50 protein-coding genes (1 of these 50 running past the window's edge) are annotated in these 57,565 nt (G+C 62.8%); 31 read left to right on the top strand and 19 right to left on the bottom strand.

Annotated elements, in window-relative coordinates:
- Nucleotides 1–363 precede the first annotated feature (363 nt).
- Nucleotides 364–2,106, bottom strand: coding sequence for a M23 family metallopeptidase (locus tag JJ896_18475; GenBank protein MBO6781651.1), 1,743 nt, complete (start codon nt 2,104–2,106; stop codon nt 364–366).
- A gap of 57 nt (nt 2,107–2,163) precedes the next feature.
- Between JJ896_18475 and JJ896_18470 the strand changes: the two genes are divergently transcribed.
- Nucleotides 2,164–3,267, top strand: a complete 1,104-nt coding sequence (locus tag JJ896_18470; protein ID MBO6781650.1) for an AI-2E family transporter — start codon at nt 2,164–2,166, stop codon at nt 3,265–3,267.
- A 109-nt stretch (nt 3,268–3,376) separates the two neighbouring features.
- Here the strand turns inward: JJ896_18470 and JJ896_18465 are convergent, their stop codons facing one another.
- The 5 genes from JJ896_18465 to JJ896_18445 all read right to left on the bottom strand — a co-directional run bounded on the left by JJ896_18465 (nt 3,377) and on the right by JJ896_18445 (nt 9,989).
- Nucleotides 3,377–4,702, bottom strand: coding sequence for a formimidoylglutamate deiminase (locus JJ896_18465; GenBank protein MBO6781649.1), 1,326 nt, complete (start codon nt 4,700–4,702; stop codon nt 3,377–3,379).
- A 2-nt stretch (nt 4,703–4,704) separates the two neighbouring features.
- Nucleotides 4,705–5,694 (bottom strand): AAA family ATPase, encoded by a 990-nt coding sequence (locus tag JJ896_18460; GenBank protein MBO6781648.1) that lies wholly within the window; start codon nt 5,692–5,694, stop codon nt 4,705–4,707.
- Between the two features lies 1 nt (nt 5,695).
- Nucleotides 5,696–7,042: a peptidylprolyl isomerase gene (locus JJ896_18455; protein ID MBO6781647.1), complete on the bottom strand. Its 1,347-nt coding sequence runs from the start codon at nt 7,040–7,042 to the stop codon at nt 5,696–5,698.
- Between the two features lie 98 nt (nt 7,043–7,140).
- Nucleotides 7,141–7,905 (bottom strand): peptidyl-prolyl cis-trans isomerase, encoded by a 765-nt coding sequence (locus JJ896_18450; GenBank protein MBO6781646.1) that lies wholly within the window; start codon nt 7,903–7,905, stop codon nt 7,141–7,143.
- 74 nt (nt 7,906–7,979) lie between these two features.
- Entirely contained in the window at nt 7,980–9,989 is a 2,010-nt protein-coding gene (locus JJ896_18445; GenBank protein MBO6781645.1) for a peptidylprolyl isomerase, read from the bottom strand.
- Between the two features lie 147 nt (nt 9,990–10,136).
- On the opposite strand from JJ896_18445, the gene JJ896_18440 reads away from it, so the two are divergent.
- From JJ896_18440 to JJ896_18430, 3 genes are all read left to right on the top strand, one after another.
- Nucleotides 10,137–10,715: an RNA polymerase sigma factor gene (locus tag JJ896_18440; protein ID MBO6781644.1), complete on the top strand. Its 579-nt coding sequence runs from the start codon at nt 10,137–10,139 to the stop codon at nt 10,713–10,715.
- Nucleotides 10,712–11,242 carry a zf-HC2 domain-containing protein gene (locus tag JJ896_18435; GenBank protein MBO6781643.1) on the top strand — a complete coding sequence of 177 codons (531 nt, stop codon included), beginning with the start codon at nt 10,712–10,714 and terminating at the stop codon, nt 11,240–11,242. Before JJ896_18440 ends, JJ896_18435 begins: the two co-directional genes overlap by 4 nt.
- An 81-nt stretch (nt 11,243–11,323) precedes the next feature.
- The gene (locus tag JJ896_18430) at nt 11,324–12,802 is read left to right on the top strand and encodes a glutamate--tRNA ligase (GenBank protein ID MBO6781642.1); all 1,479 of its coding nucleotides are present in this window, start codon (nt 11,324–11,326) and stop codon (nt 12,800–12,802) included.
- Here JJ896_18430 and meaB read toward each other — a convergent pair.
- Genes meaB through JJ896_18410 form a run of 4 tightly spaced genes read right to left on the bottom strand, consistent with a single transcriptional unit; the run spans nt 12,799 to nt 17,541 of the window.
- Nucleotides 12,799–13,845 carry a methylmalonyl Co-A mutase-associated GTPase MeaB gene (meaB, locus tag JJ896_18425; protein ID MBO6781641.1) on the bottom strand — a complete coding sequence of 349 codons (1,047 nt, stop codon included), beginning with the start codon at nt 13,843–13,845 and terminating at the stop codon, nt 12,799–12,801. The two genes, JJ896_18430 and meaB, sit on opposite strands and share 4 nt — an antisense overlap.
- A complete protein-coding gene (scpA, locus tag JJ896_18420) occupies nt 13,845–15,974 on the bottom strand; it encodes a methylmalonyl-CoA mutase (GenBank protein MBO6781640.1) in 2,130 nt (709 codons plus the stop codon). The genes meaB and scpA overlap by 1 nt, the downstream gene beginning before the upstream one ends.
- Entirely contained in the window at nt 15,971–16,993 is a 1,023-nt protein-coding gene (locus JJ896_18415; protein ID MBO6781639.1) for a hypothetical protein, read from the bottom strand. The genes scpA and JJ896_18415 overlap by 4 nt, the downstream gene beginning before the upstream one ends.
- Nucleotides 16,990–17,541 carry a hypothetical protein gene (locus JJ896_18410; protein MBO6781638.1) on the bottom strand — a complete coding sequence of 184 codons (552 nt, stop codon included), beginning with the start codon at nt 17,539–17,541 and terminating at the stop codon, nt 16,990–16,992. The genes JJ896_18415 and JJ896_18410 overlap by 4 nt, the downstream gene beginning before the upstream one ends.
- An 89-nt stretch (nt 17,542–17,630) precedes the next feature.
- Between JJ896_18410 and JJ896_18405 the strand changes: the two genes are divergently transcribed.
- Together JJ896_18405 and rpsA are read left to right on the top strand one after the other, a co-directional pair.
- Nucleotides 17,631–18,314, top strand: a complete 684-nt coding sequence (locus JJ896_18405; GenBank protein ID MBO6781637.1) for a (d)CMP kinase — start codon at nt 17,631–17,633, stop codon at nt 18,312–18,314.
- A gap of 183 nt (nt 18,315–18,497) precedes the next feature.
- The gene (gene rpsA, locus JJ896_18400; GenBank protein ID MBO6781636.1) at nt 18,498–20,879 is read left to right on the top strand and encodes a 30S ribosomal protein S1; all 2,382 of its coding nucleotides are present in this window, start codon (nt 18,498–18,500) and stop codon (nt 20,877–20,879) included.
- Between the two features lie 63 nt (nt 20,880–20,942).
- Here rpsA and JJ896_18395 read toward each other — a convergent pair whose 3' ends face one another.
- Entirely contained in the window at nt 20,943–21,968 is a 1,026-nt protein-coding gene (locus JJ896_18395; protein ID MBO6781635.1) for an FAD-dependent oxidoreductase, read from the bottom strand.
- Nucleotides 21,965–22,897 (bottom strand): hypothetical protein, encoded by a 933-nt coding sequence (locus JJ896_18390; GenBank protein ID MBO6781634.1) that lies wholly within the window; start codon nt 22,895–22,897, stop codon nt 21,965–21,967. Before JJ896_18390 ends, JJ896_18395 begins: the two co-directional genes overlap by 4 nt.
- Nucleotides 22,898–22,951: 54 nt before the next feature.
- Here JJ896_18390 and JJ896_18385 point away from each other — a divergent pair, with 54 nt between their 5' ends.
- A complete protein-coding gene (locus tag JJ896_18385) occupies nt 22,952–24,178 on the top strand; it encodes a hypothetical protein (GenBank protein ID MBO6781633.1) in 1,227 nt (408 codons plus the stop codon).
- Here the strand turns inward: JJ896_18385 and JJ896_18380 are convergent.
- Genes JJ896_18380 through JJ896_18350 form a run of 7 tightly spaced genes read right to left on the bottom strand, consistent with a single transcriptional unit; the run spans nt 24,169 to nt 30,550 of the window.
- On the bottom strand, nt 24,169–24,984 hold the full coding sequence (locus JJ896_18380) for a phosphate ABC transporter ATP-binding protein (protein MBO6781632.1): 816 nt from the start codon (nt 24,982–24,984) through the stop codon (nt 24,169–24,171). The genes JJ896_18385 and JJ896_18380 overlap by 10 nt on opposite strands.
- Nucleotides 24,977–25,753, bottom strand: a complete 777-nt coding sequence (locus tag JJ896_18375; protein ID MBO6781631.1) for a phosphate ABC transporter ATP-binding protein — start codon at nt 25,751–25,753, stop codon at nt 24,977–24,979. The genes JJ896_18380 and JJ896_18375 overlap by 8 nt, the downstream gene beginning before the upstream one ends.
- Before the next feature lie 5 nt (nt 25,754–25,758).
- Complete coding sequence (pstA, locus tag JJ896_18370) at nt 25,759–26,628, bottom strand: phosphate ABC transporter permease PstA (protein MBO6781630.1); 870 nt, start codon at nt 26,626–26,628, stop codon at nt 25,759–25,761.
- The gene (gene pstC, locus JJ896_18365; protein MBO6781629.1) at nt 26,629–27,555 is read right to left on the bottom strand and encodes a phosphate ABC transporter permease subunit PstC; all 927 of its coding nucleotides are present in this window, start codon (nt 27,553–27,555) and stop codon (nt 26,629–26,631) included. It lies immediately after the preceding gene.
- Nucleotides 27,552–28,598 (bottom strand): hypothetical protein, encoded by a 1,047-nt coding sequence (locus tag JJ896_18360; protein MBO6781628.1) that lies wholly within the window; start codon nt 28,596–28,598, stop codon nt 27,552–27,554. The genes pstC and JJ896_18360 overlap by 4 nt, the downstream gene beginning before the upstream one ends.
- Before the next feature lie 60 nt (nt 28,599–28,658).
- Nucleotides 28,659–29,543, bottom strand: coding sequence for a phosphate ABC transporter substrate-binding protein (locus JJ896_18355; GenBank protein MBO6781627.1), 885 nt, complete (start codon nt 29,541–29,543; stop codon nt 28,659–28,661).
- A gap of 29 nt (nt 29,544–29,572) precedes the next feature.
- Nucleotides 29,573–30,550, bottom strand: a complete 978-nt coding sequence (locus JJ896_18350) for a hypothetical protein (protein ID MBO6781626.1) — start codon at nt 30,548–30,550, stop codon at nt 29,573–29,575.
- 130 nt (nt 30,551–30,680) lie between these two features.
- Here JJ896_18350 and JJ896_18345 point away from each other — a divergent pair, with 130 nt between their 5' ends.
- From JJ896_18345 to JJ896_18230, 24 genes are all read left to right on the top strand, one after another.
- Complete coding sequence (locus tag JJ896_18345) at nt 30,681–32,357, top strand: Na/Pi cotransporter family protein (protein MBO6781625.1); 1,677 nt, start codon at nt 30,681–30,683, stop codon at nt 32,355–32,357.
- Nucleotides 32,358–32,448: 91 nt separating this feature from the next.
- A complete protein-coding gene (locus JJ896_18340; protein MBO6781624.1) occupies nt 32,449–33,657 on the top strand; it encodes an aminotransferase class I/II-fold pyridoxal phosphate-dependent enzyme in 1,209 nt (402 codons plus the stop codon).
- Nucleotides 33,654–34,010 carry a hypothetical protein gene (locus JJ896_18335; GenBank protein MBO6781623.1) on the top strand — a complete coding sequence of 119 codons (357 nt, stop codon included), beginning with the start codon at nt 33,654–33,656 and terminating at the stop codon, nt 34,008–34,010. The genes JJ896_18340 and JJ896_18335 overlap by 4 nt, the downstream gene beginning before the upstream one ends.
- A 137-nt stretch (nt 34,011–34,147) precedes the next feature.
- The gene (gene prfB / locus JJ896_18330) at nt 34,148–35,170 is read left to right on the top strand and encodes a peptide chain release factor 2 (protein ID MBO6781622.1); all 1,023 of its coding nucleotides are present in this window, start codon (nt 34,148–34,150) and stop codon (nt 35,168–35,170) included.
- Between the two features lie 11 nt (nt 35,171–35,181).
- The gene (gene nadB, locus JJ896_18325; protein ID MBO6781621.1) at nt 35,182–36,768 is read left to right on the top strand and encodes an L-aspartate oxidase; all 1,587 of its coding nucleotides are present in this window, start codon (nt 35,182–35,184) and stop codon (nt 36,766–36,768) included.
- Between the two features lie 272 nt (nt 36,769–37,040).
- Nucleotides 37,041–37,505: a hypothetical protein gene (locus JJ896_18320; GenBank protein ID MBO6781620.1), complete on the top strand. Its 465-nt coding sequence runs from the start codon at nt 37,041–37,043 to the stop codon at nt 37,503–37,505.
- Between the two features lie 26 nt (nt 37,506–37,531).
- Nucleotides 37,532–38,803, top strand: a complete 1,272-nt coding sequence (gene nusA / locus JJ896_18315; protein ID MBO6781619.1) for a transcription termination/antitermination protein NusA — start codon at nt 37,532–37,534, stop codon at nt 38,801–38,803.
- Between the two features lie 19 nt (nt 38,804–38,822).
- A complete protein-coding gene (gene infB / locus JJ896_18310; GenBank protein ID MBO6781618.1) occupies nt 38,823–41,648 on the top strand; it encodes a translation initiation factor IF-2 in 2,826 nt (941 codons plus the stop codon).
- A gap of 21 nt (nt 41,649–41,669) precedes the next feature.
- Nucleotides 41,670–42,041, top strand: a complete 372-nt coding sequence (gene rbfA, locus JJ896_18305) for a 30S ribosome-binding factor RbfA (GenBank protein ID MBO6781617.1) — start codon at nt 41,670–41,672, stop codon at nt 42,039–42,041.
- Nucleotides 42,010–42,741: a tRNA pseudouridine(55) synthase TruB gene (truB, locus tag JJ896_18300; protein MBO6781616.1), complete on the top strand. Its 732-nt coding sequence runs from the start codon at nt 42,010–42,012 to the stop codon at nt 42,739–42,741. Before rbfA ends, truB begins: the two co-directional genes overlap by 32 nt.
- Nucleotides 42,734–43,630 (top strand): bifunctional riboflavin kinase/FAD synthetase, encoded by an 897-nt coding sequence (locus JJ896_18295; GenBank protein ID MBO6781615.1) that lies wholly within the window; start codon nt 42,734–42,736, stop codon nt 43,628–43,630. The genes truB and JJ896_18295 overlap by 8 nt, the downstream gene beginning before the upstream one ends.
- 97 nt (nt 43,631–43,727) lie before the next feature.
- Entirely contained in the window at nt 43,728–43,994 is a 267-nt protein-coding gene (gene rpsO, locus JJ896_18290) for a 30S ribosomal protein S15 (GenBank protein MBO6781614.1), read from the top strand.
- Between the two features lie 90 nt (nt 43,995–44,084).
- A complete protein-coding gene (gene pnp, locus JJ896_18285; protein ID MBO6781613.1) occupies nt 44,085–46,457 on the top strand; it encodes a polyribonucleotide nucleotidyltransferase in 2,373 nt (790 codons plus the stop codon).
- A 165-nt stretch (nt 46,458–46,622) separates the two neighbouring features.
- Nucleotides 46,623–47,870, top strand: a complete 1,248-nt coding sequence (locus JJ896_18280) for an insulinase family protein (protein MBO6781612.1) — start codon at nt 46,623–46,625, stop codon at nt 47,868–47,870.
- Nucleotides 47,870–48,808, top strand: a complete 939-nt coding sequence (locus tag JJ896_18275; GenBank protein ID MBO6781611.1) for an NAD-dependent epimerase/dehydratase family protein — start codon at nt 47,870–47,872, stop codon at nt 48,806–48,808. Before JJ896_18280 ends, JJ896_18275 begins: the two co-directional genes overlap by 1 nt.
- Before the next feature lie 4 nt (nt 48,809–48,812).
- Nucleotides 48,813–49,556: a segregation/condensation protein A gene (locus tag JJ896_18270; GenBank protein ID MBO6781610.1), complete on the top strand. Its 744-nt coding sequence runs from the start codon at nt 48,813–48,815 to the stop codon at nt 49,554–49,556.
- On the top strand, nt 49,553–50,338 hold the full coding sequence (gene scpB / locus JJ896_18265) for an SMC-Scp complex subunit ScpB (protein MBO6781609.1): 786 nt from the start codon (nt 49,553–49,555) through the stop codon (nt 50,336–50,338). The genes JJ896_18270 and scpB overlap by 4 nt, the downstream gene beginning before the upstream one ends.
- A complete protein-coding gene (locus tag JJ896_18260) occupies nt 50,335–51,150 on the top strand; it encodes an rRNA pseudouridine synthase (protein ID MBO6781608.1) in 816 nt (271 codons plus the stop codon). The genes scpB and JJ896_18260 overlap by 4 nt, the downstream gene beginning before the upstream one ends.
- A gap of 44 nt (nt 51,151–51,194) precedes the next feature.
- A complete protein-coding gene (guaB, locus tag JJ896_18255; protein MBO6781607.1) occupies nt 51,195–52,664 on the top strand; it encodes an IMP dehydrogenase in 1,470 nt (489 codons plus the stop codon).
- Nucleotides 52,665–52,667: 3 nt separating this feature from the next.
- The gene (locus tag JJ896_18250; protein MBO6781606.1) at nt 52,668–53,729 is read left to right on the top strand and encodes an aminopeptidase P family protein; all 1,062 of its coding nucleotides are present in this window, start codon (nt 52,668–52,670) and stop codon (nt 53,727–53,729) included.
- Between the two features lie 6 nt (nt 53,730–53,735).
- Nucleotides 53,736–54,404: a nitroreductase family protein gene (locus JJ896_18245; GenBank protein ID MBO6781605.1), complete on the top strand. Its 669-nt coding sequence runs from the start codon at nt 53,736–53,738 to the stop codon at nt 54,402–54,404.
- A 3-nt stretch (nt 54,405–54,407) separates the two neighbouring features.
- Nucleotides 54,408–55,667: a glycosyltransferase gene (locus tag JJ896_18240; GenBank protein ID MBO6781604.1), complete on the top strand. Its 1,260-nt coding sequence runs from the start codon at nt 54,408–54,410 to the stop codon at nt 55,665–55,667.
- Nucleotides 55,668–55,709: 42 nt separating this feature from the next.
- Nucleotides 55,710–56,114 carry an ATP-binding protein gene (locus tag JJ896_18235; protein ID MBO6781603.1) on the top strand — a complete coding sequence of 135 codons (405 nt, stop codon included), beginning with the start codon at nt 55,710–55,712 and terminating at the stop codon, nt 56,112–56,114.
- Nucleotides 56,111–57,565: the 5' portion of a methyltransferase domain-containing protein gene (locus tag JJ896_18230; GenBank protein ID MBO6781602.1), read on the top strand. It continues 339 nt past the right edge of the window; the window shows 1,455 of its 1,794 coding nt (coding positions 1–1,455); it begins with the start codon at nt 56,111–56,113; the stop codon falls past the right edge of the window. The genes JJ896_18235 and JJ896_18230 overlap by 4 nt, the downstream gene beginning before the upstream one ends.

Genomic DNA, 57,565 nt, shown 5'->3' with positions numbered 1-57,565 from the left:
TCCCCGACAACTGGGGCTTCCGGATCTAATGCAGCAACCCGCTCAGAGAGCAATTACACAAAAAGGGTTGCAGTCTCGTGCCGGCCCGAGTTCGACCCACCACGACCCCCGGCCGGAGACGGAGAAAACGGATTCGCCCGCGGCGACCCTAGCGCCCCGGACCGCCCAGCCGCGCCCAGCGCCCCAGACCGCGCAGCCGCGCCCCGCACCGCGCAGCCGCGCCCTAGCGCCCCGGACCGCCCAGCGCCCCAGACCGCCCAGCGCCCCGCACCGCGCAGCCGCGCCCCAGCGCCCCGGACCGCCCAGCGCCGCGCCCAGCGCCCCGGACCGCGCAGCCGCTTCCAGCGCCCCGGCTCCCCGCAATCAGCGCGTGAACTGCGCGGAATATCGACTGGCGTTGCCCTTGCCGTCTTCCACGTACAGGCTCAGCTCGTGGCTGCCCGGACCGACACGATCATCGAAGGTGTAGTAGATCAGCGAACGCTTGGGATCGTGCTCGAAGAGCACCCACTGCCCGTTGACACGGCCCTGGTAGGACGCAATACCGCTCAAGCCGTCCCGGATGCGGATGCGGATGGCGGATTGGCGAGACATATCGGCTCCGTCACGAATGTTGAGGGGCTCAATCACCGGATCTTCCGTGTCGGCGGTTATCACAAAGGAGCCGAATGCGCGCGTCTGGGTGGTGACATAGCCGGCATGGTAGGAGCCTCCGGCTGAGATCAGGCGATCCCCGGACACCCGTGCCAGGAGAGCCTTGTCGTGCAGGCCCTCGGGGAGGTCCTGGGCTTCCACGGACACGGTAATGGATCGATGCAGCGGGGTGGAGCCGCGATGCAGATTGTGCCGAGCCGAAAAGGATCCATTGGGACCTTCACCGCGCGAATACAGCAATTCCGTGTCTTCATAGAGCGCACCCCTCGGGATGCGCACGATCAGGCCGGGCTGCACAATCGTCTCTGCCCGATTCCGATTGGCCAGGAAACCCTCCCGCTGAGGGGGGGGCGGATCCGGCAGGCGAGCGCCTCTCACGTCGAACGTGACCACGGCGTTGTTTCCGTGGGCATCGACCAGGTCATAGCGCATCGGCAGCCGATCTCCGGGACGCACGTCGATGAAGCCGTTCCTTTCAGTCCGGTAGAGATTCAGCCGGTTGCCGGGCAGGATGTGTGAGCGCTGCAGCCACCGGCTGTTCTGCCGGCGCTCGGCGTAGTCGAGATGGGCGTTGATGTAGCGCTGGTCGGAGAAGTTGATGCGCTCCATGGCCGAGTGGAAGATCTCCCGCTGACCGGCCGTGAGCGTAATCGTGTACAATCCAAGCCGCATGCGCGACCGGTCGTGATAATCATGGGTCTGGATGCCGAAGGCGACCCTGCCGTCAGCCACGATGTGCGCCCCTCGGTCCAGCTCGTACAGGCCTGGCTCGGTCTCCGTGACCGTCATCGACGCCGGCCTGTCGCGACGCGCCGTGGCCAGGGTGTCTCCCGATGCGGACACGATGGCGGCCCCCGCGGTGGGCTCGGACGGGTAGACCTTCACCCGGAAGGCTCGTGGTCGGGTGGTATCCTCGACCGGAAGTCCGAAGAACAGGGGATTCAGCGGCTCCGATGTCGCGGCATCACGGATTTCGAAGTGCAGGTGCGGACCGCCGGAAGATCCCGTGTTGCCCGAATACCCAATCACGTCGCCCTTGTTGAAGCGAAACTGGCCGGCGCGCGGAAAGAGATTGACGGAAAAGGACTGTTCGGCGTACTGTCGTTCCCGGACCCAGGAGGCGATGGGCTCCTCGAAGCGGTCCAGGTGCGCATAGACCGTCTGGTAGCCGTTCGGATGCTGCAGGTACAGCGCGTGGCCATAGCCGCCGCCCTGGACCGCGACGCGCACCAGCGTGCCTTCGGCTGCGGCGTAGACGCGATAACCCACCTGCGCGTTGGTGCGGATATCCAGACCCGCATGGAAGTGATTCGACCTCATCTCAGCGAAATTGCCGGAGAGTGAAATCGGAATTCCGAGCGGGGAGCGGAAGTAGTCTTTCGGGTAATCGTCCGGGTCCGCCTCCCAGGTGGGAACGAATATTGTTAACAACAGGAGAAACAGGGTGCGCATCAATACAACGAGGTTGGCGTACTACCGGGGCCCGAATCCCGGCCGGGAAACCTGACAATGAGCAACTACAATCTGACCAGCGTCTTTCTGGGCATCATCGCCATGTTCGTAGTGGGCGTGACGCTGATGCAGCTGCGTGTAGTGCTCATGCCCTTCGTGCTGGCGATGCTGTTGTCGGTGATCTTCAAGCCCGTAGTGCTGAATCTGAAGGCCCGCAGATTCCCGACAGCGCTGTCGTTGCTGGGGGTTTTGATCGCTTTCTTCCTGGTCCTGTTCCTGTTGGGCTGGTTTCTGTCTGCCTCAATTGGCGCACTGGTCCAGCAGATTCCCGACTACGAAGGCCGCATAGTGGCCTATCTGGACGGTGTTGAGGCCTTTGTGGCGGCCCAGGCAGCACAATTCAACATTGAAGAGGCCGATGTGGGATGGAGCCGAGCCGTGTCACTTTCATCGGTGACATCGGTGGTCTCGACGGGTATCGGCACGTTCATCACGTTTCTGGGCACCACCTTCCTGGTGATGCTCTTCATGATGTTCATTCTGGCCGGCAGCGGAGATCTGGCAGAAAAGGTGCGCGTGGCGTTCCCGCCGGCCCACGCCGAGCGCATCGCAGTTGTTGTTTCCAACGTGGACGCCCAGGTCCGGCGCTACCTGGTTGCCAAGACTCTGGTCAGTATGGCGACGGGTCTGCTCACCGGTATCATCACAGCGAGCTTTGGGGTCGACTTTCCCCTGGTCTGGGCATTTCTGGCCTTCGTCCTGAACTACATCCCCAGCTTCGGCTCCCTCGTCGCGGTGCTTTGTCCCGTCCTGTTGAGCCTGCTGCAGTTCGACTCGGTAGCGACCACGCTCGTGCTGATGATCATCCTTGTTGCGACACAGGCTACGCTGGGCAACATCATTGAACCAAGAGTCATGGGGTTCAGTCTGAATCTGAGCCCGCTGTTCATTCTGGTCTCCCTGATCTTCTGGGGATGGCTTTGGGGCTTCTGGGGCATGGTGCTCGCGGTGCCGCTTACGGCTACGGTCAAGATCGTCTTCGAAAACGTGGAGGCACTCCGACCCTTCTCTGTACTCATGAGCGGGTGGACGAATGCTGGCTCAGACGAGCCGCCGCTGCCGCCCAACCCAGGGTCGCTGCGGGCTGAACTCGCGGCCTGACGAGACCGAGTTTCCTCGGACCCCAATGACGATCAGGACAGCGTCTGCGCGGATTGTGCAGCCCCGGCCGCGCCTTCATGCGCTCCCGGAACTACCACGCAGCCCGAGGTCAGGCCCTCAACAAGAGAGCAGCCTCGCGGAACGCGGCAGCAAGGTCTGCTTCCCTGACGTGACTCCCGCGACGAGCTTGGACCCGCCCTCGCACCCAGACCTCGGCAAGCTGAGTCCGATCGCCTGAGAGCACCCACGCCGACACGGATTGATCGGGTGACAAACCGCTGAACGCAGGTGCGGCCGCATCCAGGACCAAGAGATTCGCCTGGAATCCTGCGGCAAGCCGGCCGACCGGAGCTCCTGCCACGGCGCGAGCTCCGCGACACGCTCGGTCCCACAGGGCCGTGCCGTCCGTCAGAGACGACGGCTCCAGCACAGCCCGGCGACCGGCAGACGCTCGCATCCCGGCCAGCACCAGCCGCAGTTCATCGCAGGGGTTGACGCTGACGTGACTGTCGCTGCCGATGCCCGCCGTCGCCTCGGGCACCAACTCGAGCGGGAATCGGCCGTCTCCAAGGTCGTGCTCCGTCGTGGGGCAAAGAATCAGTGTCCCCCGCCCATCGTCAAGTAGCTCGAGTTCTTCTGGCGTGGCATGTGTGGCATGCACCAGACCCCATCGCCCGGAGAGTCCGAACCTGGATTCCAGACAGGCGATGGGGGTGTTGCCGTAGACCTCCAGACAGCGGCGGACCTCGGCGGGCTGCTCGGAGACATGGATGTGAACCGGGCAGTCATCGTCGGCCAGTTCGAGAAGGAACGCGATGTCATCCGGAGTCGTGGCCCGCAGCGAGTGGGGGGCTACGGCAAGGCCGCGCCCTTCCTGGCGCAGCCCCGTCATGAGCGACGAAAACTCCTCCCGGGACAGGACGAACGGCTGCTGTTCGGAATGAGGCGCGACGCCCCCGGCATCCGACCACCGGTAAAGCACCGGAGCGAGCGTCATGTGAATGCCGGCGTCACCGGCAGCCCGGTACATGGCCGAAGCGGAGGAAAGGGGATCGGCCCCGGCAGGGCGATGCAGGTAGTGGAATTCCAGCACGCTCGTGTAGCCGCTGGCAACCATCTCCGCGAATACCCAGGCCGAGACCGCCTGAAGAAGGTCCGGGGTCAGCCGCGACACGAGTCGGTACATGGCCTGCCGCCATGACCAGAAGTCGGCACCCGGATCGGGATGTTGAACCAGACCCACCAGCGCCCGCTGAAACGCATGCGAATGCAGGTTCGGCATGCCACAAACCACGGGGCCGGGAGCCCGGAGGAGGCCGCGCGGATCCACATCTGACTTCACGTTGGTCAGCAGACCGCGTTCGTCCCACTCCAGCAGGACGTTCTCGCTCCAGCCAGTCGGCAGCAGCGCGGCGGGCGCCCAAAGCCCGCCCATGATCAGGCGCTGGTTTCCAGCAGGCGGTGCACTACGTCCACGGCGCTTACTCCGTCTGCCTCCGCGTTGAAGTTCGTCACGATGCGGTGGCGCAGCACCGGTACGGCCAGGCGATTCACGTCCGCGATGTCCGGCGTCAGTCGACCGTCCAGCGCAGCCAGTGCCTTCGCCCCCAGGATCAGGTACTGGGAAGCACGAGGTCCGGCGCCATAGCTGAGGTAGTTGGACACGAAGTCGGGCGCACTGTCACGACCAGGTCGGGTCATTCCGACCAGACGCACAGCGTGCTCGATGACGTTGTCGGCGACGGGAAGCTGGCGGACAAACTCCTGGTACTGCATCAGGTCCTCACCGTGCATGACCGTCTCCACCTTTGGCCGTGCACTGCCAGTCGTCTTGCGCACAACCTCTACTTCCTGGCCAAACTCGGGGTAATCCAGCCACAGGTTCAGCATGAACCGGTCGAGCTGGGCCTCGGGGAGGGGATAGGTGCCTTCCTGCTCGATGGGGTTCTGCGTGGCGAGCACAAAAAACGGCTCCGGCAGATTGAAGGTCTGTCCGGCTGCGGTGACATGATGCTCCTGCATGGCCTCCAGAAGCGCGGCCTGCGTCTTGGGCGGCGTGCGGTTGATCTCATCCGCGAGGATAACATTGGCAAAGACGGGGCCTTTGACAAACTTGAAGGCGCGTCGTCCCGTGGTCGCGTCCTCTTCGATGATCTCGGTGCCGGTGATGTCACTCGGCATGAGATCTGGCGTGAACTGGATTCTGGCGAAATCCAGCTCCACTGCATCGGCGAGCGTGCGGATCAGCAGTGTTTTTGCCAGCCCCGGCACGCCTACCAGCAGGACATGACCACGACAGATCAGGCTGATGAAGATCTGCTGGATGATCTCCTCCTGACCCACGATGATCTTGCCGACCTCCGCGCGCAGTCGGCCGAATCCGGCATGAAGGGCGTCGAGAGTCTCGGGCGAGGCAGAAGGCTGCATGTCAGTTGGAAGCCGTGGGGGTAAGTCCGCTCAGGTCGGCGCGAATATCGATATAAACGTCCTTTCTCAGCTCGCGCATCCACTCCGCCATTTCCTCGGCCTGTTTCTGGCGGAGGGCGTACTGCTCAATGAAGGCGTAATCGGTGTCCAACGACACCTTGTGTTCAGGCGTGCGGCGCTGAAGCAGGACAATGTGGTAGGCGCGTCGGCCGTTGAGCAGCTCGACCTCGTGCGGTTCGGAGATCGCGCCGACTTCCAGATCCCTCAGTGCGGTCTGCCAGAAGGGGCCGAGGGCCTCGATAAAGAGGTCTCGTTCACCTGTCTGAGGATCGATGACCCGGCCGCCCTGCGCCGCAGACCTGGGGTCCTCGGAATGTCGTCGGGCGGCTTCGGCGAACGGGAGGGACTCTGCCAGGACCGAATCCCGGACGGCGGTCAGGAAGTCAATCGCGACCTGCGGGTCCGATTTGGATCGGTCAAACTGGATGAGAATGTGGTTGTAATCCACCTCATCACCCCTGCGCGAGTTGACGCGCATGATGTGCAGGCCGAATTCGGTCTCGAAGATTCCGGACACGACACCTGGCTGCGAACGAGCTGCGACGGCCGCAAACTCAGGCACCATTTCACCGAGCGCCATGGACTCGTAGCGTCCACCGTTCTGCGCAGATCCTGGATCCTCGGAGAACGTCTCGGCCCACTCCTCAATGGTCCCGCCACCCACAACAATGGAGTCGCGAATCGCGGCAAGGATCTCACGCGCTTCCGTGCGAGCTTCCTCGGTCACGGCGGGGTAGCGGACTACGTGGGAGACGCGCACCGCCTCCGGCAAGGTCGGTAGAGAGTCTGTCGGGAAACGCGCAAAAAACCGATCGACGTCTGTCGGCGTCACCTTGATGCCCTGGACCCTGCGGCTGCGGAACTGGTCCGCCAGAATCTGATCCCGCCCCTCTTCCTTCAACTCCTCCTTGATCTCGACGACGGTCTTACCGTAGACATCCTCAAGACGGCCAACCCCTCCAACCTGAGCGGCCATGCCGGCGATGCGCTGGTCCAGCATCTGCTCGACCTGGTCGTCGGTCACATTGAGTGTCGTGTCGCGACGAGCGTGAATGACCAGCACCCGCTCATCGACCAGCTGTTGCAGAGCCTCGCCCCACAGCGCGTCCGAATACGGAATCTGCTGCTGGCGCACAAGGTTGGCTACGATGGCATCGACCTCGGATCGAAGCAGAATCTTGTCAGCGACGACCGCGACGATCTCGTCGACAATGGGTCGGTCCTGCGCACCGGCCTGAGGGGGAGCGACCAGCAGCAGGGCGAACAGCGTGACGACGAAGGATCTCATGAAACTCAGGGGCGGCAAAAGAAGGGGCGACGACCTGACAAACGAAGGGCCCGCACCAGTTCGTGTGTGGGCCGATAATTGAGGCTGAAGGGCGTCCATCAGCGAATGTCCAGCTGCTCCCGGGCCAGCGCCTCGTTGCGAAGCCGTTGTACAAGACGTGCATACAACAGTTTCCGCGATTCAATGCGCAGCTGCTGCCGCAGAGCCCCCTCAATCCACGTCTGGCGAGGAACGGTGCCGGCGGGAACGCGCTCCAGGACCTGCACGATGTGGTAGACCCCACGATCAGCCACCACCGCTCCCGTGCGTCCTGGCTGCAATGCTTCCACGGTAGCTGCAACCTGTGGGTATTCGGAGAACGCGCGGGTTTCGGGGACCAGCGAGGAGGCCAGGGAGAAGGAGAGGTCCGGGACATCAGATGCACGCGCAACCAGGTCTTCCCAGGCTGCGGTGTCGGACGAATCCAGTCGCGCGAGGGATCGGCGTACTTCACGCGCCAATTCCAGGCTGTCGGTCATGATGTACCTGAGGCGCACATACGGCTCCACCAGCCGCAGACGCTCCTGGTTCTGGTTGTAGTAGTCCAGCACCTCCTCGGGCGTAGGACCATCGGCGGCCTCTCCGTACAACTCCTCAAGGAGTGCATCCACGACCACAGCCCGCTCGGCCTCCTCCACGTTTTTCCGGACCCCCGGGTCCCGGTCAATACCGCGGCGGAGCGCCTCGGCGAAAAGCAGCTGGTTCGTCACCCACTGCTCAAGAACCTGTCTGGCGGCATCCAGCGAGTCGGCCTGGCCGGCCACGCCGATGAGGGCCTGGTCAAGTTCCTGTCGCGACAGGGTCTCCGACCCCAGACGAGCCACGTACTCATCCGGAACGGCGCCCCCATTGCAGGCGGCCAGCGCGAGACTGGCCGATACAAATAAGGCCGGCAGCCTCACTCTTCCACGACCGCCGGCGCAAAGGCCCGGCTCAGGCGCTCCGGATAGGTGACCACCCCGTATTTGTTGCGTAGTCCGGCAACAAGCCGCTCTTCCAGCGTGGTCTGATATTCAGACACAACCTCGGCGCGCGCCTCCCGGAATGTCTTTGGCCTGGAGGGCTCCACGCCGTCGTTGATGAGGACGATGCGCCCTGCGGAGTAGGTAAGCACCTCCGTGTGACCACCCACCGGCTGATCAAATGCGCGGTCATATATCGAGGACGTCTCGCCTTCTACGAGTGTCGTATCGAACCGGACCGAGACCGTGGAGTCCGGCTGGTACGCGTCCAGAATCGCGGCGTAGGGCGTTCCGGCCTCGAGCAGTCCATGGATTACCTGCATGAGCGAATCGCTGGAGGACGCAATGCCGAGAATGCGGGTTCGGTCTGGGAATCGGTAGTTGTCCCGGTTGGCCTCGAAGTGCGCCATCAAGGCCGATGAATCCTGATTTGCTGCCGTCCAGACGGAGTCCTCCATGAGCCGGAAGAGCATCAGTCCGTCCCTGAATTCCTGCATCGTGCGACGGAAGTTCTCATCCCGCGCTTCAAGAGCAGATACCTCGAGTTCGATGGCCCGGTCATCCAGAAACGCGTCGAGCGTGGCCTGGAATCTGCGTTGAGGCTCCAGCTGACGGGCTCCCCGATACGATGAGGCGAACGTGCCAAATTCCTCCACGGTGTAGGCGTTTGTGCCCAGGAAAGCGACCTCGCGACGCAGCATGTCGTCGCCGATGGTGCCGTTCGAAATCGCAAAAAGCACCGAATCTGCCGACGTCTGACCCAACATTTCGTTGACCCAGGATGAGTCGATGCGAGCGCCTTCCCGCGCACGAATCTGGGCCGCAAACTCGGCCTCGGCCTGGTTGGCGCGCGGCAGCCGCGCTACTTCACTCTTTAGATCCTCGTACGCCTCCTCGAAGCTCACCGGCTCGCGGATGGCAAGCAGCTTGACGATATGGTGCCCGAAACGGGTCTGCACCGGATCGGAGATGTTGCCCTCTGATTCCAGCGCAAACGCGACGTCGCGCATTTCCGGAGGCAGCCACCCATCGAAGCCCACAAAATCCAGATCGCCGCCTCGAGGGGCACTCTGCCGGTCGTCAGACATGGTCTGTGCCACCTGGGCAAAGTCCTGACCCGCCCGCAGCATGGCCAGCGTTGAGTCCAGTCTGGCCGCAGCATCGAGCGTATCAGCGGGTGTCTGCCCGCGAGGCTGGATCATGATGTGGGCCACGCGCCGATCTGTAGGTTTGGCGCGACGGTCGTGCACCTTCAGGATGTGGTAACCAAACTGCGACCGGAAGATCTCCGACACGGAGTCGACCGGCGTGCTGTACATGCGATCCTCGAAGGGCTTGACCATTCGTCCGCCCGAGTACACGCCCAATCGACCCCGGTATCCCGGACGGGTTGCATCCTTGGCGCTCGGATCCTCTGAGTAGGTGCCGGCAAGGTCCCCGAAGTCCGCCCCGGACGCGAGCGAATCCAGCAGGCCCACCATGCGCGCGTAAACCCGGGCCGTGTCGTTGGGGGCGGCGTCAGGATCCACGCGGAGCAGAATGTGAGATACGTCCACCATCTCCTGCTTCTTGTCCCACAGATCCTGGATCAGGGGTTCGACCACCTCGCGCTCCAGGAGGTACGGCCGCGCGAGTTGTCCCCGGTACTGGGACATTTCCTGAATGAGGTCTTCGCGGCTATCGTAGCCTGCTGAATCGGCTTCCCGGACCTTCAGACGGAAGTCCACATAGCGCTGCAGGAAGTCCTGGTAGGCACCAAGAGAGTCCTGCGATGCGTCGGCGGAGTCCGGTAGCGAGCGGGAGTACTGACGCTCGAAGTCTTCCAGCGTGATGCGCTCCGATCCGATGATCGCAACAACATCCCGGTCTGCATCTGCGCGGCCGGATCCGAGCCCGGCACAGGCAGACAGAAGGATAACCAGAAGCAGGGGTACAAGCAGTCGCATGGAAAGAGGAGGGTTCAATGAGGCTGAGAGGCCCCCGGAATCAGGGCGCGCCCACAGACGCGAGGTGCCAGAGGCGGTTCCGACGGCGTCGAGCAACTTTCCGGTAATCCCTGTGTCATATCAACAACGCAAGGCGCCACACCACCTATGTCGGGAGATCAGCCCCTGATCGAGGCTTTTCAGTCCGGAGACGAATTCGCGTTCGTGTCCCTCTACAATCGTTACAAAGGACCCGTATACGCCTTCTGCGTCAAGATGCTTTCCGACCGGGAAGTCGCCGCTGACGTGATGCAGGACACGTTCCTCAGACTCTACGAACATCGGGACCGACTCATGAAGACATCGAGCTTCAAGTCCTGGCTGTTCACCATCGCCCGAAACCAGTGCCTGAATACCATGCGCCGTGACAGGCGCCTGGTCGGCATGGGTGATCACATCGCGGAGCTGGAGGCGGACTCCACGCCCATCCAGCACATGGAGAAGAGCGAGCGCATCGCGCTGGTCGGGGCCTTCCTCATGAAGCTGAGCCCGGACTACCGAGAGGTGCTCATTCTTCGCGAGTACCAGAACCTTTCCTACGAGGAGATAGCAGCGGTCACGCGCTCCACGGTGAGCGCCGTCAAGTCTCGTCTTTTCAAGGCACGCCGCAAGCTGGCCAAACTGATGCAGCCGGTGCTGGCTGAACCCATTCCAAAGGGCGCCTCGGCGCGGAGGGCGGAAGCATGACTCCGACCGATCTCCTTTGTGTTGCCGATCCCAGGACTCGTCCCGGCATCGAGGACGCCCTGAACGGCTATCTGGATGGTGAGCTTCAGGTCGCGGAGCAGCCAACGCTCTTTGTTCACCTGGCTGAGTGCGCTTCCTGTCGGGGCCGGATGGATTCGGTCATGTCGTTCAGGCGCATTGCCCGGGAGGAGTACATCGCTGTGCCGCAGCAGGCCGACGAGCGCTTCATGGAGCGACTTGCCGACTTGAAGGAGCGGGTCGACAAGGTGGATCGGGCGGGGGATCGCGAGCCGCTCTGGCAGTCACGTCGATCGGTCAGCCTGGGTACCACCGTGTTTATGGCGGCTTGCCTGTTCGTATTGGGTTTGTACCTGCCAAGGTTTACGGCGGGCGATGCGGCCGCAGCCATCGTGGCTGAGCAGGAAATGGTGGACCTTGAGTCTCCCGTGTTCGGCGTAATGAATACGGTCTACGTGATCACGCCCGGTGTCACTGTGGAGTCCGCCCGTCTGATAGAAGGCCCCTAGCGGCCTCCGGATTCACGCTGAACTAGTCGGCGAGCGGGGAAGAGCCCGCTATTTTCGGAGCGCATCAATCCGAACCCCGACATGTCGCCTGTCCGCGTGCGATTTGCACCGAGTCCAACCGGATACCTCCACATCGGAGGTCTGCGAACGGCTCTCTACAACTACCTGCTCGCCCGCCAGACCGGGGGTGCGTTTGTGCTGCGCATTGAGGATACCGACCGCACACGCTTCGTTGAGGATGCCGAAGGCGACATCAGGGACAGCCTTGCCTGGGCGGGCCTGAGTCCGGATGAGAGCCCGGATATCGGGGGGGCGGCAGGGCCCTATCGCCAGTCTGAGCGCAGCGCGTTGTACCGTGAGCACGCCGACCGTCTGATTGCCTCCGGAGCCGCCTACTACGCGTTCGATACGCCGGAAGAAATCGATGCCATGCGGGAGCGGCTGAAAACTCCGGAGAATCCCACGCCGAGGTACGACGCCTCGACGCGCGCTTCCATGCGAAACAGCCTCACACTACCGGCGGAGGAAGTGAGCAGCCTGATCGAATCGGGCACCGACTACGTCGTGCGACTCAAGGTAGACCCGGGCGCGACTGTGACCTTTCAGGACGCGGTACGCGGCTCGGTCACGTTCGCTTCCGACGTGGTGGATGACCAGGTCCTGGTGAAGTCCGACGGATTGCCCACCTACCACCTGGCCAACGTGGTCGACGACCATTTCATGGAGATCACCCACGTGATCAGGGGCGAGGAGTGGCTGTCTTCGACGCCCAAGCACGTATTGCTCTACGAAGCGCTCGGCTGGACCGCCCCAGAGATGGCGCATCTGCCACTCATACTGAGCCCCACCGGCGGCAAACTTTCCAAGCGTGCAGCCGAGCGGCAGGGCATTCCGGTTCTCGTGCGTCAGTACCGCGATTTGGGCTACGAACCCGAGGCGCTCATCAACTACCTGGCGCTGCTGGGGTGGAATCCCGGCGACGAACGCGAGGTATTCGCGCTCGGAGACCTGGTTGACGCATTCTCGCTGGAGCGTGTCGGCAGCGCCGGAGTGCAGTTTGATCTGGAAAAGCTGGGCTGGTTCAACGGCCAGCACATTCGCCGGCGTTCCCTCGACTCCCTGGCTGCAGACACGGGGGCCGGCCTGCGCGAATCCGGTATCGAAGCTGCAGATGGATACGTCTCCCAAGTGGTTGCCCTGATGCAGGACCGCGTCGGCTTCGCAGGCGAGCTGGTCTCCGCGACGGGGTATTTCTTCCGCGATCCGGAGGAGTTCGACCCCAACGGGCTGAAGAAACGCTGGAAGGACGACTCAGCGGAGTTGGTGACGGCCTACGCGGACCGCATCTCTGAATTGCATTCGGTGGACGAGGAGGCCCTGGAAGGCGCTCTGCGCGGGATCGCTGAAGAGCGCGGTGTCGGTGCAGGGCGCATCATCCACCCTGTGAGGCTGGCGCTCAGCGGCGTTTCGTTTGGCCCCGGACTGTTCGAGATGATGGCCGTCCTGGGCAAGGAGACTTGTGTGCGCCGGCTGCGCGCCGCGGCGGAGAGACTCGGCTAGCGAGACGCGGTCTCGTCCACGAACCGGAGCGCGGCAGAGAAAGGGTGCGCCAGGCCGGCTTCGACGCGAGCGAGCGCTACTTCAAGAAGTGCTGCTTCCTCCTCCGAGTCGCGCTCTGCCCTCAACGCGAGAACCTCCTGCCGGAACCAGAGGCGTCGCTGCGCGGCGCGCCGCGCGGTCCAGTGCACACCCGACATCGCCCGAAAATCGGTGACCGTCTGCCATACTTCGCTCAGGCCACGGCCTTCCAGTGCGGAACAGGTCATCACGCGCGGTCGCCAGCCTGATTCGTCCGGGGGAAACAGGCGCATGGCCCCTTTGAGGCGAGCGGCTGCCGCTTCGGCGCCGGCGGTATTGTCGCCGTCGGCCTTCGTGATGGCCACGGCGTCCGCCGCTTCCATGATGCCCCGTTTGATGCCCTGCAACTCGTCACCGGCTCCGGCAAGGGACAGCAGCAGGAAAAAGTCGCAGAGGTCGCGCGCGGCGACTTCGGATTGCCCGACGCCGACGGTCTCGAGCAGAACCACATCGTAGCCCGCGTGCTCACACACACTGATGGCCGGCCGTGTGTAGCGCGCCACGCCGCCGAGGTGTCCGGAGGCGGGAGAAGGACGCACGAAGGCGTCAGCGTGCGAGGCCACGCGCGGCATGCGAGTCTTGTCGCCGAGAATGGAGCCTCCCGTGCGCACGCTGCTGGGGTCCACCGCGAGCACGGCGACCTTGAGGCCAGAATCCAGGAGGTGAGAGCCGAAGGCGTCAATGAAGGTGCTCTTGCCTACACCCGGAGAACCCGAGATGGCCAGCCGGATGGCCCCGCCGGTTTCACACTGCGCCAAAAGCTCTGCGGCTTGCTCGCGATCCTCTGGCCGGGTGCTCTCGACAAGACTGAGCGCCTGCCCCAGCGCGTTGCGCTCCCGCTGCACCAGCCCTTTCAGGAGGCGCGCCACGGACATGCGTGGTCTTGAGCCGGCCTTCATCGAGGGGTTGCGCGTAACCGCGGGTCCGCCCAGCTCAGAACTCCGCTTCTTGAGACCGTCAGCCATCAGTCCTGGCGGGATTCGATCAGGTCTATGAGCTCCACCGCGGCATCCGTGAGTACCGTGCCTGGGCCAAACACTGCCGCGACGCCGACCTCAAAGAGTTCGGAATAGTCAGCCGGGGGAATGACCCCACCCGCAACGACGAGTATATCAGGCCGCCCCAGACTCGTGAGTTCTGCGATGATCTGGGGCACCAGGGTCTTGTGACCTCCTGCCAGGCTGGATATGCCGACGACGTGCACGTCATTCTCCACGGCCTGTCGCGCAGCTTCTTCTGGGAGCTGAAAGAGGGGGCCGATGTCCACATCGTAGCCGACGTCTGCAAATGCCGTTGCCACCACGCGTGCTCCGCGGTCGTGACCGTCCTGACCCAGTTTGGCAACAAGCAAGCGAGGTCGACGCCCCACACGGTGGGCGAACTGGTCCGCGCGCTCCCGAGCACTCTGAAATTTTGAATTGGAGGCCATCTCGTCCGCGAACACGCCGGCAATGGTCGGAATATCGGCTACATACCGGTCGAACACGTCCTCCAGCGCGGAAGAGATCTCTCCAAGGGTTGCGCGGGCACGAGCCGCGTCCACTGCAAGGGTCAGCAGATTCTCCCCGGTCCGGGCACCCTGTCGCAGGGCCTTGAGAGTGGCCTGCACGGCCGTCTGGTCGCGGCTGGCCCGCAGTTGGCCCAGGCGCTCCAGTTGTTCCTCACGCACCGCGTGGTTGTCCACCTCCAGCAGGTCAACGGTATCTGTTTGCTCGACCCGAAATCGGTTGATTCCCACGATCACATCCTGGCCGGAGTCGATGCGTGCCTGCCTGCGGGCAGCGGCCTCCTCGATCCGTTGCTTCGGCAGACCTCGCTCGATGGCTGCTGCCATTCCGCCCGCTGCTTCGACCTCCTGAATATGGCTCCAGGCGCGCTGCATGAGATGGTGGGTGAGGGACTCCACGTAATACGAACCCGCCCAGGGGTCGATGGCGCGAATCACGTCCGTCTCGTGCTGGATGTACAACTGGGTATTCCGGGCGATGCGGGCCGAAAAGTCCGATGGGAGCGCGAGCGCCTCATCCAGCGCGTTCGTGTGCAGCGACTGCGCATGCCCCAGAACGGCAGACATGGCCTCCACGGTCGTTCGCGCAACATTGTTGAACGGGTCCTGGGCTGTCAGGCTCCAACCCGATGTCTGGCAATGAGTACGGAGCGCCATTGAACGTTCCTTCGAGGGGTCGAACGGCCTGACCAGGCGTGCCCAGAGCACACGGGCCGCCCGAAGCTTGGCCACCTCCATGAGGTGGTGCATGCCCATCGCAAAGAAGAACGAAATGCGTGGCGCAAACGCGTCCACTTCCAGGCCCGCCTCGATGCCGGTCCGCAGGTATTCGAGCCCGTCGGCCAGCGTGTAGGCCAGCTCAAGGTCCGCCGGAGCGCCGGCCTCGTGGATGTGGTAGCCGCTGACCGAAATGGAATTGAAGCGCGGCATGTTTGCGGCCGTAAACCTGAACAGGTCACCCACAATCCGCATCGACGGTGCCGGCGGATAGATGTAGGTGTTGCGCACCATGAACTCCTTCAGGATGTCGTTCTGGATGGTGCCACGCAGGGCTTCCGTCGGCACGCCCTGCTCCTCGGCAGCGACGATGTAGAACGCCATTATCGGCAGCACCGCCCCGTTCATGGTCATGGAGACCGACATGCGGTCCAGCGGAATGCCGTCGAAGAGCAGCTTCATGTCTTCGACCGAATCGATCGCCACTCCGGCCTTGCCGACGTCCCCGACGACACGCGGGTGATCCGAATCGTATCCGCGATGAGTGGCCAGGTCAAAGGCGACCGAGAGCCCGCGTTGCCCCGCCGCCAGGTTCCTTCGGTAGAACGCATTGGACTCTCGCGCCGTCGAGAATCCGGCATACTGGCGCACCGTCCACGGCCGGCTCAGGTACATCGTGGGGTACGGTCCGCGCAGAAACGGGGGGATGCCTGCAGCAAAATTCAGGTGTTCGGCCGCCGCGATATCCTCCGCTGTGTAGGCAGCCCGGATTTGAATGCCCTCGGCGCTGTCAAACCGGGCACCCGTCCGCGCCCCCTCATCCGGCGCCGTGCTCGCTGGAAACTCGATCTGACTGAAGTCCGGCCTCATGCGCCTGCCTCCGTGAAGCGGTTGACGCCGACGAGAACCCGCTCTTCCGATGTCACCGACGCGACATATTCACGCTCGAAGGCGGCCATGCGGGATTCTATCTCCCTGCGACAGGCCCGAAACCCGCCTTCGGATTCCCATGCCTGAAACTGTGCCCAGGCGGCGTTTCCGATTTTCGCAGTCAACTGTTCGATGTAGTAGCTGCCTCGTCCGGGGTCAGAGACAAGTCCCATCAGTCCTTCATGGCGGAGCAGATGGCTGATGTTTCGCGACAGCCTGATCCCGCGCTCGCCCTCCGCCGAGTCAAAGGGCGGCAAGGCCACCACGTGCGCGCCACCGCAAACCGCGCTCATGGCGACGGTTGTCAGGCGCAGCAGATTGCCATACGCGTCCTGCTCCTGGATTACCTCGCGCCCGGCAGTTGCGAGCACCGTGGCCGCGCCGTCGACACCAAATGCCGAGAGGATCCGCTCGGCTCCGAGGCGAAGGGCGCGCAGCGACGCCATGGAAGGGAAGTAGGACGTGTCGATGGGGAAGGCGATACCCGTTGCCCCTTCCTCATCGGCGCAGGACTCCGCCAGGAGCGACAGGCCGACTGCAACGCTGAATGCCGGTGGCGCGCCTGTCCCGATGGCATGCACTGCATCTACCAGGAGCGTTCCGGAGGGAAGCGTCACCAGGGAGCCGCGTGTCCAGAATCCCACCGGCAGGTCCGTGCTCCCGACGGACGTCGGCTCCGCAAGGAGGACGAGATCTGCTCCGCCCGAAGCCGCCGAGGAGATGGCTGACGCCGCATGGGCTCCGGCCGGGGGAAGATCGGCGTACTGCCACGCACCGGGTGCATGCACCGTATGAGTCGGCGCCTCGGTGTAGTACGGTGCCACGAGTCCGGCTTCGCCCAGCAGCCAGGAAGCCTGCTCGAGGGAGCCTATGCGCAATCCGTCCAGGACCTGTTCGAGCCAGGCTCCTGGGTCCGCTGGGGCGAAATGGGAAGAAAGGTCGAGTGGTTCCTGGGTCAACGGGCCGTGGATTGAGGTTCCAGTTCCAGCCACCGCCGGACGACATCGTAACCTACGACGCCCATCGCAACGGCAACGTTCAGTGAGTGCTTCATCCCGAACTGTGGGAGTTCCAGTGCCAGGTCGCACAGCTCCAACGACTTTGGATCGACTCCGGACACTTCGTTGCCGACGACCAGCGCCAGCGGAAAATCGGCGCGCGGCAGCCGTCTCGCATCTGTCGGGGAATCCGTGATTTCCACTGCCGCGAGCGTGTATCCGCGCTGTTTCAGGCTACCCAGCACATCGATCGTATCCCGCGTATGACTCCAGGGCACCGCGTCCTGGGCGCCGAGGGCGGCCTTGTTGACTCCGCGGTGATCTCCGGGAGGGCTGAACCCTGTCAGGTAAACATGATCCAGCCGCAGGGCGTCTGCAGAGCGCAACATGGACCCCACATTAAACGCCGAACGAACGTTTTCGACGACCAGGCAAACGGGATGCCGCTGCACCTGCGCCAGGTCCTCCGGCGCCACACGCGGAATATGACGGGAATCGAGCTGTTTCATGCGATTGAATTCATGTTCTTCTACAGGTGGCGCCATAGGCGGATTCGACAGGCCCGTATAGCTTGTGCGAAACAGCAGAGCCCTCAAGCATGATCATCGCCATCGACGGCCCGGCCGGATCCGGCAAGAGCACGACAGCGCGCGCCGTGGCGAGGCGTCTCGGCTTCTTTTACCTCGACACCGGTGCCATGTACCGGGCGGTGGCATTGACCTTCATGCGACAGGGACTGGAGCCGATCTCCCGGCATGTCGAAGATGCTCTCGCCCGCTTTGACCTCGACATGGAGCCTTCGTCGCAGGGCCTGCGGGTCACGCTGGCAGGTGAGGACGTCACGGACGCGATTCGTGAGGAGGCGGTAGGTGCCATGGCCAGCCAGGTCAGCAGGTTGCCTGAGGTCCGGGAGCGTCTGGTGCTGGAGCAGCGACGTTTGGCGCGGGAGGAGGAGGCAGCTGGCGGAGGAGTGGTCCTCGAAGGCCGGGACATCGGCACGGTCGTATTTCCAGATGCCGACCTGAAGCTCTTCCTGACCGCCGATCTTTCGGTGCGCGCCCGACGCCGGGCAGCACAGATTCAGGGCAACGACTCGGACCGCACCCGAATCCAGAAGGAGATGGCCGAGCGGGATCACAGGGACACCACGAGGGAAGAATCGCCCCTGCAAAAGGCCGTCGATGCCGTCGAGATTGATACCACCGACCTGAACTTCCAGGAGCAGGTGGCGCGCATTGTTGCGCTGGCCGGGGAACGGAAACGTAGGCGGACGGCGGACTGAAATTTGCCGGGAACGCCCCTGGTAAGTCCCAGTATGATGTCAGTCTGTGCCAAAATGGATTTGGCAGACAGTCGTGCGGTCCTCAGGGAGGTCGCCATTCCATCAATAAATCGATTCCGTTAGGTCCTCCGCGCGCGCGATTCCCTGATCACTGACGCGCTGTGCCTGGACCGGTCCATCAACATGGCTGACGAACAGCAGAAGACGGACGCTGCCGCCGATATGGCAGCTGAAACAGAAGAAACGCAGGCGGCCGAGGCCGTCGAAACCACCAACGTAGAGGAAAGCGCCCCTGAGGCAGCCGCCGAAGCACCTGAGGAGGCACCCGCCGCCGAGGCCGTAGCCGAAGACGCTGCTGCCGAGGAAGAAGCCCCTGCCGAGGCCGTAGCCGAAGAGGCTGCCGCTGAGGAAGAAGCTCCTGCCGAGCCAGTCGCTGAAGAGGCCGCCGCTGAGGAAGAAGCTCCTGCCGAGCCAGTCGCCGAAGAGGCCGCCGCTGAGGAAGCTCCCGCCGAAGCCGAAGCTGAAGAGGCTGCTGGCGAAGAGGAAGCCCCGGCCGAGGCCGTAGCCGAAGAGGTTGCCGCCGAGGAAGAAGCCCCTGCCGAAGCCGTAGCTGAAGAGGCTGCCGCCGAGGAGGAGCCCGCAGCAGAGCCGGTTGCAGAAGCCCCGCAGCGCACTTCGTTGGGATACAAAGGCGAGATCACCGGCAAGGTGTACACGCTCGCCGATCTCGAGCAAGCCGAGAGCGACGAGGAGGATGCGTTCTCTGGTCCGGGTTACGAGGAGCTCAAGAGCATGGTGGACGGCACGTTCACCACGGTTGAGGAGCAGAACATCGTTTCCGGCAAGATTGTCTCGATCGGAGAGAAGGATGTCGTCATCGACATCGGCTTCAAGTCCGACGGCATCGTTCCCAAAAACGAGTTCGACGAAGAGCTCAAGACGGGCGATGAGGTCGAGGTATTCCTGGAGCGCATGGAGGACCGTCTTGGTCAGCTCGTGCTCTCGAAGACCAAGGCCGACACCGTGCGCCGCTGGCGCAAGATCGAATCCGCCTTCGAGAACGAGACGGTGCTCGAGGGAACGATCGTTCGCCGCATCAAGGGCGGCATGATCGTCGAGCTTTTCGATGGCCTCGAGGCGTTTCTCCCGGGATCGCAGATCGACGTTCGCCCTGTGCGCGACTTCGACGCGTATCTCGAGAAGCGCATGGAGTTCAAGATCGTCAAGCTGAACCCGGCCAACGAGAACATCGTCGTCAGCCACAAGGCCCTCATCGAGAAGGACCTGCAGAAGCAGCGTGAGAGCATCCTCTCCACGATGGAGCCGGGTCAGATCCTCGAGGGTACGGTCAAGAACATCACCGACTTCGGTGTCTTCATCGACCTCGGTGGCGTGGACGGCCTGCTGCACATCACTGATCTGTCCTGGGGCCGCGTGACGCACCCCTCCGAGCTCGTACAGCTGGACGACAAGCTCAACGTGGTGGTCCTGGACTACGACAAGGAGCGCCAGCGCATTTCCCTGGGTCTCAAGCAGCTGCAGGAGCACCCGTGGGAGAACATCATGGAGAAGTACGCTCCGGGTGTCGAGGTCGAGGGCAAGGTCGTCTCCATCACCGACTACGGCGCATTTGTCGAGTTGGAGAAGGGTATCGAAGGCCTGGTCCACATCTCCGAGATGAGCTGGACCGAGCATATTCGCCATCCCTCGCAGATGGTCGCCCTTGGTCAGGTTGTGAAGGTCAAGATTCTCAACATCGACCACGAGGGCAAGAAGATCTCGCTCGGCATGAAGCAGCTCGAGCCCGATCCGTGGGAGAACATCGCAGAGCGCTACCCGCCGGGAACGGTCATGCGCGGCCGCGTCCGCAACATCACCAACTTTGGTGTATTTGTGGAGATTGAGCCGGGCATCGACGGTCTGGTGCACATCAGCGACCTGTCCTGGACCAAGAAGGTTCGCCATCCCTCGGAGATGGTGAAGAAGGGTCAGGAGCTCGATGTCGTTGTGCTGAACATCGATTCGGACGACCGCCGCATCTCTCTGGGACACAAGCAGGTGGATACCAACCCCTGGAACCAGTTCCAGCAGATGTACGCTGTGGGTACCGACACCGAAGGCACCGTGGTCCGCGTAGAGGACCGTGGCGTCGTGGTGGAACTGCCCATGGACGTCGAAGCCTTCATTCCCGTTGGCGAGCTGAAGAACTCTGCCACGTTTGACGCCTCCTACCATGAGGGCGACAAGCTGGAAGAACTCCGCGTGATCCGGTTCGACATGAACAACAAGGAGATCACGGTTTCCGAGACCGCTGCCGGTCGCGAGGAAGAGTACGCAGCCATCCGGGCCGAGCGCGCTGAGAAGCGTCGCGAGCGCCAGGAAGAGGCCCGCGACGTTGCTCGCTACACGCAGGACGCAAGCGCCACGGGTCCGACGACCCTTGGCGAACTGTCCGGTCTGGAAGCGCTCAAGGCCAAAATGGAGGCCGCGGAGGCCGAGGCGGCTGATTCAGCCGACGAGGCCCCCGAGGTCGAAGAGGCCGAAGCCGAGGAGAAGGAAGCCTAGGCTGCCGACTTCAGAAGAAGCTTGAGAAGGGCGGACGCGGCGACGTGTCCGCCCTTTCTCATTTCAGCTGCGTCCCGCGAACCACTCGGAAAAAGCAGGCTCATCCAGATCGCCCAGGAGGCACGCCGCCACACGGTCTCCTATGAGCGGGCCAAACTTGAAGCCGTGACCGGAAAAACCGCTTAGCCACAGGCCTCTCCCTGCGAACTGTGCGATGAAGCGCTCATCCTCTGACACGTCGTAGTGACACATGCCGAAGCCACTGACCGTGTATGGGGTTGAGGCCAACCCGCGTGCTTCCAGGAGAGCGTTCAGGTCGGACCGCTCCTGAACCGTGATCACCGTCGTTCCGTCGCCCGGAGGTCCAAAGGCGTGGCTTCCGAACTTGCCCGGCAGACCGGCAACCGGGGGAAAGAAGTAGAATCCGTCCGGCTCGGAAAGGTCAAGGATCACAGGCAGATCGGCGCGGTCCGGACCGTCCAGATAAGCCACCGGCTGACGGGACCGTCGGGTATGTCTACCCGGTGAACCCGAGGGCCACTCGTGATGCCCGGTAGCAACAAGAACCCGGTCGGCCTTCAAAACCTGACCGGACTTCAACCAGGTGGTCCCGGAGAAGGGGTCTACCTCCACTGCCAGGCCGTGCACGACCTCGCCGACCAACGAGTCGTAAAGGTAGTCGAGGATGCGATTCGCAAACAGCATCCCGCCGGTTGCAATGCGATAGCGGGAACGATGGGCCAGGTCCCATTCCTGCGGGCCGTCCTCTGGCGAGCATTCCGCTGGATCCAGGCCGGCAAGCGAAGACTCTACCCAGGGGGAGCCGGGCGGTCCGGCGAGGAGAATGCCGGAAGGGTGGAAAAGCGTCTGACCGGAGCCCATCGTCAGCCTTCGCCACGCATGCAGTGCCTCCCGTGCCATCTTTCCGTACCCGGACAGTCCTCCGTAGGTGACCCTGATGAGCCGGTGGTAGTCCCGTGAAGCAGCAGGAAGTGCCGCGTCCACCAGCTGCACCTCGGCTCCGCGTTCCAGGAGGCTTCGGGTGGCACACAACCCCATGAGGCCCCCGCCGATGACCGTGATCCTCACGCGGAGTAGCGGGTCCAGGCCAATACGGCAGCAGCGAGGTCTTCCTGTGAGGCCCCGACGGACTTGAAAATGGTTCTGCTGGCTTCACCCGGTGGTTTCGCGGGCGAGTTTCCGTTGGCGAAGAGCTCTTCTAGACTGCCGGCAACGGATTGCCAGGTCAGCACGCCTGCCTCCACGGCCTGAATCACGTCGCCCGCCTCCGAGCGGGCGCCCTCCCAGGTATCGACAAAAACGCGGGCGTCAGTGAACCAGGCGGGCGATGCCTCTGCCATGTCCGACCGGTAGGCGCCGACCAGATCCAGGTGCACGCCGTCGACAACCATTTCGTCGGTGAGCAGGGGCGACGACGACGAGGTCGCCACTGTAATCATGTTTGCCCCCCTGAGTCCCGCTGGCAGTGACTCGGCGGGGCGGGCATCGAAACCCTCCTCACGGAGCGCATGTGCGAGGCCCTCGGCTCGGTCCGGGTGACGCCCCCAAACGAGTACCTCGCGGCAACCCATGACGCGGGCGTGCGCACGGGCCATCCAGGGTGCGAGGCGACCAGTCCCGACCACCAGCAGCGTGTCCGCAGAATTCGCGAGGGCCGCTGCAGCGGCGGCCGAAGTGGCGGCGGTCCGCAGCACAGTAAGCATGCCGCCATCCATCGTGCACAGCGGCCGCCCCGTTTCTGGTTCAAACAGCAGGTACGTGCCGTGGATGGTAGGCAACCCGCGTGCACGATTGGCGTGCTGAAGGGTCACCAGCTTGGTGCCGGCATACCCCTCAAGCCCCCACGCCGGCATGATCAGCAGGGTCCCGACTGACGTTTCCAGGTGTTGCCGGGCAGGAGCCTCCGCGCCCCGAAATGCCGTCGGTATGAAGGCCGACAGCTCTTCCAGGTCCAGGAGATCGGCAAGAGTCTGGGCGTCCAGGTGCGGAAGGGGCATGAGCCGTATTGGGGAACTGTGCTGCGTATAATAGGCGTTCGCTTCCCACATCGGATGGCAAAAAAAGGCAAGCTTCTGGTCCTGGATACGCAGGAAGACACGCACGTGCCCTTCCTGCGCGGCATTCTAACGCGATCTCTTCAGGACGCGGGAATGATGTTCGAGGAGGCCTACCCACTGGCATCCGACCTGCGCGCACGGCTGCAGGAAGAAGGCGAAATAACGACGACCGAGCTTCGCGCAGCCATGGTCGAACTGCTCGAGGAGCGCGGCTTTCACGAGATCGCCGAGCATTACGAGAAGCCGCGAAATGAGCGCGTCTCCGTGTACGTGCGCGATCGGGAGGATGGTCTGCTTCCCTTCTCGAAAGGCCGGTTGGTGCAGTCCCTGGAGGTGTGCGCAGAAGAGCGAGAGTCGCTTTATACGGTGGCCGCGGCCGTGGAGAGGCACCTGCTGGCCGAAGGGATTTCGGACATCGGCACCCTGGAACTGACGGCGCTCACCTTCAGGTTTCTGGAGGAAAGCCATGGTCTCAAGGTGGCCAAGCGGTATCTGCGCTGGCAGGAATTCACCGATACCGATCGCCCGCTGGTGCTGTTGGTCGGTGGTGTCACGGGCACGGGAAAAAGCACGATTGCGTCACTCGTGGCGCATCGCCTGGGAATAATCAGGACCCAATCGACCGACATGCTGAGGGAAGTCATGCGCGGCATGATCCCCAAGCGGCTACTGCCACCCCTGCACGAGTCGAGCTTCACGGCCTATAGGGCTCTACCGCGCTGGGACAGTGAAGGCAAGCGCCATGCACCGCAAATGGTGGACGGATTCCTGATCCAGGCCGAAGAAGTAGCCGTCGGGATTGAGGGTGTCTTCCGGCGCGCCTTGCGGGAGCGCGTCTCCCTGGTGATCGAGGGTGTCCACATGCACCCCAGGTTGCAGCGCAGTCTGATGACAGCGGGCAATGCCGTGGTCGTGCCGCTCATTCTGGCCACCACCAAAAAGAAGGCGCTGCACCGACATCTGCGGGGCCGCGGTCTGGAGACACCTTCACGCCGGGCTGAACGCTACCTGGACAACTTTGAACAGATCTGGGAGCTGCAGACGTTTCTGCTTTCCGAAGCGGACGAGTACGACATCCCGATCATCACCGAGCGGGATCCCGACGAGATGGTGCGCCGGGTTATCCGCGTGATTGCCGACAGACTGAAGCAGGACTACGCCGGGGACCCGGCGGAGCTGTTCGCGGAGTTGCCGGATCAGGAGGAGCCGACTCAGCCGTAGCGGCCTTCGATGTAGTCTGCCGTGCGCTCGTCCGTTGGAGTGACGAACAGGTCTGCTGTCTGGGAGTGCTCGATCATCTTGCCCAGGAGCATGAAGGCACACTCATCGCTGGCCCTTCTGGCCTGCGCCATGTTGTGCGTGACCAGAACGATCGTAAAGTCGCCACGCATGGCCCAGATCAACTCCTCGACGGCCTCCGTCGCCTTGGGGTCCAGGGCCGAACAGGGCTCGTCCATCAGGATGACCTCTGGTTTGAGCGGCAGAAGCCTCGCGATGCAGAGCTTCTGTTGCTCTTCCAGCGAAAGACGGGTGGCCGTGTCCCCAAGCCGATCCTTTACCTGATCCCAGAGCAGCACCTCGGAAAGCACACGCTCCAGGACTTCCTCTTCCTGCTGTTTCGTGAGCGCTTGATCGCGAGGTGTGTGCATCCGGAGGCCGAAGAGCACATTGTCCCGAATCGAAATCGGGAGAGGATTCGGGCGCTGAAAGACCATTCCCACCTGCTTGCGCAGCTGGGCCAGTTCGATCTCGTCCGCGTAGATATTGTGTCCGGCGATCTCTACCACGCCCTCGGTGCGCACGTAACCCAATCGCTCATTGATGCGATTCATGCAGCGCAGGAGGGTGGACTTTCCGCAGCCGGATGGTCCGATCAATGACGTGATCAGGCCCTGCTTGACGTCGAAGTCCACGTCAAAGAGCGCCTGAAACGTGCCGTACCAGAGATTGAGCTTCTCCGTCCTGACGGCGATGCGGTCCGCAGCCAACGGCCCGCCCGGCGTGGTATGGGCAAGGGTATCAACCAAAGCGTCCCTCGATGTAGTCCATGGTCTCCTGCTTCTCGACCTTTCCTGCGAACAGGTCCGCCGTATCTCCGATTTCGTGACATCGCCCGTTCAGGAACAGGGCGGTTCGATCGGCAAGGCGCTGTGCCTGTTGCACAAGGTTGGTGACGAGAATGATGGTCATCTCGTTCTTCAATTCCTTCAGGACATCCTCGATGCGCATCGTCGTCACGGGGTCGACTGCGATCGAAAACTCATCCAGCATCAGAATGGCCGGATCCTGGCTGAGCGCGCGGGCAATCGTCAAACGCTGCTGCTGCCCGCCGGAGAGCAGGCTGCCCAGCGAGTCAAGTCGATCCTTGACCTCATCCCAGAGGGCCGCCCGACGCAGACACCGTTCGACGATGACGTCGAGGTCCGCCTTCTTGCGGACGCCGCGGATGCGCGGCGCGAACGCCACGTTCTCGTAGACGCTGAGCGGCAGGCCGACAGGAAGGGGGAACACGACACCGATCCGGCGACGGATGGCATAGGCGTTGCGCCATTTCCGGATGTCATCGCCCGCGTAGAGCACTTCTCCGGTCACCTGCATGCCGGAGTCGAACTGGTCCATGCGGTTCACCGCCCGCAGGAACGAGGTCTTACCGGCGTTTGCGGGGCCAATAATGCCGAAAATCTCGTTCTCCCGAATGTCCAGCGACACGTCCGAGAGCGCGGTCTTGGCTCCGTACCGTACGCCCAGGTTCTTGACCTCGAGTACCGGTTTGACCTGCGTCATGGTCTCTGTCATGGCGCCTACCACTTCTTCTGCCCCCGGAGATAGGTCCGGAAGGCGATCGAGGCCGCGTTCATCAAGAGGACGATCAGGATGAGGAGAAGCGCCACACCGTAGGGGAGGTGCTCCGGCACATCTGGAACCTGCGTGGAGACCACGAACAGGTGCAGGGATAGCGCCATGGTCTGGTCATACACGCTTTCCGGCAGAAATGGCAGAAAGAAGGCTGCTCCCGTAAACATGATCGGCGCGGTCTCTCCGGCCGTGCGGGAGATCTCCAGGATCACCCCCGTGAGGATGCCGCTGATGGAGTTCGGAAGGACCATGCGCCAGAGGGTCTGCCACTTTGTGGCGCCCATCGCCCAGCAGGCCTCGCGGAACGATTGCGGAACGGCCTGCAGCGACTCGCGGGTCGCCACAATCACGACCGGCATCGCCATGATGGCCAGCGTGAGGCTGGCTGCCAGGATGCTGGTCCCGAAGTTGAAGAAGATGACGAACGCGCCCACGCCAAACAGGGCGTGCACAATGCTGGGCACACCCGCCAGGTTGATGATGGCCAGGTTGATGGTGCGGGTCAGCGCGTTGTCCGGAGCGTACTCGCTCAAATAGATCGCTGCGGCAATGCCGAGCGGGAGGTCGATCGCAAGCGAGAGGCCAGCCAGCGCCATGGTGCCGACCAGCGCCGGAAAGACGCCCCCGGCCGTCATTCCCTGGGTCGGAAACTCGAACAGGAACGACGCGGACAGGGCCGGTCCTCCTCGTATGACGAGCAGCGTCAGGATGATGACCACCGGCAGAGCCAGCAGCAGCGTCATGATCATGAACAGGACGCGGAAGCGTCGCTGGATCTGATCATTACGGACGTTTAGTGCGGTGCTTTGAAACATCTACTTGTTGCGGATGCCTCGCACGACGAGGTCGGCGGTCAGGTTGATGATAAAGGTGATGATGAAGAGGAAAATCCCCAGCGCAAAGAGGGCTCCGTAGTGATCGGATCCGACTGCGGTCTCACCCAGTTCGGCGGCGATGGTGGCGGTCAGCGTGCGCACCGAATCGAATACGCTGTCCGGAATGTTGATGGCGTGACCGGACGCCATCAGCACGGCCATCGTTTCACCGAACGCTCGCCCTACACCGAGCAGGACGGCCGATACCAGGCCGTTCCGAGCGGCGGGAAGGATCACTTTTCGGATGACCTGCCAGCGCGTAGCACCCATGGCCTCCGCGGCTTCGCGGAACCGATCAGGTACGGCCTTGAGCGCGTCCTCGGCAATGGTGGTCATGATTGGGGCCGCCATCAGGCCGAGGATGATGCCGGCATTCAGCACATTCAAGCCGATGGGCACGTCGAAGACGTCGATGATGAACTTGTTCATGATCGACAGCCCGATGAAGCCCCATACCACCGACGGAATGGCGGCTAGGAGTTCGACCACGACCTTCAGCACCTCTCGGGTTCTGCCCGTGGCGAATTCGGCGATGTAAATGGCCGCCCCGAGGGAGAACGGGATCGCTACCAACATGGCCATGCCCGTCACACTCGCCGTTCCCACAATCAGGCCAAGGGCGCCGTAGGTGGGATTGGAGTTGGACGTGGGTGCCCACCGGATCGAGGTAAAGAACTCGACCACGTCAAAACGATCGAATACGAACGAAAGGCCTTCCCGGAAAATGAAGACGAAGATGCCCAGGATGAATACGATGGCCGAAATGCCACCGATAAACATGATGACCTGGACCAGTTTGTCTATGATCCAGGCTGCATCGATGCGGTCCTTCGGGACATCAAGCCTCTTCTTGGCTACCTCGCTCATCCGCGTACCAGTTTGACGAGTTCGCCAAGCTCGGAGGCCAGATCCCGATAGACCGCATCCAGGTCATCCTTCTTTTCCGTGCGCCAGGTCAAACCGACGCTCGCGTAGGGAAGGCTGCCCATGCGCTCCAGAACGGGAGTCTCCAGTGAAACGACCACCTTGTAGGATGAGAGCGGCTTCGGCAAGTTGTCCAGCGATCTCGGCCTGCGACTGGAGGTGTCGAATCCGCGTTCTGAAAGGAACGCCTTCACGTCGTCCCGGATGGACTCGGCCGGGGTCACGCCGGCCGTCTCGACAACAAGCTTGTCCCCGTAGAGTCGCTCGGCTATCAGTGCTACAATGTGGCTGGCGCCGTCGTCGGCGCCGTTCACTACGAGCACAGGTACCGGCTTGCGGTTCTTTGTCTCACCGGTGAGCGCGAAAACAGTCTCTTCGCAGAGGTTTTTCGCCTGATCGCTCACCCGCTCCAGTTGCCGGATGATCACCAGACGGGCAAACAGGTCTTCGATGGGAATCTGATTCGGGTCCTCCTCCTCGAGCGTCGTGAGTGCATTCACGTAGTCGCGGTCCACCTGCTCGGAGTAGCCCATCGTTCCCAGCGCCATCGAAGCGTCCTTCTGGCGGAACGCCTGCATGGCCTGGCCGAACATCTGAATGGCGTCTGCAGCCATGGCAGACACCTCGCGCTGAAACGCACCCTCGAGCGGCACCTTCAGCGTGGCGGCATGGCGACTGATGGTCACCGCATAGTCGCCCATGCGCTCAAGCAGGATCGCGATGCGCATGGTGCTGCTCACGAACCGAAGATGCCCGCCCGACGGCAGATGCTTCGCCATGAAGCGGTGCGCATCGGATTCGATTTCTTCCGTGAGCCGGTTGATGGGGCCGTCTCTGAGGACGGTGCGGTAGGCCAGATCGGTGTCCCCGGATTCGAGGGCCTTCACGGAATCTCGCAAGCCTCTGTCCACGAATTGGGCCAGGCGTGACACCTGCCCCATCAGGTACTCGGTGTCCTGGGAGAGACGCTGTTCGTAGTGACTCATAGCGATCGGTTCGAAAAGTGAGTAGGGCCGAACCCGTGTGGGGTCCGGCCCCGCTCTAGCTTAAGCGCTGGGAGCCTCGCAGGACACATCGCGGGCCGGAGCGTACCCCATGTCCTGAATGATGCACTGGCCTTCATCGCTCAGAATGAAGTCCAGATACTCCTTCACCGCGCCGGTCGGCTCTCCATTGGTGTACATGTAGAGCGGACGGGCGATGGGGTAGCTGCGATTCACAGCCGTCTCCACGGACGGGATGACGCAGTTCTCGCCTTCACCCACGCACGGCGTTTTCACGTGCTCGTTGGCATAGGCCAGGCCGGAGTAGCCAATCGCACATGCCGTATTGTGGACCAGGTCTACAACGTCCTTGGAGCCGTGCATGTCACGCGATCCCAGTTTGAAGTCGCCGTCGTTTCCGAGCACCGTGTCGCGGAAGTAGGAAAACGTGCCGGAGTTGTTCTGGCGGGATACACGCACGATCTCCTGCTCCCGGCAGCCGGGGACTTCCACACCGAGCTGGGTCCAGCTTTCGACGGTGCCATTCTCGCCATAGATGCTCGCGAGCTGCTCCAGCGTGATGCTGTCCATCGGGTTGTCGTTGTGCAGGAAGACGGCCAGCGCGTCATACCCGACGATGTGTTCGACGGGCTGCTGTCCGTTTGCAATGGCCAGCTCCATTTCGGAGTCCTTGATCTTGCGGCTGGAGTTTGCGAGGTCTACCTGGCCGTTGATCATGGCCGCGATCCCGGTACCGGAGCCACCGCCAGTTACGGCGATCGCGAGATTCGGGTTGACTTCCTGATAGGCCTCCGCCCAGGCCTGGGCGACGTTCACTAGCGTGTCAGAGCCTTTGTTCTCTAGCACCTGGCGGCGCTCGCCGTCGGGGCGACCGCAGCCGGCAACCATGACGGCTGCCAGAAGGAGAAGGGTGATGTTCTGTTTCATGGTAATCCCTTGAGGGAATGGGTTCTATTCTAGAAATCGATGTGCAGGGTCATCCTCGCGGTGACCATCGCCTCGTCCGCTCCGAGTTCGTTGTCGAGCACGACGTTGGGAATGAAGCGCACGTTCTCACGCGGCTCCACGGCTATACCGAGCAGCGCAAACCACCCGTCACGGGTGCCTCCGGTGTTTTCCTCGATCTGGCTGAAATCGTAGCGGGCAACCAGTTCGGAACTCTCTCCGAGCGCGACGGCACCAAAGGTGGAAACGCCGATGCGGTCTACCTCATCCACGGGGGCTTCCGGTCGCACAGCATTGTAGTAGCCTTCTACACCAACCCGAGCCCGGTTCAGGCGGTAGCCGAGAAATGCGTTTGTATTCAGGGAGGAACCACCGGGTAGCGAGGCATAGTCGGCTCCCAGTGTAATCTCGAGATCGTCGCCCGGGCTGGCGTGGATCCGTCCATACAATCTCTTGTGCCGGTCTGTCTCCTGCTTAACGCTACTGTTATTTCCTAGCATGACCGAATAGGAGAGGTCGCCGTCGCCGAGCGGTCCCTGCACCGCGATTCCAAAATCACGGGAGGAGACGATCCCATCCAGATCCATGATGGTTTTCTCCAGCGCGCGGTACCCGAGAAACTGCTCTGATACGCGATATGAGGGAGGTGGGGTTACCCCGATCTGCAATCGATGGCCCTCTCCGAAGGCATCATCCCAGCGGAAGAACAGGTCCTTTATGAAGGGAGAAGGACTCCCGTCTGGGTTGGTCTTGCTGTCAGAGGCCTCCAGGCGGGCGCGGAACCGCATGTCCGGATTCAGCTGGAAGTCTGAGGTGAGGTGAAGTCGGCGATATCCGAATCCGTTGTCACCAGCGTCCCCGCCAGGGTTCTGCATGACATAGGTGTAGTCCATGAACACGACACCGCTCACGCGCAGGGAGGGTGCGTCCTGGGCCGAAGCGGTTGCCACCATGAACAGGGCGGCTGCCAGGAGGGGAGTAATTCGCATTGCGGGTTGTAGTCTTCCGAGATACTCCCCGAGTTTGTTACCGGCACGTTATCCGGTTGTTACTGCCGTGTTATGTCAGTGTTATGGGATAACGGAATTGTAAAGCCACTATAAAGAACCGGGCCCCAGGGTGGATATCACCGCACTTGTAATCGGGTTGACGGGCGGACTGGCGCTGTTCCTGTACGGGATGGACAAGCTCACCGAGTCGCTCAAAGTGATCGCCGGAGGTGGGCTGAAGGCTGCGCTGTCCGGCATGACGCGAGGCCGGTTTCGTGCTGCATTCACCGGCGCCCTAGTCACGGCAGTCATCCAGTCGTCTTCCGTGACTACCGTGCTTGTGGTGGGCTTCGTGTCCGCCGGGCTGCTCAGCCTGGCCGCAGCGGTCGGGGTAATCATCGGCGCCAATGTGGGCACCACCGTAACTGCGCAGATCGTCGCCTTCAAGGTCACCGAGTACGGATTGGTGCTGGTCACGATCGGTTTCGCCGTCGCTTTTCTGGGCAAGACGCAACGTGTGCGCCATTGGGGACAGACGCTGCTTGGGCTCGGCCTGGTGTTCTTCGGCATGGATCTGATGAGTCAGGCCACCAATCCACTGCGGTCCTATCAGCCATTCATTGACGCGATGGGCCGCATGGAATCACCGTGGCTTGCGATTGGGGCGGCCGCCGGCTTTACGGCACTGGTGCAAAGCTCCTCGGCAACCACGGGCGTCGTGATCGTGTTGGCCAGTCAGGGCTTCATTACGCTGGAAGCGGGCATTCTGCTCATCTTTGGAGCGAACATCGGCACCTGCGTCACTGCCCTCATCGCGTCCGTAGGCAAGTCCCGAAACGCCGTGCGCGCAGCCCTTGTGCACGTGCTGTTTAACGTTCTCGGGGTGTTGCTTTGGGTGGCATTTGTGGAGGATCTGGCAGTCGCGGTCACGTCCATTTCGCCAAAAGCGACGGGTCTTTTGGGCATAGAGCGACTCGCGGCAGAGACGCCGCGCCAGATTGCGAACGCGCACACGCTGTTCAACGTCGCCAATACGCTCATTTTCATCTGGTTCACCAAGCCGCTGGCCTGGCTGGTGAGCCGAATTGTGCGCGAGTCCTCGCAGTCGGCCTCGGCTTCAATCGAGCCCAAGTACCTTGACCCGGTTCTCCTGGACACCCCGGAGCTGGCCCTGGACCGGGTCCGGCTCGAGCTGGGCCGCCTGGGCGAGCACACGTACGACATGGTGGCGGCCAGTCTGGAGATCACCGCAAAAGGCAGTCTTGCCGAGCTCGAGGCTCTTGCCGCCCAGGACGACGACGTGGATGCGCTGCATGGTGCGATCATCGCGTATCTGGGCCAGCTGTCGCTGCGCAATGTGGAGCAGGCGCACACCGTGCGAATCTCCGAGTACATGACCGCCGCGAACCACATCGAGAACATCGGCGACATGGTGGAGACCAACCTGGTGGAGGGGGGCCGACGCCGACTCTCGGAGTCTCTGGTTATCAGTGAGGGCACCTTCGAGCACCTGGCCGGGCTGCACGAGCGGGTAGCAGAGGCTGTGTTCCTTTCGCTGAAGGCCCTGAATACGGGAGATATCGCAGCGGCTCAGCAGGTCGTGGAGATGAAGTCCGTGCTGAATGACCTGCTGGAGGTGACCGAGGACCACATCGCCAATCGTTTGCGAGCTTCCGAGAAGAACCGACTGGAGTTGTTCACGCTGGAGACAGAGATGGTGGAGTACCTGCGCCGCGTCTACTACTTCAGCAAACGCATTGCAAAGGAAGTCCTGTTGGCCGAGAGCGGCGGGCGCGAGGCGGCCTGATCCGGGCGCGAGCGGTCTGCCAATTCGCGCAGCCTGCGCCATCAACGGCACCCTCAAAGGCTATATTGCAGCAACCACCACCCCCACCGGCATGGCCTCTTCGTTCTCCTTTACATCTCGCCTCGCAGATCGTGTCCTGGACGTGCCGCCATCGGGCATCCGGCGCTTTTTCGATATTGCCGCAACGATGGACGATGTCATCTCCCTGGGCATTGGCGAGCCGGACTTTGTATCTCCGGAGCCCATCATGGGGGCGGCCGTGCAGTCCCTGCGGGACGGCAAGACAGGCTACACCTCAAACGCCGGCATCATTGAGCTCAGGGACGCCATTTCCGAGGAGTTGGACCGACTCTATGGCGTGCGGTATGACCCGGCCAGCGAGATTCTCGTCACGGTCGGCGTCTCCGAAGCGCTCCAGCTGGCCATGCTGGCGCTCCTCAATCCGGGAGACGAGATCCTCATTCCTGAGCCCTGTTTCGTGTCCTACGGCCCTGCAGCCATCTTTGCGGGCGGCAACGTGGTCTATGTACCGACTTCCGTCGATAACGACTTCCAGGTGACGGCCGAGGACATCGAGTCGCGCATCACCGATCGCACCAAAGTCCTGTTCCTGTCCTATCCGTCCAATCCCACCGGGGCAGTGCTGCGCCGCGAGGTCCTGGAGGAGATTGCAGAGGTCGTCGTGAAGCATGACCTCGTCGTGCTTTCGGACGAGATTTATGACCGATTGGTCTACGGTGACGCACACCGCCAGGGTCACACTTGCCTGCCATCGATCGACGCACTTCGTGATCGCACCATTCTGCTCGGAGGGTTTTCCAAGGCGTACGCCATGACCGGCTGGCGCGTTGGCTATGCGTGCGCCCCGAAGCCGGTTTACGACATGATGTACAAGCTGCACCAGTACATGATCATGTCCGCGCCGACGATGGGCCAATGGGGCGCCCTGGCCGGTCTCAAGGATTGTCAGGGAGCGGTCGAAGACATGCGGCAGGCCTATGATCGGCGGCGGAGGACCATCGTCGACGGCTTCCGCGCTGCCGGACTCGCCACCTTTGAGCCTGAGGGTGCGTTTTACTGCTTCCCCGACATCACGGCGACCGGCCTGGATTCAGAGACCTTCGCGCAGCGGCTGCTCCAGGAGGAGCACGTGGCCGTGGTGCCGGGAGACGCCTTCGGCCCGAGCGGGGCCGGATTCGTTCGCTGCTCCTATGCGACGGCGCTCGACAAGATTGAAGAAGCCGTCAGCCGGGTGCAACGCTTTGCCGAACGCTGCCGGACCACCCAGGAACTGGCATGACCCTGTCTGCTTCCCGGGCTGCCCTGGTTGCCATCATTGTCAGCATCGTGCTGCACCTGATCGGGGGATGGGCCATGCTGCTCGCCGGCACAGCCCTGGGGGGATACCTGGCCGCACGGCGCGGCGCCCTTGTCGGCCTCCTCGCGGGTGCCGCAGCCTGGACGGCGTTGGCTGCATACAGCTTTGTCGTTGCTCCCGGCCCGACCGGCGAGATGACCCGCGTCATGGCCGCATTGGCGGGCGGACTGCCGGCCTTCGCAACTCTCGGCGTCACCGTGCTTGCCGGCGCTGCCCTCGGCCTCGCCGGCGGCTGGTTTGGCAGCGCGGTCAGAAACATTGTGCGCCCCGCATAGCGTTCATGCGCGCCGGGCTCCGGCCCCTCACTCACTGAACTCCACCGTCTGCATGGACCGCGAAGAAATACGCGTGTTGCTCGAGCGATCGTTTACGCTCGGGAGGTACCTTTGACGTCGATCAACGACAGTCTGACATAGCCGAGCTCAGCAAGAAGCGGCTCGACCCTTCTTTCTGGGACAATCCCTCGGAGGCGCAGCGGGTTGAGAAAGAGATTGCGGCGCAGAAGCTCTGGCTGGATTCCTGGGATTCCGTACGCACCCGGGCAGAGGATATCCAGACGCTGATTGAACTCGCCGAGGAGGAGGGCGCGGATCTCAGTGCGGAGATCGGCCAGGAAGCCAGAGCGCTCCTGTCTGAAGTCGATGCGCTCGAAATGAAACGCATGCTGGCGGGCCCGGATGACCAGCGGGACGCCATCGTCACCATCAATCCGGGTGCAGGAGGTACAGAGTCCCAGGACTGGGCGGATCTTCTGGTGCGCATGTACACGCGATGGGGGGAGCGCTCCGGATTCAAGGTCAGCCTGCTTGAGTACCAGGAGGGTGATGTGGCCGGCATCAAGAGTGCGACGATAACCATCGAAGGCGCTTTTGCCTACGGCTACCTCAAGGGCGAATCAGGGGTGCACCGACTGGTAAGGATCTCTCCGTTCGACTCCAGTGGCCGTCGACACACCTCGTTTGCCTCCGTCTTCGTCTACCCCGAGATCGACGACACCATCGACATCGAACTGTCGTCGGACCAGATCGAGATGCAGACCTTCCGTTCTGGCGGAAAGGGTGGCCAGAACGTGAACAAGGTGGAGACCGGTGTGCGGCTGATCTGGACCGGTGAACTGTCCAACGGCGACGAGGCGCGGGTAGTAGCCGAGTGCACCGAGGAACGCAGCCAGTTGCAGAACCGGGAGCGAGCGAAGACCATGCTGAAGAGCCGGGTGTATCAACTGGAGCGCGACATCCAGGAAGCGGCAAAGAACGAGCTCGAGGGATCCAAGAAGAAAATCGAGTGGGGCTCCCAGATCCGCTCCTATGTGTTTCAGCCGTATACCATGGTGAATGACCATCGAACGGAGACCAAGTTGACGGACGTCAACTCCGTCATGGACGGCGACCTCGAGCCCTTCATCCGCGCCTACCTGCTCCAGGCCGTCGAGTAAGCCAGCCCGGCATGACCGATCGTTTCGACTACCTGGTGATTGGGTCCGGTGCGGCCGGACTCAGTTTCGCACTCGCCGTTGCTGAATACGGATCGGTCGGCGTCGTCACCAAGAAGGCCAGCGCGGACTCCAATACCAACTGGGCCCAGGGCGGCATTGCGGCGGTGGTCGATGATGCGGACTCGGTTGAGGCCCATGTGCGGGACACCCTGACCGCCGGGGCGGGGCTCTGCGATGAGGAGGTGGTCAGGATGGTGGTGCGGGACGGGCCGCGACGCATCGCCGAACTGGAGGCCCAGGGCGCCGACTTCACGCGCTCAGGGGGACGCCTTCACCTGGGCATGGAGGGCGGTCATTCCGCACACCGCATCGTGCATGCGGCCGATGCGACCGGCGCCGAGGTGGAGAAGACGCTCCTGGACCAGGTGCGCGATCATCCGAACATCGAGGTGTTCGAGTACCACTTTGCCGTGGACCTGATCACGGAGCATCACACCGGCCAGCATGTGACGCGCGTACGCCCCGACATCAACTGCTATGGCGCCTACGTGCTGGATGAAGAGGAGAATCGCGTCCACCGCATTCTGGCTCGGGTCACGATGCTCGCAACAGGCGGGGCCGGCAGGGTTTATCTGCATACGACGAATCCAGCGATCGCCACCGGTGACGGCATTGCCATGGCCTACCGGGCCAAAGCCCGCATCGCCAATATGGAATTCGTGCAGTTCCATCCTACCAGCCTGTATCCACAGGAGGCCGATTCCTTTCTGGTTTCGGAAGCTGTTCGCGGACACGGCGCCCTCCTGCGCAATATGGAAGGGCACCGGTTCATGCCGGAATACGATACCAGGGCCGAGTTGGCACCCAGAGACATCGTTGCGAGGGCCATCGATGATCAGTTGAAGCAGCGAGGCGAACCTCATGTCTACCTGGACATTACGCATGAGTCGCGGGACGAGCTCGTGGAGCATTTCCCGACCATCTATGCCAAGTGTGAGAGCCTGGGGCTGGACATGGCCAGCGACCTCATCCCCGTGGTGCCGGCTGCCCACTACGTCTGCGGAGGGGTGGTTACCGACATGCAGGCACGCACCAGTGTGCAGGGACTCCTGGCCTGCGGTGAAGTGACGTACACAGGCTTGCACGGAGCCAATCGACTGGCCAGCAACTCCCTGCTGGAAGCCCTGGTGCTTTCGCACAAGGCAGTGGCTACCGCCAGGGAGCTGGCAGGCGAGCGTTCGTTTAGAGAGGACGTGCCCGAATGGGACGATTCGGGCACTTCGTATCCGGCGGAATGGGTGCTAGTGTCCCACAACCGCGAGGAGTTGCGCCGGGTCATGTGGGACTATGTGGGCATTGTGCGCTCCATGCACCGCCTGGATCGGGCCTCACGCCGAACGCGCGTCCTGTTTGAGGAGACTGAGGAGTTCTATCGCAAGTCGCGCGTGTCGGCGCCGATCTGTGAATTGCGCAACATGATTGCGGTCTCCTACCTGATTATCAGGTCGGCGTCCATGCGCCGGGAAAGTCGCGGTCTGCACTACATGACGGACTTCCCGGACCCGAGAGAGGCAGAGCGGCGCCCGACGTTTATCTAGGACGCGTTCGGCTCGGTCTGGACCACGCGTTCACCGGCCGCGAGTGGGTGGAACTCCTGACGTGTCGAGGGGTCTTATGATGCTCGACGGGAAGCTCGGAAGCCCGTCCGCGGCAACGTGGAGGGGATTGCCAAACCGTCCATCCGCACCGTATCTTTGGGCTTGCGATTGGAGGGGGGTTGATGACAGCCACCCTTTTTTATTGCAGCCGGAAGGCGCCCGTCCAGCTATGGACCGGGCGTTTTTTGCACTCATACCATTTGCGTCTCCGCATGGAGAACCTGACGACATCGGCGCCAGCCACTGAAACCCGGATCCGGGAGATTGTCGATACGGTGATCGCCCAGGAGTCGGCCTATGTGGTCGAGATCGTCGTGCGCGGTCGTCAGGGTTCGCGGGTGGTTGAGGTATTTCTGGATTCCGATGACGGCCTGGGCCTTGACGTTCTGGCCCGGTTCAGCCGGGAAATAGGATTCCTCATTGAGGCGGAGGACCTCATCAAGGGCAAGTATCGCCTGAACGTCTCTTCGCCGGGTGCCGATCGTGCCATGACGCTGCCAAGGCAGTTGAAGAAGCACGTCGGGCGCACGCTTTCCGTGACCCGGACCGACGGTTCGGTGATCGAAGGTGACCTTCGCGCGGTCACCGACCACGGCATCGTGCTCGCTTCTAAAGGAGGGGAGCAGACGCTGGACTTGGACGCTTTCCAGGAGGCCAGGGTGGTGCTCCCCTGGTAGGCATCCGAACCCACAACAGATAACACATGCAGAGTTCAGTCCTTGTATCGGCATTTGCCGAGATCGCCCGGGAGAAGGGGATCGACCGTGACTCGCTCCAGCTCATCGTGGAGGACGTGTTCCGGGCGATGATCAAGAAGCGGTACGGTTCGGACGATTCGTTCGAGATCATCCTGAATCCGGACCACGGAGACATGCAGATCCTGCACATCCGCGAAGTGGTGGAGGATTGGGACGTCGCCGATCCCGTGACGCAGATCGAGCTGACGGCTGCACGCAAGATTGACGAGGACTTCGACCTCGAGGACGAGGTGGCCGAGGAGATCGGTATCGAAGACTTCGGGCGGCGTGCCGTGATGACGGCCCGCCAGACTTTCTCGCAGCGCATCCGCGACATCGAGAAGGACAATGTGCACAAGGCCTATACGGAGTTGGTCGGCGAAATCGTGGTGGGCGAGGTCTACCAGATGCGTCGCCGCGAGGTGCTGGTGATCCACAACAAGGTGGAGCTTGTCCTGCCGCGTTCGGAGCAGATCTATCGGGATCGCTACCGCAAGGGCGACATGATTCGCGCGGTCGTGAAGGAGGTCATCCGCGACGCTGCCGGGTCACCGCAGGTGATCATCTCGCGCGCCGCACCGGTCTTTATGGAGCGGCTTTTCGAGCTCGAGGTGCCGGAAATCGATGAGGGCATCGTCGAGATCAAACGCATTGTGCGTGAGCCCGGCGATCGCGCCAAGGTGGCGGTCGTGTCGTACGATGAGCGTATCGATCCTGTCGGCGCGTGCGTCGGCATGAAAGGCTCGCGCATCCACGCGGTGGTCCGGGAACTGGGCAACGAGAACATCGACGTCGTCCAGTGGACGGACGACAAGCACGAGTTGATCAAGCGCGCCCTTTCACCGGCAAGCCCGCTGCAGGTACAGCTGAACGATGACCTCACGCCACCGCGTGCGAAGGTTGTCGTCAAGGCGGACGAGGTCAGCCAGGCCATCGGCCGCGGCGGCATCAACATTCGGCTGGCCTCCGCTTTGTGCGGGTATGAAATCGACATCTATCGGGAGATCTCTGATGACGAGGAAGACATCGAGATCGAGGAGTTCGCAGACGAAATTCCGGCCGACGTGCTTCAGCGACTGAAGGACATCGGTTGCGACACCGCCCGCGCCGTGCTCGAATTGTCGAAAGAGGAGTTGATGCGGCGTGCCACGCTCGAAGAGGAGGTGGCCGCTCACATTTTCCGGGTGATCCGGAGCGAGTTCGAGGACGAGACCGAAGAAGAAGAGGTCGACGGGTAGAGTCCGTAAATCAGACGGTATGGCAGAGACGAAATTCAAGAAAGTCCGACTCTTCAAGGTCTCCAAGGAGCTGAATATCTCCGTGGACGGTCTCGTCGAGCACCTGGAAGCCACCGGTCATGCAGAAGCACTGACCGGCTCCGGGATCAATGCGGCCATCACCGATGAGGACGCCTATCTGGAACTCGTTGCCGAGTTCGCAGAAGACAAGGAGATTGCGGCCCGCATTCGCAAGAAGCGACAGGCGCGCAGTGACGCGGAGGATTCCGAGGAAACCGCCGAGGCCGTAGCTGAGGCGGCGGCTCCAGAACCGGAACCCGAGCCTGCGGCCGCACCTGAACCGGAGGTCGAACCCGAGCCCGAGCCTGTGGCGGCGCAGCCAGAGCCAGAGCCGGAGCCTGAACCCGTGGCCGAGGTCGAGGAGCCTGAGCCTCAGCCGGAGCCCGTGGCCGAGGAGCCCGAGCCGGAGCCTGAGCCCGAGCCGAAGCCCGTCGCGGAGGAGCCGGAGCCCGAGCCAGTGGCGGAAGAGGCAGCCGCAGAGACAGAAATCGAGGCGCCGGAGCCCGAGCCAGTCGCTGAAGAAGCACCGGCCGCCGTCGCCGAGGAAGAAGAGAGCGAACCGGTCGCCGAGGCCCCGGAGTCAGACGCAGAGCCTGTGGCAGAGGCCGCAGAGGCCGCCGCGGCGGACGAAGCCCCGGCCGACGCTGAGGCCAAGGCCGCGCCGGGCGAAGCGGAAGACGAGAGCGTGCTCCAGGCCGATCGCTACAAGCTGACCGGCACCAAAGTGCTTGGCAAGATTGACCTTGCACAGGTGCAGCGAGCCGACGGCAAGAAGCGGAAGCGCAAGCGCATTGCCAAAGGCAGTGATGCCAAATCCTCCACCGGCGACAAGGCGGCGAGGAAGAAGAAGGGCAAAGGCAAGTCCCGCGGCCCGTCCGTGGATCAGGCCGATGTCGAGAAGACCCTGGCCGAAACGCTGCGCGAACTCGAGCAGGGTGCCAGCCGTGTGCGTCAGCGTCGCCGTCGGCAACGCAGGGACGAGCGCGCTGCGGATCGTGAGCGCGAGTCAGCCCGGCGCCGCGAGGAGGAGGGTGTACTTCGTGTGACGGAGTTCATCTCAACCGGAGAGCTGGCCAACCTCATGGATGTGCCGGTAAACCAGGTGATCTCCACCCTGTTTTCCGCCGGTATGATGGTGTCCATCAACCAGCGGCTGGACGCCGACACGATTACCATTGTAGCGGACGAGTTTGGCTACAACGTCGAGTTCATCACCGAATTCGATGATCAGGACGTTGAAATCGAGGATGATGCTCCCGAGGACCTGGAGTCCCGCGCACCCGTGGTGACCATCATGGGTCACGTCGATCACGGCAAGACCTCGCTGCTCGACTACATCCGCGAAGCGAACGTGGTGGCCGGTGAAGCCGGCGGCATCACGCAGCACATCGGAGCCTACAACGTGGAGCTCGCGGACGGCCGCGACATTACGTTCCTGGACACGCCGGGTCACGAGGCCTTTACCGCCATGCGTGCGCGTGGTGCACAGGTCACGGACGTGGTCATCCTGGTGGTAGCCGCCGACGATGCGGTCATGCCCCAGACGATCGAGGCCATCAACCACGCCAAGGCGGCCGATGTGCCCATCGTGGTCGCAGTCAACAAGATTGACAAGCCTTCGACCAACATCCCGCGGGTTCAGCAGCAGCTGGCCGAGCAGAATGTGCTGGTCGAGCAGTACGGCGGCAAGGTGCAGTGCGCCATGGTGTCTGCCAAGACCGGTGAAGGCATTCCGGACCTGCTTGAGAAGGTCCTGCTGGAGGCCGAACTCCTGGACCTGAAGGCTAACCCGAACCGCAACGCGGTTGCCGTGGTGATCGAATCGCGCCTTGAGAAGGGCCGTGGTAACGTCGCCACGGTTCTCGTGCAGAACGGCACCATGGAAGTGGGCGATGTGTTCGTCGCCGGACCTTACTCGGGTCGTGTGCGCGCCATGTACGACGAGCGCGACCGGCGCGTGAAGACCGTCGGTCCGGCGCACCCGGTGCTGGTGTCAGGTCTGCCCGGAGCCCCGGACGTGGGCGACACGTTCCTGGTACTCGAAGACGAGCGCGATGCCCGCGATATTGCGGCCAAGCGCGAGCAGATTCAGCGCGAACAGGCTTTGCGCCAGCGCAAGCACATCACGCTCGACGAGATCGGTCGACGTCTGGCACTCGGCGACTTCAAGGAGCTGAACCTCATCGTCAAGGCAGACGTGGGTGGCTCTGTGGAAGCCGTGGCAGACTCCCTGCTCAAGCTGTCCACAGAAGAGGTGGCGGTCAACATCGTGCACAAGGGTGTCGGCGCCATCAACGACGGCGACATCATGCTGGCCTCGGCCTCCGATGCCATCATTATCGGATTCCAGGTACGGCCGATGCCCACGGCGCGTGCACTGGCCGAGCAGGAAGAGATCGACATCCGCCTGTACTCGGTCATCTACAACGCGATCGAAGAGGTGAAGGACGCCCTGGAGGGCCTCTTGTCTCCGGAGCGCTCCGAAAACATCCTCGGTACGGCCGAGGTGCGGGAGACCTTCAAAGTGCCCAAGGTCGGCCTCGTTGCGGGTTGCTACGTGCTGGAAGGAAAGATCCGCCGCAGCGATCGCGTACACCTGATCCGGGACGGCGTGGTCATCTACGAAGGTTCGCTGGCTTCCCTGAAGCGCTTCAAGGACGACGTCCGTGAGGTCGCGTCTGGGTACGAATGCGGCATGGGAATCGAGAACTTCAACGACATCAAGGTCGGCGACCAGATCGAGGCCTACGAAATCGTTGAGACCAGAAGGAAACTGGAAGTCTGACCCGGTCTCGGGGCGGTTGGAATGAGCATCAGAACTGAGCGGGTTGCACGTCTGCTGCAACGTGAGATTGCGGCGCTGCTCCTGTCGGACTTCTCGGAGCAGCTGCAGGGCATGGTCACGGTCACCGGTACCAGGGTCACCAAGGATCTGGGTATCGTGTACGTGTACGTGTCCATCCTTGGCGAAAAAGCAGAGGCCAGGCAAGACCTGTTTCATCGCCTCGAGGAGCTGAAACCGCGTGTTCGCGGCGCGCTGGCGCAGCGCATCCGGCATCAGGTGCGCAAGATTCCGGACATACGCTTCTTCCTCGACGAGACGCTCGAGCAGGCGCAGCGCATCGAAGACCTTTTCGAGCAGATCCGTGACGAACGGTCAAGCCGCGATCAGGACTGAGTACCCTCCCGTCTTCGGAGCCGGCCGGCTTCCCGAATCGTGGGACGCCGCTGTGCTGCTCATCGACAAGCCCAAAGGCATGTCGTCCTTCGGCGTGGTCAAGGCCGTGCGCAGACGCGTGCCGGTTCGCAAGGTCGGCCATGCCGGCACGCTGGACCCCATGGCCACCGGGCTGCTGATCACCCTCGTGGGGCGAGCCACCAAGGCGCAGGACCGCTTCATGGGGCAGGACAAGAGGTACACCGGGACCATTCGCCTTGGTCAGACCACCGCATCGTACGATGCGGAAAGTCCCGTGGAGCAGTCGGTTGATACGAGCCACCTCACCGATGACATCATCCGGCAGGCGGTCTTGCCGTTCACGGGCGACATCGAACAACTGCCGCCGGCCCACTCCGCCATCAAGGTGGGGGGAGAACGGCTCTACAAGAAGGCGCGTCGGGGGGAGACGGTGCTCCTGCCGCCACGCCACGTGCGGGTCGACCGCTTCGAGGTCGCACCGCTTCAGGGCAGCGACGTGGACTTCGAGATCCACTGCTCCAAAGGCACCTACATCAGGTCTCTCGCGCACGACCTGGGTGCGGCCCTCGGCGTAGGAGCACATCTGATAGCACTCCGTCGCACCGCGATCGGAGACCAGCAGGTGAGCGATGCCTGGGGATTCGAGGCGCTCATCGATGCCCTGGAGACACATGCGTAGGGCCGTCGTCACCATCGGCACGTTCGACGGTGTGCATCGAGGGCACCAGGCCATCCTGCGCTTCCTGGTGGAACGCGCTGAGGCCCGTGGTGGCGTGCCCGTGCTTCTGACGTTTGACCCTCATCCGAGGGAGATCATAACCGGGACCCCGGTACCGCTGCTCACCACGCCGCAGGAGCGTGCAGCGCTCGTCGCCGGATTCGGCGTCAAGGAGACAGTCATCCTGCCCTTCGATGCCGACATGGCCGCGATGTCCGCAGAGCAGTTCGTTGAGCAGATTCTCGTCGACCGGCTGCACGCGGACTGCGTCGTTATAGGATACGACCACGGGTTCGGCAAAGGTCGTCGGGGCAACGAGGCGCTGCTGAGAACCCTGGGGCCCGAAATGGGCTTCGATGTGGAGGTCATCCCGGCCCAGGAGGTGGATGCCACAGTCGTGTCCTCTACGACCGTTCGCAAGGCCCTGATGGACGATGGGGATGTTGCCGCAGCAGCGAGTATGCTTGGTCGCCCATACCGCTGGCGTGGCCTTGTGGTGGAAGGGGATCGGCGCGGACGCACCATCGGCTTCCCCACGGCCAACCTGGATCCGACGGCACCACGCAAGATCGTGCCTCGGGATGGTGTCTACGTCGTAACGGCGCAGTTGGGCGAAAGGCGGATCGGTGGCATGATGAACATCGGCACCCGTCCCACCTTCGACGGCCTGGCGCGTCGGCAGGAAGTCCACCTGCTGGACTTCGAGGGTGATCTCTACGGCTCGGTACTCAGTGTGGAGTTCCGGGAAAGATTGCGAGACGAGCGGCGTTTCGACGGCATCGAGTCTCTTGTCCAGCAACTGAACGCGGACGAGGCGCGTTGCAGGGATTTGCTGAAAGGCATACTATAACTTGAATGTGCGATTTTGCTACCGCAGGTAGCCTTCTGCTCCGAAGTGCGGAGCGCTGCGCACTCTCTTCTCTAGCATGGAACAATCTAGAGCGGACATGATCACGAAAGAACGGAAAGGGCAGCTGATCTCCCGGTTTGGGACGGACGAGAAAGACACCGGCAAGCCGGAAGTCCAGATCGCAATCTTCAGCTCCCGTATCAACGAACTGACCGACCATCTCAAGCGGCACCCGAAGGATCACTCCACCCGCCGCGGCCTGTTGAAACTGGTCGGCAAGCGGCGTCGGCTGCTGAACTATCTGATGGCCAATGATATCGAGCGCTATCGCTCGATCATCGCTGAACTGGGCATCCGTAAGTAACCCAAACGAGAGCGGCATTTCCGGTCGGAGATGCCGTTCGCTGTATAAGGCGGGCCCCAAAGGCAGGGGTCACGCCTGTGTAGAACAAGGATGAATACCGTAGAGGAACACATCTCCATGGCAAATGGAATCACGCGCGAGGTCGAATTCGCGCCGGGCAAGACCCTATCACTCGAAACCGGCCGTCTGGCTAAGCAGGCCGGAGGCTCAGTCGTCGCAAGACTGGGCGACACCATGGTGCTTTGCACCGCAACTATCGCCTCCGGCGTGCGCGAGGGCCAGAGCTGGTTCCCGCTCTCGGTGGACTACCGCGAGCGCTACTCCGCTGCCGGCAAGATCCCGGGCGGCTTCTTCAAGCGCGAAGGACGTCCCACCGACAAGGAAGTGCTGTCATCGCGGCTGATTGACCGGGCCATCCGCCCGCTCTTCACCGACGGCTTCTTCAACGAGGTTCAGGTGATCGCCACCGTGCTCTCGGCCGACGACGAGTACGATGCCGACGTCGTCGCGGGCGTCGGCTGCTCCGCAGCGCTCATGCTGTCTGGTGCCCCGTTCAGCGGACCAATCGCGGAAGTCCGCGTAGGCCGCGTTGACGGCGCATTCGTAGTCAACCCCACGCTCACCGAACTGGCGGAAGGCGACTTCAACCTGGTGGTAGCTGGCAAGGCCGATGCCATCGTGATGGTTGAAGGTGAAATGGAGGAAGTGGGTGAAGACGAGATGCTCGAGGCGCTCGATCTGGCTCACGCCGCCATCAAGGAGCTCTGCAAGCTCCAGCATGAGCTCGTCGCCGAGAAGGGTGATGTGACCCCGTTCGAGTTCGAGCCCCGCCAGCTGCCGGAAGGCATTGTGGAGCGCGTTCGCTCCCTGGCCGCGGACGATCTCTCCGCACACATCCGCGCTCCGTACGACAAATCCACGTTTTACGGCGGCATTGGCGACATCAAGGCCGGCGTGGTCGAGAAAATGCTCGGCAGCGGCGATGACGCTTCCGACGCCACCGAAGAGGGCTGGACGGCCTCCGACATCAAGGAAGCCGTCGGCGAGGTCGAGAAGGCCATCATGCGGGAGATGATTCTGGATGAGAATCGCCGCATCGACGGTCGCAAGCTCGACGAAGTACGCGACATCTGGTGCGATACCAGCTACCTGCCGCGCGTACACGGTTCCAGCGTCTTCACTCGCGGGGAGACGCAGGTGCTGGCGTCGGTGACCCTGGGCACGTCCAAAGACGTGCAGCCGGTCGATCAGATCTTCGACACCAACGACAAGCGCTTCTTCCTCCACTACAGCTTCCCGCCGTACTCGGTCGGTGAGGTCAAATTCCTGCGCGGCCCGAGCCGCCGCGAAGTCGGCCACGGCATGCTCGCAGAGCGGGCGCTGCTGCCCATGCTGCCGGATTCCGAGGAATTCCCGTACACCATCCGCCTGAACTGCGACGTTCTGGAGTCCAACGGCTCCTCGTCCATGGGCAGTGTGTGCTCCGGTTCCATGGCGCTCATGGATGCCGGTGTGCCGATGAAAAAGGCTGTCAGTGGTATTGCGATGGGCCTGATCGCCGAAGGCGACAAGGCGGCCATCCTCAGCGACATCCTCGGCACCGAGGACCACCTGGGAGACATGGACTTCAAGGTCACCGGTACCCGCGACGGTATCACGGCCTGTCAGATGGACATCAAGATCGACGGTCTTTCCCGTGAGCTGCTGTCCAAGGCACTGATGCAGGCCAAGGAAGGCCGCCTCCACATCCTGGATGTGATGGATCAGACGCTTGCCGAGCCGCGTCCGGAGCTGAGCGCCTATGCGCCGCGCCTGACGCAGATCACCATCGACGCGAGCTTCATCGGCGCGGTGATCGGCCCCGGCGGCAAGATCATCCAGGGCATCCAGCGCGACACCAACACCTCCGTGGATATCAGCGAGGAAGACGGTGTGGGCATCGTAACCGTGGCTGCCACGAACGAGGCCGACGCGATGGCTGCGCTCGAGATCATCAAGGGCATTGTAACGGTGCCTGAGGAAGGCGAGATCTACGAAGGCACGGTTCGTAAGGTGGAAGGCTTCGGCGCCATCATCGAGATCATGCCTGGCAAGGAAGGTCTGCTGCACGTCTCCGAACTCGACTACGGTTTTGTCGAGAAGGTGGAGGACTACATGCAGGTCGGCGACAAGGTGAAGGTGCAGCTGATCGAGGTTCGCCCCGACGGCAAACTGCGCTTCAGCCGCAAGCCGCTGATCGAGAAGCCTGAGGGCTGGGAAGAGAAGCCGCGCGAGCGCTCCAACGGACGCGGTCGAGGCGGTCGTGGACGCGACGGTGGTCGTGGGCGCGGCGGACGCGACGGTGGTCGTGGGCGCGGTGGACGCGACGGTGGTCGTGGACGTGGACGTGACGGCGACCGCCGTGGTGGCGGTGACCGCGATCGTGATCGCGGTGAGCGCCAGGAGCGTCGCGACGACGACTGATCCCAGCCTTCGCAAGGAGTCTGACCGAGCCTTCCGCCGCGCCAGCGGCGGGAGGCTCGGTTGTTTCACTCCGGCGGTCGCAAGCAGGGTGCCGACCGGACTCTGTGCCGTTGCGCCGACCCGCCACCGGTCTGTACCGTTCCCTCAGTTCCTGAACCACCTCCCTTGAGCAACTCGTTCCCACAGTTTGAGAAGACGACGCTGGACAGCGGTGTCCGCATCGTAACCGAACGCATCCCTTCCGTGCGCTCGATTTCGGTCGGCGCATGGATCTATACGGGCTCGCGGGACGAGCAGCCTGATGAGAGCGGCATCTCCCACTTCATCGAACACATGGTGTTCAAGGGCACCGAAAAGCGCCGCACTCATCAGATCGCGCAGCGCATGGAGTCCGTCGGGGGGTACCTGAATGCGTTCACGGCCAAGGAGTACACCTGCTACTATGCGCGTGCCTTGGATGAGCACCTGGCGCGTGCCATAGACACGGTCTGCGACCTCGTCATCGGTCCCAGCTTTCCCGAGAAGGAGCTCGGAAAAGAGAAGGACGTCGTGGTTGAGGAGATGCGCATGTATGAGGATGCGCCGGAGGAGTTGATTTTCGACCGTTTCGAGTCTCTGCTGTATCCGAACCATCCCATGGGGCGCCCCGTCATTGGCTACGAGGAGACGGTCCGCGGCTTCACCCGGGATCAGCTTCTCGGGTACGTCGGGCGCCAGTACACACCCGACCGACTTGTGATCTCCGTGGCCGGCAACGCGCCCCATCAGCGCGTGGTCAAGCTGGTTCAGAAGGCCCTGGACAACGTAGCGCCCGGTGCTTCATCGCGTGGCCGAATGCCCATCCTCGACGCTCAGGCGGGACACCTAACCGAGCGCCGCGGCATTCAGCAGGCGCACCTGGTCGTCGGACGCCGGTCATTCGACGTATTCGATCAGCGTCGCGTGCCACTTTCGGTGCTGAATACCATCGTTGGCGGAGGCATGTCCAGCCGCCTGAACCAGAATATTCGCGAGCGCTACGGCTACTGCTACAATATCTACTCCTTCACCAACCTGTATTCCGATACGGGGGAGTTTGGCATCTACATGGGCACCGACCCCGGCAAGGTGGATCGCGCCCAGAAACTGATCTTCCGCGAACTGGACAAGCTCGCCCAGGCCATGGTCAGCGATCGCATGCTGAAACAGGCCAAGAGCCAGGTCAAGGGCAGCATCATGTTGGGCCTCGAGAGCATGGGTTCACGCATGATGCGGCTGGGACGCCAGGAGTTGTATTACGGCGAGTATATCACGCTCGACGAGATTCTTGAGCAGGTGGAAGCAATCACACGCGAGGACGTCCTGGCAGTCGCTCAGGAGCTATTCCGTCCGGAGGAGTATTCAAGCATGACCCTGTTACCTGAAGCAGCCTGATGGCAGTCATCCTGGTTACCGGCGGAGCCGGCTTTATTGGTTCTCACATTGCCGATGCGCTGGTCGGCCGCGGACATGATGTGCATATCCTGGACGATCTCTCGTCCGGGATCCGGGATAACGTTCCTGCGGCCGCGACCCTGCACGTACACGATGTGCGCTCCCAGGAGGCGGCTGCGTTGTTCGAGGAGCACCGCTTTGAAGTGCTGGTGCACCATGCGGCACAGATGGATGTGCGACGCTCGGTGGCCGACCCACGATTCGACGCCGACGTGAACCTGGGCGGTCTGCTCAACCTGATGGAAGCCGGGCGGCAACACGGCCTGAAGAAGGTGGTGTTTGCGTCCACGGGAGGCGCGATCTACGGCGAACCCGAGTATACACCACAGGATGAGGCGCATCCGCTCAACCCGTTGTCTCCTTATGGGATAGCCAAGCTGTCTTCGGAGAAGTATCTGTACTTCTACGAGCAGGAATACGGCATCTCATGGGTAGCGCTCCGCTACGGGAACGTGTATGGGCCGAGGCAGAATCCGCACGGGGAAGCGGGCGTGGTTGCCATATTCTGCGAGCGCCTCTTGCAGGACAAGCCGACCGTCATCAATGGCGACGGCAAGCAGACCCGGGATTATGTCTTTGTGCGGGATGTAGTGGCCGCGAACATGGCGGCCATGGAGCACGAGGGTTCGGGCGTCTTCAATGTGGGGACTGGAGTGGAGACGGATGTGAATGAACTCTTTCGCACGCTTCGAGACCTCGTGGACCCGGCCATCCCCGAAAATCATGGACCGGCCAAGCCCGGAGAGCAGCGACGCAGCGTGCTGAGCTACGGGCGCACGGCCGACCAGCTCGGGTGGGCGCCTACGGTCTCCGTCAAGGAAGGGCTTGCAGCCACCATGGCGTTTTTCCGGCAGCGTCTGGAAGCAGTCGGCTCCTGATCTGATGTACGAAATCCGTCTCCAGCAATTTGAAGGGCCGCTGGACCTGCTGCTCTTCTTCATTCGCCGGGACGAACTCGACATCTATGACATCCCGATAGCCTCGATCGCGGACGAGTTCCTTGAGTACGTGCGTGTGCTCGAGCAGGTGGACCTGGATGGGGTAGGGGACTTCCTCTACATGGCCGCGCTGCTGATCAACATCAAGACGCGCATGCTCCTGCCCAGCCAGGAGGTGGATGAGGACGGCGAGCCCATCGACCCGCGCCAGGAGCTCGTTGAGCGCCTGCTGGAATACATGCGCTTCAAGGAGGCGTCCGAGATCCTGGCGGCCGCTCACGACCGCCGTCAGGAGCAGTTCACTCGGGGCATGCCGGTCGAAATCCGCGAGGAGGGCGAGCCTGAACCGGATCCGGTGGCCGACGCCACGGTGTTTGACCTCGTGCAGGCCCTGCGTCGGGTGCTTACGGAGGCGGAAGAGGACGGTGTCTTCCATGAGGTCGAAGCCGAGGGTTGGTCCCTCGAGGGGCAGCAGGAATTCCTGGAGGAGCGGCTCAGGACCGGCGGCCGACACTCTTTTGTAGAGCTTGCTCGTGGCCGTCCACGCGGGTTTATCATTGCCACCTTCCTGGCGATCCTGGAAATGGCCCGAAATGGCCTTGTTGCACTCTTCGTGGAGCGGTCAGCGCTGGATTTCTACCTTGCAGCACCCGAAACGGAGGCAACCGGAGACGTGACCGCGTCGTGAGCGAGCAGATTTCAGATGAGAGTTGGGGAGGAGCCGGCAGCAACCGCCTGGAACAGGTGGTCGAGGCGCTGGCCTTCGCCGCCGAGCATCCCGTCTCCGCCATCCGCATCGCCGAGATCTTTGGTGAGGTGACGGGCCAGGACCGCCCCTCCGAGCACGAAGTGACGCATGCCGTGGAAACGCTCAACGAGCGTTACGGCGAGCAGGACCGGCCGCTTCGAATTCAGGCGTGGGGCGGCGGCTTTCGCATGGCGACGATCCCGGAAGTCGCGCCCTACATCAAGGAATTGTTCGACGAGCAGAAGCAGCGCCGGCTGACCCGATCGTTGCTTGAGACGCTTGCGATCCTTGCCTACCGCCAGCCGGCGACCAAGCCGGAGATCGAGTTTGTCCGTGGGGTCGACTGCGGGTACGCCCTGCGAAGGTTGATGGAGCTCAGCATCATAGATGTCGTCGGCCGTTCTGAATCGGTCGGGCATCCGCTGCTGTACGGAACGACCCCCCGGTTTCTGGAGCTGTTCGGGCTGAATTCGGTCGATGACCTCCCGAATCTCCGCGAGATCGAGACCATTCTGGACGACCCCGCCTTCCACAAGGAGCGTGCGCTGCTCCTCATGAAGAACGGCCTGTCTGAGCTGCGTCCCGGTGGGGATGGTGCTCCGGCGAGCGATGCGGTTGAGGGCATGGCAGGCTCCGACACCGCCCCGGAAGACACGGTCGACGCTGCCGACACACCTGGAGTCAGCGGAGACAGCGGCCCGGAGGGCCCCGAGACGACATGAAGCGACCCTCCCGTGTCCGCAAGCGCGGGGGGCGCGGCAGGCCGAGGCGCAACGACGCACCCAAACCGGCCGAGGAAGCACGCTTCCCCATGCGACTGAACCGCTTTATCGCGCGCTCTGGAGTGTGCTCCCGGCGTGAGGCGGACGCGCTGATTCAGGAAGGCCGCGTTAAGGTGGACGGCGTCCCGACTACCGACTTCTCGACCAAGATCAACCAGGGGCAAAAGGTTGAGGTCAACGGAAAGGTGATCACGCCCGCGGCCGGGGAGTACCTGCTGCTCAACAAGCCCGGCGACACCATCACCACCAAGAGTGACGAGAAGGGTCGCCGCACGGTCATCGATCTCATAGATCTCGCCGATGAGCAAAAAGCTGCGCTGTTTCCGGTCGGCCGTCTTGATCGCGCCACCCTGGGGGTCCTGCTGCTCACCTCGGATGGGCAACTGGCCCATCGCCTGATGCATCCTTCCTTTGAGGTGGAGAAGCTGTATCGAGTGCGCTGCAGCAAGGCCGTATCGCCCGAAGACCTCGGCAGACTTACCGCCGGGATCGAGCTGGAAGACGGCAAGGCCCAGGCCGATCATGCCACGTACACCAATCCCGCAGACTCCCACGAAGTCGGCGTCTCCATGCATTCCGGACGCAACCGGATCGTCAGGAGGATGTTTGAGGCCCTGGGACATGAAGTGAAGGAGCTCGAGCGGATTCGGTACGCCGGTCTCACGACAGCGGGATTGCGCCGCGGGAAGTGGCGCAGGCTGACGGAGAAAGAGGTGGCCAGACTCTACCGGGCTGTCAAAATGAAGCGTTGACCATGCAGCCAATCGAATCCCTGCTCGATCAGGTAGCCTCAACCATGCAGGACAAGATCCGCGGCGAGGGCCTCACCTATGATGACGTGCTGCTGGTGCCGGCACGCTCATCCGTGATGCCCCGTCAGGTGTCGACCTCAAGTCGTCTGACCCGCAACATCCATCTGAACATCCCGCTGGTTTCGGCGGCCATGGACACGGTGACCGAGTCCGATCTGGCCATTGCGCTGGCCCGAGAGGGTGGCGTGGGTGTGCTGCACAAGAACATGAGCATCGAGCGCCAGGCGTCGGAGGTGCGCAGGGTCAAGCGGTCGGAAAGCGGCATGATCCTCGACCCGATCACGAGCGCGCCGGACGACACGGTGGCCGATGCCCGGGCCCAGATGGCCCGATACTCGATTGGTGGAATCCCGGTGGTGGACCAGGACGGGCAGCTGGTCGGTATCGTGACAAACCGCGATCTGCGGTTTCAGATGGACGGCTCGGCGCTTCTGCGGGACGTCATGACACCCGCACCGCTGGTGACCGCGCCGGTTGGCACCACGCTGGATGAGGCAGAGGCACTGCTGCAGGAGCACAAGATCGAAAAGCTGCCTGTCGTTGACGATGCGGGCCGATTGGCCGGCCTCATCACCTTCAAGGACATTCAGAAAAAGAAGCAGTTTCCGCACGCCTGCAAGGACGCCCACGGCAGACTGCGTGTGGGCGCGGCGGTCGGCATTACGGTCGACATCCTGGACCGCGTCGAAGCCCTGGTAGCCGCCGGGGTCGACTTCGTCACCATCGACACCGCGCATGGACACTCCGACGGTGTGCTCAATGCGGTGCGTACTGTCAAACGCGCGTACCCGGAACTCGAAGTCGTTGCAGGAAACGTGGCTACGGCACAGGGCACTGCGGATCTGATCGATGCGGGGGCCGACGGCGTCAAAGTGGGCATCGGTCCGGGGTCGATCTGCACGACACGCGTCGTCGCCGGAGTCGGCGTGCCCCAGCTCAGCGCCGTGATGGAATGCGCGGCCGTGGCGAGTGCTGCGGATGTGCCGATAATCGCGGATGGTGGGATCAAGGTCACCGGCGACATTCCGAAGGCCATTGCCGCTGGAGCCGAGTGTGTGATGATCGGTGGCCTGTTCGCACGGGTGGAGGAAAGCCCCGGCGAAACCATTCTGCTCGAGGGCCGCAAGTTCAAGAGCTACCGCGGCATGGGTTCACTTGGCGCCATGGAGGCCGGCAGCAAGGACCGCTATTTCCAGGATGTGGAAGACGACATCAAGAAACTGGTACCCGAGGGCATCGAAGGGCGCGTACCATACTCCGGCACACTCCGGGAAGTAGCCTATCAGATGGTCGGCGGCCTGCGCGCGGCTATGGGGTACTGCGGCTGCGCGACAGTTACGCAACTGCGCGAACAGGCGCAATTTGTGCGCATCACCGCCTCAGGGGTTGTGGAATCGCATCCGCACAACGTGCAGATCACCAAGGAAGCCCCCAACTACGCGTCGCGCCGGTAGCAGGTGGGCACTCCGGGGGCAGAGCGGCTGGACCGCATCGCCGAGTGGGCCGGAGGGCCCGCACTCATCTCCCACGCACCCGACATCCGCTGGGCCTGCGGGTTTACCGGGTCCAACGCACTGCTGCTCATCCATGAGGATGCCCGCCATCTGATTACCGACGGGCGATACACGACGCAGGCAGCCCGGGAGGTCCACGACGCCGAGGTGCATATTGCCGAGGGCAGCCTGTTTGCGTACGCGGCGCGGGAGTTGCTCGAGCCTGGCAGGGTGGTGCTGCAGAGCGAGTACGTGACCCTGGCCCAGGCCGGCTCGCTTTCCGAGGCGAACGACCGGCTCGAGCTGGATCACCGGGATGGGCTCGTCGCGGCGGGCCGCGCCAACAAATCACTTCACGAGGTCGAAGCCATCCGAGCCGCTCAGGCCCTCACGGAGTCGGTTTTCCTTGAGGTGGTGCCGCGCATTCGTGCCGGAATGAGCGAGGCGGAGCTCGCTGCAGAACTGGTGTACGCCCATCTGAAACGTGGCGCATCGGGCATGTCGTTTGATCCGATCGTGGCAGCAGGCCCCAACAGTGCCATGCCACATGCGAGGCCCGGGACTCGAGCCCTGCAGGTCGGCGAGCCTGTGCTGATCGACATGGGCTGTTTCCTGGACGGCTATGCCAGTGACATGACACGCATGGTCCACCTGGGGCCACCAGGCCCCAGATTCCTCGAGATCCATACACTGGTGAATGAAGCCCTTGAAGCGGCACTTGCCGCGGCCCGGGCCGGAATGCAGGCCAGCGCGCTTGACGAGACTGCTCGATCGATCATCCGGCGGGCGGGTTTTGCCGAACACTTCAGCCACAGCCTGGGACACGGCGTGGGCCTCGAAATCCACGAGAAGCCTGCGGTGTCGCATCGGTCCCCGGCGACGCTTCCACCGAACAGCGTCGTCACCCTGGAACCGGGGGTTTACCTTCCGGGCGCATTTGGGGTGCGCATCGAAGATATTGTGGTCCTTCGCCCGGATGGCTGCGAGCGCCTAACTACCCTTCATCGCGATCTGACTATCGTCTGACCCTGCATGCCGGACTTTCCATTTGTGCCCTACGCCCATCCCGACCCGTGCACGGACGAGGAGCGCCTGGCGCGGGCCCGACAATTTCGCTCCATGCTGGATGGGCGACGGACTGTGCGGGACTACGACCCACGGGATGTGTCCGATGAGGTCCTTCTGGAGTGCATTCGGGCCGCTGGTACGGCCCCGAGCGGAGCCCATCGACAGCCCTGGCATTTTGTACTGGTTCGCGATCCCGACATCAAACGGCAGGTGCGGGAAGCGGCCGAGAGGGAGGAGCAGGCGTTTTACGGCAATCGCGCCCCGGAAGACTGGCTTGAAGCCCTCGCCCCGCTGGGAACGGACGCACACAAACCATTCCTGGAGACCGCCCCGGCCCTGATTGTGGTTTTCGCCGAACGCTATGGCGAGAATGAGGACGGGTCCCGGCGGAAGAACTACTACGTGCAGGAGTCCGTCGGCATTGCGACCGGCATGCTGATTTCAGCCTTGCACGCGTGCGGCTTGTCCACGTTGACGCATACGCCCAGCCCCATGGGATTCCTGCAGGAGGTGCTGGGTCGACCCAGTCGAGAGCACGCCTTTCTGATTTTGGTGGTGGGCCATGCGGCGGCAGATGCGCGTGTGCCCGACATCTCCCGAAAAGCCGTGGGCGAAATCGCGACGGTGCTGTAGGCCGTGCCCCGCAAACTGCTTGTGCTGGCCTACTACTTCCCCCCGATGGGGTTGAGTGGCGTGCAGCGGGCAAGCAAGTTCGTCAAGTACCTGCCCGATCACGGATGGCAGCCGACGGTCGTAACGGTGGAGCCGGGAGGCTACTTCGCGTTTGACCAGCACCTCTTGCGCGAATTGACCGAGCGCGAGATCCCGATCGAGCGGACCCGCTCGCTGGACCCCACGCGCCTCTTTCGGCCCTCGCGCACGATTGCACTGCCCTCCGAAGGCAAACGAAAACGGCTGGCGTCGCTCTCTCAATGGGTGTTTGTGCCGGACAACAAGGTGGGGTGGATACCCTTCGCGCTGCGCGCTGCCGGCAGACTGCTGGAGGAGGGGTCGTTCGATGCCATCCTGTCCACGGCACCTCCGTATTCTTCGCATGTGGTGGCGGCCCGGCTCGCCAAACGCTATCGCCTGCCTCTGGTGCTCGACTACAGAGACGACTGGATCGGGAATCCGCGACACATCTATCCCACGCCGGTTCACCGGGCGCTGCATCGCCGACTGGAGCAGTATGCAGGGCGGGCAGCTGACGCGGTCGTAGCCATTAACGAGCCCATCGCCCGTGCTATTGGAGAACGCCTGGGGGTGCCGACCACGGTCGTTCCGCAGGGCTTTGACGTCGAGGACTATCCAGCGCGCTCTGAGCGCTCGGACAACAAGCTCCGCTTTGTGTATGCGGGCGTGTTTTACGACCTGCAGACGCCGGATGCGTTCTTGAGGGGCCTGGCGCGGCTACTCGGCGAGCGGCCCGGGTTGCGAGAGCACATCGAGGCCCGATTTGTGGGCCTGTTTCCGGACCGCGGCAAGCGGCTTGTGCATGACCTGGGCCTCGAAGACGTGGTTCATGAGGTCCCGTATGCCGCGCACACCGAGGCGATGGCACATGTCGGGCAATCCGATGTGCCATGGCTTGTGGTGGGGCACGGGCCCGGGCAGGAGCAGATTTCTACCGGAAAGCTTTATGCGTACATCGGTGCCGGAAAGCCGATTCTCGGGCTTGTGCCCCCAGGCGTCGCAAATGAGGCGCTGTCGGCATACGGCGCCTCGTGGACGGCGCACCCCGACGATCCCGATGCCGTAGACGAGGCCTTTCGCGACATCGTTCGGTGTTGGGAAGAGGGTCAATGGCCCGCCCCGTTCGAACCCTTCCGGGCCGCGCATGACCGCTCCGAACTTGCCGGTACACTCGCGGCGGTTCTCGACCGCATAAGTTCATAAGTTCGGCCTCCCGCCCGGTTAATCCCCACCTCTGCAAATAGCATGCGCCTGCACCGTCAGCTTGTGCTTGAGACTGATCTCGAGCACATGGATCGGGTGGTCGAGGAGACCGAGCAGTTCCTCGTGCCGCTGGATTTGGATGAGGAACAGGCCTACAACATCGTCCTGCTGACGACGGAGGCGGTCACCAATGCCATGGAACACGGCAACGGCATGGATGCGGACAAGAAGGTGCACATCCACTACGAGGCAACCGCGACGCATGTGCAGGTGACTGTGCAGGACGAGGGCACCGGGTTCGAGAAGTCGGAGGTGCCCGACCCGCTCGCCAAGAAGAATCTGCTCGCGACCGGAGGGCGGGGAATCTTCCTGATGGAGGAACTGGCGGATGATATCCGCTACGAGGATGATGGGAGGCGCGTGATCATGCGATTCCGGGCCGGGTGACCAGGCGCACCGGGCTCGGTGTGGTCGGGGTGCTCGCCTGCGGGCTGTTGTTTCGATGGGGCGCGGACAGCCTCGATACATGGCCACTTATGGTGGCTGCGGGTATCGGACTTGCGGCGTGCGCTTACTGGATTCGGGATGCGGCGCCGCGCGTGTGGATCGTGGTGGTCATGGCGGTGCTTTTGAGGCTGCTGCTGTTTTCGCTGCCGCCTTCGCTTTCCGATGATTCGTATCGCTACGCCTGGGACGGCCAGCTGGTGGCCGAGGGGATCAATCCGTACCAGTATGTGCCGTCCGACGAGGCGTTGCGTTCGTTCCGGGCTCATCCCGGCTACGACTCCCTGAATTCGGCCGGCTTCTACTCGGTCTACCCACCGGCTTCCCAGGCGGTGTTCGTCGCCGCCCACTGGCTGAGCGGCGGGGCTTTTCCGGCCTCGTTCTATGTTCTGAAGGCGCTGGTCCTTGTGGCCGAATTGGCCGCCCTTCTGCTCCTCGCCAGAATTGTGAGTCCGTGGCTGCTCCTGGTGTTCGCGACACATCCCATGGCGCTCCTGTCTGGAGCGGGACAAGCGCATACAGACGCCCTGCTGGCACTTCCCGTCGTGGCGGCGGTGTGGGCGGCCCGCCGCGACCGGTGGAGCTGGGTAGGGGCCGCTGTCGCGGTCGCCGCGCATGTAAAGCTGTGGCCGGTCCTGGCTGCACCCGCGTTTCTCCGAAAGCCGCGTGCGGTGGCGACGGGCTTTTTGGTGGGAGCCGGACTGGCCGCTCCATTTGTCGCCCCCTACGTCTGGGCCCATGTGTCGGAGAGCCTGAACCTCTACGTGCGGTACTTCGAATTCAACGCAGGCCCGTATTACGCCGCCAAGGAGGTCTTTCGGCTCTTCACAGGCGACGACTGGAGCAAGCAACTCGGGCCGGCCTTCCGCTGGCTGTTTCTGGGAGGAGCCGGCGTGCTTCTGTGGACAGCCTGGCGGGCCAGATGGACGCTTGAAAGCGTGCTCTATGGCCTGGTGTTCCTGCTCACAGTCACAGCGACGACCGTGCACCCGTGGTATCTCTACGGGGTACTGCTGCTGGCCGTACTGACCGGCAGGCACGTCGCCGCGTGGTCGTGGCTTTCCGCGTGGTCGATCGGGACTTACCTGCTGTACACAGGCGGACCCTACTGGGTCTTTGTCGTGGTCGCCTGGACGGGATTCGCGTTGCTGCTTCTTCCGTCATGCGCGCAATGGGCCCTCAAACGACGCGCCGTCTGGAAGGCCTCCTGGGTGAGTGCGTTCGCAGGGGGCAATTCCTGGCTGGATGTGGGAGGGGGAGAGGGGTACGTCGCCGCGGAGCTTCGCCAGCGTCACGGAAAGGAGGTGACGGTGCTTGAGACCGAAGACCGCACCGACGGACTGGCGGATATGCTACTGTACGACGGTGAGGTTATGCCCCTGCCGGCACGCTCG

The organism is Rhodothermales bacterium (assembly GCA_017643395.1).
In the GTDB taxonomy this organism is placed as follows: domain Bacteria; phylum Bacteroidota; class Rhodothermia; order Rhodothermales; family UBA10348; genus JABDJZ01.
The sequence above is the reverse complement of the archived record's forward strand: the minus strand, read 5'-3'. Positions and strand labels throughout refer to the sequence as shown.

Bases quoted from the DNA above. Each gene is read 5' to 3' on its own strand.
- JJ896_18475 (MBO6781651.1), bottom strand. From the start codon at position 2,106: ATGCGCACCCTGTTTCTCCTGTTGTTAACAATATTCGTTCCCACCTGG.
- JJ896_18470 (MBO6781650.1), top strand. From the start codon at position 2,164: ATGAGCAACTACAATCTGACCAGCGTCTTTCTGGGCATCATCGCCATG.
- JJ896_18465 (MBO6781649.1), bottom strand. From the start codon at position 4,702: ATGGGCGGGCTTTGGGCGCCCGCCGCGCTGCTGCCGACTGGCTGGAGC.
- JJ896_18460 (MBO6781648.1), bottom strand. From the start codon at position 5,694: ATGCAGCCTTCTGCCTCGCCCGAGACTCTCGACGCCCTTCATGCCGGA.
- JJ896_18455 (MBO6781647.1), bottom strand. From the start codon at position 7,042: ATGAGATCCTTCGTCGTCACGCTGTTCGCCCTGCTGCTGGTCGCTCCC.
- JJ896_18445 (MBO6781645.1), bottom strand. From the start codon at position 9,989: ATGCGACTGCTTGTACCCCTGCTTCTGGTTATCCTTCTGTCTGCCTGT.
- JJ896_18440 (MBO6781644.1), top strand. From the start codon at position 10,137: ATGTCGGGAGATCAGCCCCTGATCGAGGCTTTTCAGTCCGGAGACGAA.
- JJ896_18435 (MBO6781643.1), top strand. From the start codon at position 10,712: ATGACTCCGACCGATCTCCTTTGTGTTGCCGATCCCAGGACTCGTCCC.
- JJ896_18430 (MBO6781642.1), top strand. From the start codon at position 11,324: ATGTCGCCTGTCCGCGTGCGATTTGCACCGAGTCCAACCGGATACCTC.
- meaB (MBO6781641.1), bottom strand. From the start codon at position 13,845: ATGGCTGACGGTCTCAAGAAGCGGAGTTCTGAGCTGGGCGGACCCGCG.
- scpA (MBO6781640.1), bottom strand. From the start codon at position 15,974: ATGAGGCCGGACTTCAGTCAGATCGAGTTTCCAGCGAGCACGGCGCCG.
- JJ896_18410 (MBO6781638.1), bottom strand. From the start codon at position 17,541: ATGAAACAGCTCGATTCCCGTCATATTCCGCGTGTGGCGCCGGAGGAC.
- JJ896_18405 (MBO6781637.1), top strand. From the start codon at position 17,631: ATGATCATCGCCATCGACGGCCCGGCCGGATCCGGCAAGAGCACGACA.
- rpsA (MBO6781636.1), top strand. From the start codon at position 18,498: ATGGCTGACGAACAGCAGAAGACGGACGCTGCCGCCGATATGGCAGCT.
- JJ896_18390 (MBO6781634.1), bottom strand. From the start codon at position 22,897: ATGCCCCTTCCGCACCTGGACGCCCAGACTCTTGCCGATCTCCTGGAC.
- JJ896_18385 (MBO6781633.1), top strand. From the start codon at position 22,952: ATGGCAAAAAAAGGCAAGCTTCTGGTCCTGGATACGCAGGAAGACACG.
- JJ896_18375 (MBO6781631.1), bottom strand. From the start codon at position 25,753: ATGACAGAGACCATGACGCAGGTCAAACCGGTACTCGAGGTCAAGAAC.
- pstA (MBO6781630.1), bottom strand. From the start codon at position 26,628: ATGTTTCAAAGCACCGCACTAAACGTCCGTAATGATCAGATCCAGCGA.
- pstC (MBO6781629.1), bottom strand. From the start codon at position 27,555: ATGAGCGAGGTAGCCAAGAAGAGGCTTGATGTCCCGAAGGACCGCATC.
- JJ896_18360 (MBO6781628.1), bottom strand. From the start codon at position 28,598: ATGAGTCACTACGAACAGCGTCTCTCCCAGGACACCGAGTACCTGATG.
- JJ896_18355 (MBO6781627.1), bottom strand. From the start codon at position 29,543: ATGAAACAGAACATCACCCTTCTCCTTCTGGCAGCCGTCATGGTTGCC.
- JJ896_18350 (MBO6781626.1), bottom strand. From the start codon at position 30,550: ATGCGAATTACTCCCCTCCTGGCAGCCGCCCTGTTCATGGTGGCAACC.
- JJ896_18340 (MBO6781624.1), top strand. From the start codon at position 32,449: ATGGCCTCTTCGTTCTCCTTTACATCTCGCCTCGCAGATCGTGTCCTG.
- JJ896_18335 (MBO6781623.1), top strand. From the start codon at position 33,654: ATGACCCTGTCTGCTTCCCGGGCTGCCCTGGTTGCCATCATTGTCAGC.
- nadB (MBO6781621.1), top strand. From the start codon at position 35,182: ATGACCGATCGTTTCGACTACCTGGTGATTGGGTCCGGTGCGGCCGGA.
- JJ896_18320 (MBO6781620.1), top strand. From the start codon at position 37,041: ATGGAGAACCTGACGACATCGGCGCCAGCCACTGAAACCCGGATCCGG.
- nusA (MBO6781619.1), top strand. From the start codon at position 37,532: ATGCAGAGTTCAGTCCTTGTATCGGCATTTGCCGAGATCGCCCGGGAG.
- infB (MBO6781618.1), top strand. From the start codon at position 38,823: ATGGCAGAGACGAAATTCAAGAAAGTCCGACTCTTCAAGGTCTCCAAG.
- rbfA (MBO6781617.1), top strand. From the start codon at position 41,670: ATGAGCATCAGAACTGAGCGGGTTGCACGTCTGCTGCAACGTGAGATT.
- JJ896_18295 (MBO6781615.1), top strand. From the start codon at position 42,734: ATGCGTAGGGCCGTCGTCACCATCGGCACGTTCGACGGTGTGCATCGA.
- rpsO (MBO6781614.1), top strand. From the start codon at position 43,728: ATGATCACGAAAGAACGGAAAGGGCAGCTGATCTCCCGGTTTGGGACG.
- pnp (MBO6781613.1), top strand. From the start codon at position 44,085: ATGAATACCGTAGAGGAACACATCTCCATGGCAAATGGAATCACGCGC.
- JJ896_18275 (MBO6781611.1), top strand. From the start codon at position 47,870: ATGGCAGTCATCCTGGTTACCGGCGGAGCCGGCTTTATTGGTTCTCAC.
- JJ896_18270 (MBO6781610.1), top strand. From the start codon at position 48,813: ATGTACGAAATCCGTCTCCAGCAATTTGAAGGGCCGCTGGACCTGCTG.
- JJ896_18260 (MBO6781608.1), top strand. From the start codon at position 50,335: ATGAAGCGACCCTCCCGTGTCCGCAAGCGCGGGGGGCGCGGCAGGCCG.
- guaB (MBO6781607.1), top strand. From the start codon at position 51,195: ATGCAGGACAAGATCCGCGGCGAGGGCCTCACCTATGATGACGTGCTG.
- JJ896_18245 (MBO6781605.1), top strand. From the start codon at position 53,736: ATGCCGGACTTTCCATTTGTGCCCTACGCCCATCCCGACCCGTGCACG.
- JJ896_18235 (MBO6781603.1), top strand. From the start codon at position 55,710: ATGCGCCTGCACCGTCAGCTTGTGCTTGAGACTGATCTCGAGCACATG.